51 protein-coding genes (1 of these 51 cut by a window edge) are annotated in these 56,356 nt (G+C 66.5%); 30 read left to right on the top strand and 21 right to left on the bottom strand.

Translation table 11 applies throughout. The features are described 5' to 3' along the window. Positions 1-886, bottom strand: partial view of a MaoC/PaaZ C-terminal domain-containing protein gene (locus ACMUOY_RS13375; RefSeq protein ID WP_413893221.1) — the 5' portion only. Its footprint begins 14 nt before the window's first position; the window shows 886 of its 900 coding nt (coding positions 1-886); the start codon lies at positions 884-886; the stop codon falls past the left edge of the window. A 39-nt stretch (positions 887-925) separates the two neighbouring features. Continuing rightward, complete coding sequence (locus ACMUOY_RS13370) at positions 926-3,349, bottom strand: penicillin acylase family protein (protein ID WP_413893220.1); 2,424 nt, start codon at positions 3,347-3,349, stop codon at positions 926-928. 135 nt (positions 3,350-3,484) lie between these two features. Here ACMUOY_RS13370 and ACMUOY_RS13365 point away from each other — a divergent pair, with 135 nt between their 5' ends. From ACMUOY_RS13365 to ACMUOY_RS13335, 7 genes are all read left to right on the top strand, one after another. Next, complete coding sequence (locus tag ACMUOY_RS13365; RefSeq protein ID WP_413893219.1) at positions 3,485-4,858, top strand: ABC1 kinase family protein; 1,374 nt, start codon at positions 3,485-3,487, stop codon at positions 4,856-4,858. A 149-nt stretch (positions 4,859-5,007) separates the two neighbouring features. Continuing rightward, positions 5,008-6,243: an MFS transporter gene (locus ACMUOY_RS13360; protein ID WP_413893218.1), complete on the top strand. Its 1,236-nt coding sequence runs from the start codon at positions 5,008-5,010 to the stop codon at positions 6,241-6,243. Position 6,244: 1 nt separating this feature from the next. Further along, the gene (locus ACMUOY_RS13355; protein WP_413893217.1) at positions 6,245-6,370 is read left to right on the top strand and encodes a hypothetical protein; all 126 of its coding nucleotides are present in this window, start codon (positions 6,245-6,247) and stop codon (positions 6,368-6,370) included. A gap of 54 nt (positions 6,371-6,424) precedes the next feature. Next, positions 6,425-7,027, top strand: coding sequence for a class I SAM-dependent methyltransferase (locus ACMUOY_RS13350; RefSeq protein ID WP_413893216.1), 603 nt, complete (start codon positions 6,425-6,427; stop codon positions 7,025-7,027). Positions 7,028-7,092: 65 nt separating this feature from the next. Next, complete coding sequence (dapA, locus tag ACMUOY_RS13345; protein WP_413893215.1) at positions 7,093-7,989, top strand: 4-hydroxy-tetrahydrodipicolinate synthase; 897 nt, start codon at positions 7,093-7,095, stop codon at positions 7,987-7,989. Between the two features lie 7 nt (positions 7,990-7,996). After that, on the top strand, positions 7,997-9,118 hold the full coding sequence (gene bamC / locus ACMUOY_RS13340) for an outer membrane protein assembly factor BamC (RefSeq protein WP_413893214.1): 1,122 nt from the start codon (positions 7,997-7,999) through the stop codon (positions 9,116-9,118). Positions 9,119-9,130: 12 nt separating this feature from the next. Further along, positions 9,131-9,907 carry an MBL fold metallo-hydrolase gene (locus ACMUOY_RS13335; protein WP_413893213.1) on the top strand — a complete coding sequence of 259 codons (777 nt, stop codon included), beginning with the start codon at positions 9,131-9,133 and terminating at the stop codon, positions 9,905-9,907. Positions 9,908-10,005: 98 nt separating this feature from the next. On the opposite strand, the gene ACMUOY_RS13330 is transcribed toward ACMUOY_RS13335, so the two are convergent. From ACMUOY_RS13330 to ACMUOY_RS13320, 3 genes are all read right to left on the bottom strand, one after another. Then, the gene (locus tag ACMUOY_RS13330; protein ID WP_413893212.1) at positions 10,006-10,341 is read right to left on the bottom strand and encodes a hypothetical protein; all 336 of its coding nucleotides are present in this window, start codon (positions 10,339-10,341) and stop codon (positions 10,006-10,008) included. Positions 10,342-10,514: 173 nt separating this feature from the next. Continuing rightward, positions 10,515-11,033, bottom strand: coding sequence for a hypothetical protein (locus ACMUOY_RS13325; protein ID WP_413893211.1), 519 nt, complete (start codon positions 11,031-11,033; stop codon positions 10,515-10,517). Next, positions 11,020-12,150 (bottom strand): JmjC domain-containing protein, encoded by a 1,131-nt coding sequence (locus ACMUOY_RS13320; RefSeq protein WP_413893210.1) that lies wholly within the window; start codon positions 12,148-12,150, stop codon positions 11,020-11,022. Before ACMUOY_RS13320 ends, ACMUOY_RS13325 begins: the two co-directional genes overlap by 14 nt. 16 nt (positions 12,151-12,166) lie before the next feature. On the opposite strand from ACMUOY_RS13320, the gene ACMUOY_RS13315 reads away from it, so the two are divergent. Continuing rightward, positions 12,167-12,700 (top strand): FKBP-type peptidyl-prolyl cis-trans isomerase, encoded by a 534-nt coding sequence (locus ACMUOY_RS13315; protein ID WP_413893209.1) that lies wholly within the window; start codon positions 12,167-12,169, stop codon positions 12,698-12,700. Between the two features lie 84 nt (positions 12,701-12,784). On the opposite strand, the gene dut is transcribed toward ACMUOY_RS13315, so the two are convergent. Further along, on the bottom strand, positions 12,785-13,234 hold the full coding sequence (gene dut, locus ACMUOY_RS13310; protein WP_413893208.1) for a dUTP diphosphatase: 450 nt from the start codon (positions 13,232-13,234) through the stop codon (positions 12,785-12,787). Beyond that, complete coding sequence (gene coaBC / locus ACMUOY_RS13305) at positions 13,231-14,478, bottom strand: bifunctional phosphopantothenoylcysteine decarboxylase/phosphopantothenate--cysteine ligase CoaBC (protein ID WP_413893207.1); 1,248 nt, start codon at positions 14,476-14,478, stop codon at positions 13,231-13,233. Before coaBC ends, dut begins: the two co-directional genes overlap by 4 nt. Positions 14,479-14,605: 127 nt before the next feature. On the opposite strand from coaBC, the gene ACMUOY_RS13300 reads away from it, so the two are divergent. The 7 genes from ACMUOY_RS13300 to ACMUOY_RS13270 all read left to right on the top strand — a co-directional run bounded on the left by ACMUOY_RS13300 (position 14,606) and on the right by ACMUOY_RS13270 (position 20,571). Continuing rightward, positions 14,606-16,273, top strand: coding sequence for a CTP synthase (locus ACMUOY_RS13300; protein ID WP_413893206.1), 1,668 nt, complete (start codon positions 14,606-14,608; stop codon positions 16,271-16,273). A 17-nt stretch (positions 16,274-16,290) separates the two neighbouring features. Continuing rightward, a complete protein-coding gene (kdsA, locus tag ACMUOY_RS13295; RefSeq protein WP_413893205.1) occupies positions 16,291-17,145 on the top strand; it encodes a 3-deoxy-8-phosphooctulonate synthase in 855 nt (284 codons plus the stop codon). Between the two features lie 16 nt (positions 17,146-17,161). Beyond that, the gene (locus ACMUOY_RS13290) at positions 17,162-17,470 is read left to right on the top strand and encodes a DUF1330 domain-containing protein (RefSeq protein WP_413893204.1); all 309 of its coding nucleotides are present in this window, start codon (positions 17,162-17,164) and stop codon (positions 17,468-17,470) included. 29 nt (positions 17,471-17,499) lie between these two features. Further along, on the top strand, positions 17,500-18,783 hold the full coding sequence (gene eno / locus ACMUOY_RS13285; RefSeq protein ID WP_413893203.1) for a phosphopyruvate hydratase: 1,284 nt from the start codon (positions 17,500-17,502) through the stop codon (positions 18,781-18,783). Positions 18,784-18,900: 117 nt separating this feature from the next. Next, on the top strand, positions 18,901-19,176 hold the full coding sequence (locus ACMUOY_RS13280) for a septum formation initiator family protein (RefSeq protein ID WP_413893202.1): 276 nt from the start codon (positions 18,901-18,903) through the stop codon (positions 19,174-19,176). Positions 19,177-19,263: 87 nt separating this feature from the next. Beyond that, positions 19,264-19,854: a nicotinamide riboside transporter PnuC gene (pnuC, locus tag ACMUOY_RS13275; RefSeq protein ID WP_413893201.1), complete on the top strand. Its 591-nt coding sequence runs from the start codon at positions 19,264-19,266 to the stop codon at positions 19,852-19,854. A gap of 12 nt (positions 19,855-19,866) precedes the next feature. Further along, entirely contained in the window at positions 19,867-20,571 is a 705-nt protein-coding gene (locus ACMUOY_RS13270) for an AAA family ATPase (protein WP_413893200.1), read from the top strand. Here the strand turns inward: ACMUOY_RS13270 and ACMUOY_RS13265 are convergent. Together ACMUOY_RS13265 and ACMUOY_RS13260 are read right to left on the bottom strand one after the other, a co-directional pair. Then, positions 20,565-21,623: an Hsp33 family molecular chaperone HslO gene (locus ACMUOY_RS13265; RefSeq protein ID WP_413893199.1), complete on the bottom strand. Its 1,059-nt coding sequence runs from the start codon at positions 21,621-21,623 to the stop codon at positions 20,565-20,567. The two genes, ACMUOY_RS13270 and ACMUOY_RS13265, sit on opposite strands and share 7 nt — an antisense overlap. A 65-nt stretch (positions 21,624-21,688) precedes the next feature. Further along, the gene (locus ACMUOY_RS13260; protein WP_413893198.1) at positions 21,689-22,213 is read right to left on the bottom strand and encodes a gamma carbonic anhydrase family protein; all 525 of its coding nucleotides are present in this window, start codon (positions 22,211-22,213) and stop codon (positions 21,689-21,691) included. Between the two features lie 43 nt (positions 22,214-22,256). On the opposite strand from ACMUOY_RS13260, the gene ACMUOY_RS13255 reads away from it, so the two are divergent. Beyond that, positions 22,257-23,051 carry a ferritin-like domain-containing protein gene (locus ACMUOY_RS13255; protein ID WP_413893197.1) on the top strand — a complete coding sequence of 265 codons (795 nt, stop codon included), beginning with the start codon at positions 22,257-22,259 and terminating at the stop codon, positions 23,049-23,051. Positions 23,052-23,165: 114 nt separating this feature from the next. Then, positions 23,166-23,969, top strand: coding sequence for a class I SAM-dependent methyltransferase (locus ACMUOY_RS13250; protein WP_413893196.1), 804 nt, complete (start codon positions 23,166-23,168; stop codon positions 23,967-23,969). A 16-nt stretch (positions 23,970-23,985) separates the two neighbouring features. Here the strand turns inward: ACMUOY_RS13250 and xerD are convergent, their stop codons facing one another. Together xerD and ACMUOY_RS13240 are read right to left on the bottom strand one after the other, a co-directional pair. Beyond that, on the bottom strand, positions 23,986-24,894 hold the full coding sequence (gene xerD / locus ACMUOY_RS13245) for a site-specific tyrosine recombinase XerD (RefSeq protein WP_413893195.1): 909 nt from the start codon (positions 24,892-24,894) through the stop codon (positions 23,986-23,988). 73 nt (positions 24,895-24,967) lie between these two features. Beyond that, positions 24,968-25,933 carry a tripartite tricarboxylate transporter substrate binding protein BugE gene (locus ACMUOY_RS13240; RefSeq protein ID WP_413893194.1) on the bottom strand — a complete coding sequence of 322 codons (966 nt, stop codon included), beginning with the start codon at positions 25,931-25,933 and terminating at the stop codon, positions 24,968-24,970. Positions 25,934-26,055: 122 nt separating this feature from the next. Here ACMUOY_RS13240 and ACMUOY_RS13235 point away from each other — a divergent pair, with 122 nt between their 5' ends. Beyond that, positions 26,056-26,967, top strand: coding sequence for an AEC family transporter (locus ACMUOY_RS13235; protein WP_413893193.1), 912 nt, complete (start codon positions 26,056-26,058; stop codon positions 26,965-26,967). A 10-nt stretch (positions 26,968-26,977) separates the two neighbouring features. Here ACMUOY_RS13235 and ACMUOY_RS13230 read toward each other — a convergent pair whose 3' ends face one another. Genes ACMUOY_RS13230 through queG form a run of 4 tightly spaced genes read right to left on the bottom strand, consistent with a single transcriptional unit; the run spans position 26,978 to position 30,593 of the window. Further along, positions 26,978-27,721 carry a hypothetical protein gene (locus ACMUOY_RS13230; protein WP_413893192.1) on the bottom strand — a complete coding sequence of 248 codons (744 nt, stop codon included), beginning with the start codon at positions 27,719-27,721 and terminating at the stop codon, positions 26,978-26,980. Next, complete coding sequence (locus ACMUOY_RS13225) at positions 27,718-28,668, bottom strand: MlaD family protein (protein WP_413893191.1); 951 nt, start codon at positions 28,666-28,668, stop codon at positions 27,718-27,720. Before ACMUOY_RS13225 ends, ACMUOY_RS13230 begins: the two co-directional genes overlap by 4 nt. Before the next feature lie 19 nt (positions 28,669-28,687). Further along, the gene (locus tag ACMUOY_RS13220) at positions 28,688-29,473 is read right to left on the bottom strand and encodes an MlaE family ABC transporter permease (RefSeq protein WP_413893190.1); all 786 of its coding nucleotides are present in this window, start codon (positions 29,471-29,473) and stop codon (positions 28,688-28,690) included. A 4-nt stretch (positions 29,474-29,477) separates the two neighbouring features. Next, positions 29,478-30,593, bottom strand: a complete 1,116-nt coding sequence (queG, locus tag ACMUOY_RS13215) for a tRNA epoxyqueuosine(34) reductase QueG (protein WP_413893189.1) — start codon at positions 30,591-30,593, stop codon at positions 29,478-29,480. Here queG and tsaE point away from each other — a divergent pair. From tsaE to ACMUOY_RS13175, 8 genes are all read left to right on the top strand, one after another. Continuing rightward, positions 30,573-31,085, top strand: coding sequence for a tRNA (adenosine(37)-N6)-threonylcarbamoyltransferase complex ATPase subunit type 1 TsaE (tsaE, locus tag ACMUOY_RS13210; RefSeq protein WP_413893243.1), 513 nt, complete (start codon positions 30,573-30,575; stop codon positions 31,083-31,085). The two genes, queG and tsaE, sit on opposite strands and share 21 nt — an antisense overlap. Beyond that, positions 31,082-32,611 carry an N-acetylmuramoyl-L-alanine amidase gene (locus ACMUOY_RS13205; protein WP_413893188.1) on the top strand — a complete coding sequence of 510 codons (1,530 nt, stop codon included), beginning with the start codon at positions 31,082-31,084 and terminating at the stop codon, positions 32,609-32,611. The genes tsaE and ACMUOY_RS13205 overlap by 4 nt, the downstream gene beginning before the upstream one ends. A gap of 298 nt (positions 32,612-32,909) precedes the next feature. Continuing rightward, positions 32,910-34,589: an AMP-binding protein gene (locus tag ACMUOY_RS13200; RefSeq protein WP_413893187.1), complete on the top strand. Its 1,680-nt coding sequence runs from the start codon at positions 32,910-32,912 to the stop codon at positions 34,587-34,589. 302 nt (positions 34,590-34,891) lie between these two features. After that, complete coding sequence (locus tag ACMUOY_RS13195; RefSeq protein WP_413893186.1) at positions 34,892-36,154, top strand: efflux RND transporter periplasmic adaptor subunit; 1,263 nt, start codon at positions 34,892-34,894, stop codon at positions 36,152-36,154. 9 nt (positions 36,155-36,163) lie between these two features. Then, positions 36,164-39,340, top strand: coding sequence for an efflux RND transporter permease subunit (locus tag ACMUOY_RS13190; RefSeq protein ID WP_413893185.1), 3,177 nt, complete (start codon positions 36,164-36,166; stop codon positions 39,338-39,340). Between the two features lie 290 nt (positions 39,341-39,630). Next, positions 39,631-40,881, top strand: coding sequence for a multidrug effflux MFS transporter (locus ACMUOY_RS13185; protein ID WP_413893184.1), 1,251 nt, complete (start codon positions 39,631-39,633; stop codon positions 40,879-40,881). 1 nt (position 40,882) lies between these two features. After that, positions 40,883-41,863, top strand: coding sequence for a tRNA (adenosine(37)-N6)-dimethylallyltransferase (miaA, locus tag ACMUOY_RS13180; RefSeq protein WP_413893183.1), 981 nt, complete (start codon positions 40,883-40,885; stop codon positions 41,861-41,863). Beyond that, entirely contained in the window at positions 41,860-42,507 is a 648-nt protein-coding gene (locus ACMUOY_RS13175) for an ABC transporter ATP-binding protein (protein ID WP_413893182.1), read from the top strand. Before miaA ends, ACMUOY_RS13175 begins: the two co-directional genes overlap by 4 nt. A gap of 19 nt (positions 42,508-42,526) precedes the next feature. Here ACMUOY_RS13175 and ACMUOY_RS13170 read toward each other — a convergent pair whose 3' ends face one another. Both ACMUOY_RS13170 and ACMUOY_RS13165 read right to left on the bottom strand, forming a co-directional pair. Next, positions 42,527-44,212: a serine hydrolase gene (locus tag ACMUOY_RS13170; RefSeq protein ID WP_413893181.1), complete on the bottom strand. Its 1,686-nt coding sequence runs from the start codon at positions 44,210-44,212 to the stop codon at positions 42,527-42,529. A 121-nt stretch (positions 44,213-44,333) separates the two neighbouring features. Continuing rightward, complete coding sequence (locus ACMUOY_RS13165) at positions 44,334-44,849, bottom strand: Hsp20/alpha crystallin family protein (RefSeq protein WP_413893180.1); 516 nt, start codon at positions 44,847-44,849, stop codon at positions 44,334-44,336. A gap of 186 nt (positions 44,850-45,035) precedes the next feature. On the opposite strand from ACMUOY_RS13165, the gene ACMUOY_RS13160 reads away from it, so the two are divergent. The 4 genes from ACMUOY_RS13160 (at position 45,036) to ACMUOY_RS13145 (ending at position 52,836) form a co-directional block, all read left to right on the top strand. Then, complete coding sequence (locus tag ACMUOY_RS13160; RefSeq protein WP_413893179.1) at positions 45,036-47,621, top strand: FtsX-like permease family protein; 2,586 nt, start codon at positions 45,036-45,038, stop codon at positions 47,619-47,621. After that, complete coding sequence (locus ACMUOY_RS13155) at positions 47,621-48,709, top strand: lipocalin-like domain-containing protein (protein ID WP_413893178.1); 1,089 nt, start codon at positions 47,621-47,623, stop codon at positions 48,707-48,709. The genes ACMUOY_RS13160 and ACMUOY_RS13155 overlap by 1 nt, the downstream gene beginning before the upstream one ends. Positions 48,710-48,828: 119 nt before the next feature. Next, complete coding sequence (locus tag ACMUOY_RS13150; protein WP_413893177.1) at positions 48,829-50,949, top strand: acetyl-CoA hydrolase/transferase C-terminal domain-containing protein; 2,121 nt, start codon at positions 48,829-48,831, stop codon at positions 50,947-50,949. A gap of 42 nt (positions 50,950-50,991) precedes the next feature. After that, positions 50,992-52,836, top strand: coding sequence for an ABC transporter transmembrane domain-containing protein (locus tag ACMUOY_RS13145; RefSeq protein ID WP_413893176.1), 1,845 nt, complete (start codon positions 50,992-50,994; stop codon positions 52,834-52,836). A 48-nt stretch (positions 52,837-52,884) separates the two neighbouring features. Here the strand turns inward: ACMUOY_RS13145 and ACMUOY_RS13140 are convergent, their stop codons facing one another. The 4 genes from ACMUOY_RS13140 to ACMUOY_RS13125 form a co-directional block, all read right to left on the bottom strand. Continuing rightward, on the bottom strand, positions 52,885-53,340 hold the full coding sequence (locus ACMUOY_RS13140) for a DUF1178 family protein (protein WP_413893175.1): 456 nt from the start codon (positions 53,338-53,340) through the stop codon (positions 52,885-52,887). A gap of 7 nt (positions 53,341-53,347) precedes the next feature. Further along, a complete protein-coding gene (locus ACMUOY_RS13135) occupies positions 53,348-53,923 on the bottom strand; it encodes an NUDIX domain-containing protein (protein ID WP_413893242.1) in 576 nt (191 codons plus the stop codon). 324 nt (positions 53,924-54,247) lie between these two features. Further along, entirely contained in the window at positions 54,248-55,735 is a 1,488-nt protein-coding gene (gene nuoN / locus ACMUOY_RS13130) for an NADH-quinone oxidoreductase subunit NuoN (RefSeq protein ID WP_413893174.1), read from the bottom strand. A gap of 24 nt (positions 55,736-55,759) precedes the next feature. Beyond that, positions 55,760-56,356 (bottom strand): proton-conducting transporter membrane subunit (locus tag ACMUOY_RS13125; RefSeq protein ID WP_413893173.1); only part of this gene is annotated, 597 nt, incomplete at its 5' end.

The following is a 56,356-nucleotide window of genomic DNA, read 5'->3' as shown; positions in this document are numbered from 1 at the left end:
CCAGCAGGATGTCGATGCAGGTCTTGCCGGTGTGCGGCTCTGACACCATCAGCCGGCGCGGCCTGCCTGAAGGGTTCCCCGTTTCTGCGCCGGCCCCACTCCAGGCCCGCACGCGGATGTCCGACGGCAGTTCCACCGGTCGGCGGAAGTGCGCCTCCAGCGTGAACGCAGGGCGACCCGGCAGTTCCGCCAGGGCCAGTGCGCGCGCCAGCGTCCAGGTGCCATGCACGATGGCTCGCCGGAACCCGAACAGGCGCGCCAGCAGCGCATGCTGGTGGATCGGGTTCAGGTCACCGGCAATCGCCGCGTAACGGCGCCCCGTGGCTTCGGGCACGTGAAGGACTTCGTCACACGCCGGTCTTGCTGCGTCCCGATCATCCGTGGCGCCGGCCGCGGGCGCTGGAGCCGGCGCCAGCGACTTGCCGGGCGCCAGCGCCCGCGTCTCGCCGCGCCAGACACATTCACCCTCGCACCACGCCTCGGTCACCAGGCCGAAACTCATGCCGCGCTTTTCCCAGCGCGCATCCGCGCTGCAGGCCCGCAGATCAAAAGGGGCATGCGGCGCCATGGCCCGGGTCTGGATCACGCGCTGCGACAGGTGCACCAGCCCCAGCGCGCGAAACGGGAACTGCGCGTCGCCGAGGATGGCCATGTGCAAGGGCGCCGCCGCCAGTTGCAGCGCCAGCGGCGGCAGACGAGCTCCATCGGACAGCCCGACGCTGCCGCGATAGGCCGCAAGCCAGGCCGGATCCAGCGTGGCACCCGCCAGCGCGCGTTCAATGCGCGGCAGCAGGGCCGGATCACTCAGGCCCCGGCGCGGGTGCCGGAAAAGCCCCAGCGTGGAGGCCAGCAACGGCAGAAAGGCGGGCGTTCGGAGGACCGGCATGACGATGCGAACCGGGCTTGACCGCCTCAGGCAGCCGGGTCAGGGCGACAGCGTGGCGCGCGACTTTGCATGGGCCTCGACCTGCTTCGGATTGAACCACCAAGAACGGCGTTCGCCCGCGACCAGGATGCGCGCCTGATCGTTCTGGTGCGGCTGGAAATGGCGCTCGCTCACGCCGCCGGCCACCACGGCATTGATCTTGTCCGGATCGGCAAAATCGACCACCACCCGCATCGACGGGAAGAAATTGACGGCAAACGGCTTCTGGAAGTCGTACACGCCGCGGTTCAGCGTCTCGCCGCTGCCCGGACGCTGCACGGTGAAACCACCCGCCAGTTCCTGCCCCGCGCCACTGCGCCGCAGGGGGCTGACAAAGCTCAGCGTGTGCGCCTTGCCCCAGGCCCAGGCCGCCGGGTCCTTGCCCTGCAGGGCCTCGATGCTGGCGCGGGCGCGCGGCGCGGCGGCGCGGATCACGTCGGCCAGGGTTTCCCGCTTGTCCTTGGTGCGGGGATCGTCGAACCAAGGTGAATCCGGCGTGCCCACCAGCGCGTCGAAGCGCTGTTGCCAGAAATACCAGGTCGACAGCATGTCCTTGGCCACGCCCTCGCCCAGCTTGTCGGTGAAGGTGCCGAGGGCGATCTCGCGGTACAGCGACTGGTAGACCAGCGGCGCCGCCTGGTCGGCGCGGTCCACGCCGTCCCACTTCTCCAGCAGGGCCGCCAGGTCGCGCTGGGCGGGGTCGTCCTTCAGCGCGGCCACGATGGTGGTGCGCAGGCGGTCGCTCTGCAGGTTGCGGTCGTCCATCATGAGTTTCCACTGGTCGTCCACCGTCATCTGCTTCGCACTGCCCAGCACCTGGCCGATGCGGCGGTAGCGGTAGTCCGGCGCCACATAGTTGGTGTAGTACCAAGGGTAGCCCTCGGGGGTGGTGTCGTTGTTGGCGGTGCCGACCCAGGCGCGCGGCGGATCGATCATGCCGGGCATGCGGTCCTTGGGGATGTAGCCGGTCCAGTCGTCGCTGCCATCGGCCGGTGCCACGCGGGGCAGGCTGCCATCGGCGCCGGCGCGCACCGGCACCGCGCCGCTGGCGCGGTGGCCGATCGAGCCCTTGTCATCGCCGAACACGAAGTTGAACATCATGAGGTCGATCTTCTGCACCTCGCGGTCGAAGGCGGCGGCATCCGGCGCGGTCAGCAGACCCTCGACGCCCAGCACCGGCGCCAGCACCTCGGCGTCGGTGGAGCGCAGGGCCAGAATCTTGTCACCGCCGGTCCCCAGGCCCGGGTGGTCGCTGATCACCGGGCCGTGCACGGTGTAGCGGATGCGCAGCGGCTGCTCGCGCAGGCCGCCGGGCGCGGCCTTGTCCTTGATGCGGATCGTCTCCTCCACCACCGTGAATGCAGTGCTCTTGCCGCCGTGCAGGTAGCGGGACTTGTCATTCGGGTCCAGCGTCTCGATGTAGACGTCCTGCACGTCGCCATAGGCATTGGTCACACCGAAGGCGACGTGTTTGGTGCGACCCACCAGGATGCCGGGCATGCCGGGCAGCGCCGCCCCGATGGCCTGGATCTCGGGCGTGAACAGGCCCACCGGGTACCAGTAGCCCGGCAGGATGCGGCTGTCCAGGTGCGGATCGTTGACGACCATCGCCTTGCCCGACGCCGAGCGGCTCGGTCCGATGGCCCAGTTGTTGGAGCCCAGGCCCTGGTGGTTCAGCGTTTCGGGGGCCACCGACAGGTGCGCCCAGTCCACCCCCAGTCGCAGGCTATCGCCACCCGCCTTGGCCGTGGCGCCCGCCGGCGCCGGCCTGGCGCCCCAATCGGGATTCACGGTCAGCGGCATGATTTCCCTGGCTTGCGCCAGCCCGAGCTTGTCGATCAGCTTCTGCCCCACGATCTCGGCCTTGAAATTGGTTGAATGGGTGTAGTGGATGAAATGCACCAGCGTCACCAGGTCGGCCACGCTCCAGGCACTGGGCTTCAGGCCGGCTGCTTTCAGTTCGATCGGATGGTCACCGGGGTGATCCTGGACATAGGCATTCACCCCATCCGCGTAACTCTGAAGGTAGGCGCGCGAGGCCGCGTCCAGCTTGAGCGCGTGGCGGTCGCCGTTGCGGCGCATGCCCAGCACCCGCATGCGGATGTCGCTGGGCAGCGCGTCGGGGCCGAAGGTGGCGGCCAGCTCGCCACGCCACGTGGCCCGGAACAGTTCCATCTGCAAGAGCCGGTCCTGTGCGGTGACGAAGCCCTGGGCCTTCAGCAGGTCCGGCGTGTTGGCGGCCGTGATGTAGGGCACGCCCAGCTCGTCGCGGACCACTTTGACCGGCGCGGAGAGCCCGGTCAGCTTCAGGTCGCCGTCAATCTTCGGGTGCCCGGCCGATCGCACCATCAGATAGCCGCCCACGGCAGCCATGATGACGAGTGCCAGCAGACCGAGCACCATCCATTTCAGGGTCTTGCGCATAGGGAATCATCTCCTGTTGTAATGAATGGGCCGTTGAAAGGGCCCGCATCTGCCCCCTTATAGAGGCAGAGTCCGCCGCCGTCTGTCCATGCCGTGACAGTCCGGGCCAGGCCGGCACGAACCAAGGACATCCGCTTGCCCGACGATAGCACCCCCGCCCCCCCGAAATCACCCGCATCCACTCTTGCCGTGCCAGGCGGTCGCGGCGCCCGCCTGGCACGTCTCGGCTGGATGGCCACGGGCATTGCCGGCGGCATGGTTGCCGAGGGCGCGCGCCAGCTGGCGCAGGGCAACCGCCCGAAACTGAGCGACCTGCTGCTCACGCCGGGCAATGCGCGCCGCGTGGCCGACCAGCTGGCCAAGCTGCGCGGCGCCGCGATGAAAGTCGGTCAGCTGGTCTCGATGGAATCCGGCGACCTGCTGCCGCCCGCGCTGGCCGAGATCCTGGGGCGGCTGCGCTCGGACGCCCGCGCCATGCCCAAGGCCCAGGTCAAGGGCGTGCTGGACACCCAATGGGGCAAGGGCTGGGAAAAGCGATTCACGCATTTCTCCTACACCCCCATGGCGGCGGCCTCGATCGGGCAGGTGCACCGGGCCCAGACCAAGGACGGGCGCGACCTGGCCATCAAGATCCAGTACCCCGGCGTGGTGGAGAGCATCGACAGCGACGTGGACAACGTTGCCGCGTTGTTCCGCATGTCCGGCCTGATGCCCAAGGAGATGGACATCAAACCCCTGCTGCGCGACGCCAAGCGCCAGCTGCACGACGAGGCCGACTACCTGCGTGAGGCCGGCTACCTGAGCCGCTATGGCGAGCTGCTGGCCGATGCGCCCGACTACGCGCTGCCGCAGCTGCACGCCGACCTGACCACCGCACGCGTGCTGGCGATGTCAGTGGTGGGCGGCGTGCCGATCGAAACCCTGGCGGATGCGCCCCAGGACGAGCGCGACCGAGTGATGACGCTGCTGTTCGCGCTGCTGCTGCGCGAGCTGTTCGAGTTCCGCCTGGTGCAGACCGACCCCAACTTTGCCAACTACCGCTTTGACACCGACACCCGCCAGCTGATCCTGCTCGATTTCGGCGCCACCCGCCCCTACAAGGCGAGCATGGCCAACGAGTTCCGCCGCCTCATGAAGGGCGCCATGGCTGGCGACCGGGCCATGATGGACACGGCGGCCATGGCCATCGGTTATTACGACGCCACCACGCAGGACCATCACCGCCAGACCATCCTGGATATGGGCGAGCTGGCCATCGAGCCTTTCACGCTGGAAGGCCCTTACGACTTCGGCACCAGCGATGTCCTGCCGCGCCTGCGCGCACGCGGCATCGAACTGGGCCTGGACCGCGACTTCTGGCAACTGCCCCCGTCCGACGCCATGCTGCTGCAACGCAAATTCGGCGGCCTGTACCTGCTGGCGATCCGGTTGAAGGCGCGAGTGGATCTGCAAAAGCTTGCTCAAACCAGGCTGCGTGCCCCACATTTGGTCCCCGCTCAACGGCAATAATATACTGAAGAGATAGCTGCGAAAGAGCGCCCTGAGAGGGGATAACTCAAGAGTACTCAATCATTGTTCAGTGTCACATAGTAAGAGGCCTTCACTCAGCCGGTGCCTGTCGCGCGGCGAAGATACTATGGATTGAGTAAAGTCACCGAATGCATTCTGCCGCGAAAACCCTCTCCATCACCCAGGTTCTGGCCTGCGGCGCCGCCATCGTCACCGTGTCCATGGGCATCCGCCACGGTTTCGGGCTCTGGCTGCAACCCATTACGCAGGCCCAGGGATGGACGCGTGAGACCTTTGCCTTTGCCATCGCGATCCAGAACATCGCTTGGGGCACGGCCGGCATCTTCGCGGGCATGGTGGCGGACCGTTTCGGGGCCTTTCGCGTGATCATCGCTGGCGCCCTGTTCTATGCCGCGGGCCTGTTCGGCATGGCCCATGCGGCCACCCCGCTGACGTTTGCGCTGAGTACGGGCGTGCTGATCGGCATCGCCCAGGCCGGCACCACCTATGCGGTCGTCTACGGGGTGATCGGGCGCAATGTGTCGGCCGAGCGGCGTTCCTGGGCCATGGGCATCACCGCAGCGGCCGGTTCGTTCGGGCAGTTCCTGATGGTGCCAACGGAAGGCTTTTTGATCAGCCAGTTCGGCTGGCAACAGGCGCTGGTGCTGCTGGGCGGTGCCGCCTTGCTGATGGTGCCCCTGGCCTGGGGGCTGCGCGAGCCCGCGTTTGCCGATGGCGGCGTGGTGCACCGCGACCAGTCCATCGCCCAAGCGCTGCGCGAGGCCTTCAAGTACCCCAGTTTTCGGCTGCTGATGGCGGGCTACTTCGTCTGCGGCTTTCAGGTGGTGTTCATCGGCGTTCACATGCCCAGTTATCTGAAAGACAAGGGTCTGTCGCCGCAGGTGGCCAGCTACGCGCTGGCGCTGATCGGTCTCTTCAATGTGTTCGGCACCTACGCGGCCGGCGTGCTGGGGCAGAAACTGGCCAAGCGAAAGATCCTGGCGTTCATCTACCTCGCGCGTGCCGTCGCCATCACCGTGTTCCTGCTGGCGCCGCTGACACCGGTGAGCGTGTACATTTTCGCCAGCGTCATGGGGCTGCTGTGGCTGTCCACCGTGCCACCGACGAACGCGATCGTGGCGCAGATCTTCGGCGTGGCGCACCTGTCGATGCTCGGCGGCTTCGTTTTCTTCAGCCACCAGATCGGCAGTTTCATGGGCGTGTGGCTGGGTGGCGTGCTGTACGACCGCACCGGCAGCTACGACATCGTCTGGTACATCGCGATTGCCTTGGGCGTGTTCGCGGCGCTGATCAACCTGCCGGTCAAGGAAACGGCCATCGTGCGCCCGGGGCGCGCCGTCCACGGGGGCGCGCGCGCCGCGTGAGATGGCCCGCCGCAACCGCTTTCTGGTCTATGTGGTGGTGGCGGCCACGCTGGCGGGCGTGTTTGCGCTGTACACCCGGCCGGAGTTCCTGACGAACCTGGCCGACCAGCTGTGGAGCTGCTTTTGACGAAATTTCGAACGAAATTGGCCGAATCCCAGCGTGAAATGGTTATTTCCAGCTATGAATAGCGAAGCAAACGGTTGCATTGGCGGTTTGTCGGCCCGCCATGGCAGCGAGCCGGTCTCGGCCTGGGTGCAACGCTGGTCGTCGCTGGTGCCGGCCGGCGGCACCGTGCTGGATGTGGCCTGTGGGCTGGGGCGGCACACCCGCTGGTTTCTGGCGCGTGGCCACCGGGTCTTCGCCGTGGACCGCTCGGCCGAGGCGATTGACGGCGTCCGGGCCCTGGCGCCTTCGGGCATCGGCGAGCGGCTCGAAACCCGGGTCGCGGACCTGGAAAGCGGCCCCTGGCCGTTTGCGGGGCAGCGCTTTGACGCCGTGGTCGTCACCAATTACCTGTGGCGCCCTTTGCTGCCGGTGATCGTCGACAGCGTGGCGCCCGGCGGCGCGCTGATCTATGAGACCTTTGCCGCCGGCAATGAAGCCTACGGCAAGCCCTCGCGAGCCGACTTTCTGCTGCAGTCGGGCGAGTTGCTCGTTGCCTGCGCCGGCCTGCGGGTGGTGGCCTTCGAGGACGGCTACCTGGACGGGCCGCCGCGCAGGGTGCAGCGCATCGCGGCTGTCCGGGCCGGCGCTGACGGGTCCTGGCCGCCGCTGCCGCTCTGATCGCCGCTCCAGTGCCTGACATGGGCGTTAGTTAGAATGCTCGTTTAGCGTTTACACCTGCGGACATGACATCCACCTATCGCCCCCTCACGGGCAGCATCCCCGCCCTGGTCACGCCGATGCTCGAAGACGGCAGCGTGGACTACGACACGCTGCGCAAGCTGATCGACTGGCACATCGCCGAGGGCACCGACGCCATCGGGGTGGTGGGCACGACGGGCGAGTCGCCCACGGTCAACGTCGAGGAACACTGCGAAATCATCCGCGTTTCCGTGGAGCAGGCCAAAGGGCGCGTGCCGATCATGGCCGGTTGCGGCGCCAACTCGACCTCGGAAGCCATCGAACTCGCGAAATTCGCCAAGAAGGTCGGCGCCGATTGCCAGCTGCAGGTCGTGCCCTACTACAACAAGCCGACGCAGGAAGGCCAGTACCAGCACTTCAAGGCCATCGCCGAGGCCACCGGTGACCTGCCGATCATTCTGTACAACGTACCGGGCCGCACCGTCGCCGATATGCTGCACGACACGGTGCTGCGGCTGGCCCAGGTGGACGGTATCGTCGGCATCAAGGAAGCCACCGGCAACATCGAGCGCGCGCAGTGGCTGATCCGCGAGGTGCCCGAGGGCTTTGCCATCTATTCCGGCGATGACCCGACCGCCGTCGCCCTGATGTTGTGTGGCGGACAGGGCAATATCAGCGTGACGGCCAATGTGGCGCCGCGCCTGATGCACGAGCTGTGCATGGCCGCCATCGCGGGCGACGCACGCCGCGCGATGGAGATCCAGCTGCGGCTGATGCCGGTGCACAAGCACCTGTTCGTCGAGGCCAACCCGATCCCGGTGAAGTGGGCGATGGCGCGCATGGGCCTGTGTGGTGGCACGCTGCGCCTGCCCATGACCCCGATGTCGGCGTCCTTCGAGCCCGTGGTCGAAGGCGCCTTGCGCGCCGCCGGTCTGGTCTGAGCCTGTCATGAGAACCCCGAGGAAACTTTCCGTGAAGCCATTCGCAACGACGGGCCACCGGCTCGCATGGGCCAGCATCCTGATCGCCACGCTGCCGGCCTGCTCCGTGCTGCAAGAGGACAAGGTCGACTACAAGAGCGCCGGCAGCGCCCCCACGCTGGAGGTTCCACCCGACCTGACCAAGCTGAGCACCGAAACCCGCTACACCGTTCCAGGCGGATCTGTGACGGCCAGCGGCATGGCCAGGACAGCCCAGGCAACGCCCAGCGCCAGTGTGGCGCTCGTGACAGTCGGTGACGTTCGGATCGAGAAGCTGGCCAATCAACGCTGGCTGGTGGTCAACCGCACGCCGGAGCAGCTCTGGGGCCCGGTGCGTGATTTCTGGCAGGAAAACGGCTTCCTCCTGACCGTTGACCAGCCTGCCGTCGGCATCATGGAGACCGACTGGGCCGAGAATCGCGCCAAGATTCCACAGGACATCATCCGCGCCTCGATCGGCAAGGTGATCGATGGCGCCTACTCCACCGCGGAGCGCGACAAGTTCCGCACGCGCATGGAGCGCCTGCCCGCAGGCGGGACGGAAATCTTCATCAGCCACCGGGCCATGATCGAGGTTTACAGCAGCAGCAGCAAGGACGCCACGGTCTGGCAGCCGAAGGCCGCCGACCCGGAGCTCGAGGCCGAATTTCTGCGCAAGATGATGATCAAGCTGGGTGTCACCGCAGAGCAGGCGAAGGCGCTGGTGGCCAGCAGCGCCGCGGCCAAACCCGGCGCCACGCTGACCTCCGTCAACAACACGCCGGTGGTGCAGGTATCCGACAGCTTTGACCGTGCCTGGCGCCGGGTCGGCCTGGCGCTCGACCGCACCGGCTTCACGGTCGAAGACCGCGACCGCGCCCAGGGCATCTACTTCGTGCGTTATGTCGAGCCGAACTCGGCCAAGGAGCCCGGTTTCATCGGCAAGCTGTTCGGCGCGACCGCCAAGGAATCGGCACCGATCAAGTACCGCATTGCTGTGCGAAGTGCCGGCGACACGACCTCGGTGTCTGTCCTGAGCGCCACTGGCGTTCCGGAAGCTTCCGACAATGCCAAGCGCATCCTGCAGGTGATCGTCGACGACCTGAAGTGAACACGGCGTCGGATGCTGCGCTTCAGAAACCTGGGCAGCGGCAGTTCGGGTAACGCAACCCTCGTCGAAGCCCGAAGCGGCAGCGCCGTGACGCGGATCCTGGTGGATTGCGGCCTCGGGATCCGGATCCTGGAGCGCCGGCTGGCGATTGCCGGCCTGTGCACCGGCGACATCGACGCCCTCTTCATCACCCACGAGCACAGCGATCATGTCGGCTGTGCGCATACGTTGGCGCTGCGTGAACGCATTCCCGTCTGGATGAGCCACGGCACCTGGTCCGCGCAAGGTGGACGGGACTACGAAGGACTCCTGAACACAGCCGAGCATGGCGCCGCCTTTGAGGTCGGCCCGCTCCAAGTGCATCCTTTTGCCGTCCCGCACGATGCCCGGGAACCCTTGCAACTGTCCTGCACCGACGGTAACCGGCGGCTCGGCGTGCTGACCGACCTCGGCCACGCACCGGCCGAGGTTCTGAAGCACCTCAGCGGCTGTCACGCGTTGCTGCTGGAGTGCAACCATGACCCGGACTTACTGGAAGCCTCGGCCTATCCGTTCTTTCTGAAGAGGCGCGTGGGGGGCGCCCACGGTCACCTGGCGAACGCACAGGCCGCCCAGGTGCTACAGGCCGTGCGACACGACGGTCTGAACCATGTCGTGGCCGCCCATCTGAGTCGCAAGAACAACCGGCCGGATCTGGCGCGCAGTGCGGTGGCCGGTGCACTGAACCGAACAGAAGACGAAGTCCTGGTGGCCGACCCGATTCACGGGACCGACTGGCTAAGTGCCTGAGACCTGGTCTCTGGTCGCGTGGGAGTGCGCCGTGCAATCCAAGCGCCCATGAAAAAAGCCACCTTGCGGTGGCTTTTCAAGCAAATCGCAGAGAGCGATTACTTCTTGGCAGAGGAAGCGGCAGCCTTGGCAGCGTCAGCCGCAGCCTTGGTGGCATCGGCAGCGCCCTTGGCAGCGTCAGCAGCGCCCTTGGCGGCGTCAGCAGCAGCGGCGACGGCAGGAGCAGCGGCGCCGGAAGCAGCAGCGGCAGCACCGGAAGCAGCAGCGGCAGCACCGGAAGCAGCAGCGGCAGCGCCGGAAGCGGCGTCAGCGGCGGCAGGCGCGGGAGCGGCGGCAGGAGCGGGAGCCGGCGCAGGAGCGGGTTCTTCCTTCTTGCCACAAGCGGCGAGGGCAGCAGCAGCAATGACGGTCGCCAGAATGAGGGAGTTTTTCATTTCAATGTTCCTTAGAGGATTAGACAAAACAATTTCCGGAAATTGTCAAGGCGACTTCGGAAACCGCCATGACTGAGAGAAAGCACTCGAGCTCTTTCCGCTCAGCCGTTGATTATAACCCGGAATTTTGCAATCCTTACAAACCCTCAACACCCCGCAATCGGGGGAATTCTCTAAAGTCCCAGCGTCGTCACCGGAAATCCCGGCGAGCTCTGGCCGAGCCACTCTTTCAAGGATTCGCGGGAGGCCACCCGCGGCTCGGGCGCCGAGGTGCAGACACCGGTGCAATGCTCGGGGTCCAGGCGGCGCATGACCCAGGCGCTGGACCACAGCACACTGGGGAAGCCCACCGCGTCACCCCTGGCGTTGCGGCGGCAGTCGATGAGGTGCGCCCAGGTCTTGCGCCAAGCCACGAAACGGGGATGGGTGCGCAGCACATCCTCGTAGCTTCGGGCCAGCATCACCAGGGTGCGGCCGCTGTGGGCCCAGGCATTGAGCGAATCCACCACCGTGCGCTCGCCCAGCGGCCAGTCATGGAAGTCAGCGTCACTCAGGATGAGTTCGCGCCAGCCCTCGCGCGCGGCGCAGGCCAACGCGTCGCGCACGTTCTGGCGGAACGCATCGCGCCCTTCAAAGCGCCCTTGCGGCAACTCCGGCGCCGTTGACGGATCCCCGGACTCATTGTTTGTCATGCAGCCACCCCGCGTCACGCCAGTCGGTCATCAGTTGGCGCGCGCCCTGGCTGGCACGCGCCAACTCACCCGCGGCCAGCCGTCGCTCGTCGGCCAGGCGCCGCATCAGCTGCGCGTCGCGGCCCGATCCGCGGTAACTCTCGCCGTTGATGAAAATGTGCTGCTCGTCGAACATCATGCGTGTGCGCCGGTCCAGGGCCACAGCGCCAGTGACGAGGCGCCCCGTTCCTTTGCTTTCGGCCTCGAACCAGACATTCGCCTTCGGCTCCGAGAGGTACTCACCGAGCAGGCATTGCAGCTCGACCGGGTCATTCAGCACCGCCTGCAAGGCGTCGCGGGCAAAGTCCATCATGCCGGGCGGAATGCCGCCGGGCGACTCGACCGCCGGCTGGCCCGGATCGCGGTACACCGCGGTGCCGGCGGCATCTTCCGCGTCTTCAGCCAGGCGTTGCAGCAGCTCGCGCGCTAGTTCGCCCCGTGCTGGTTGCCGGAAACCGATTGAGTAGGTCATGCACTCGCCCACCGCCACCCCATCGTGCGCCCAGCGCGGCGGCAGGTAGAGCATGTCGCCGGGCTCCAGCACATACTCGTCCTCCGGCTGGAAGTTCGCCAGGATCTTGAGCGGCAGGCCTTCAACCAGGCTCAGGTCCTTCTGCCGGCCGATGCGCCAGCGCCGCTGGCCGTGCGCCTGCAGCAGGAACACGTCGTAGCTGTCGAAATGCGGGCCCACGCCGCCGCCGTCGCTGGCGTAACTGATCATCACATCATCCAGCCGCGCGTCGGGCACGAAGCGGAACTGCTGCATGAGCCGGTGCACGCGCTCGTCGTGCAGGTCCACACCTTGCACCAGCAACGTCCAGTCCGGGGTCTTCAATGCTGGCAGCGCCCGGCGCTCGAACGGCCCGCGCCGGAACTGCCATCCCTTGCTGCCCTGGCTCAGCAGGCGCGACTCGACCTCCTCGCGGGCAGCCAAATCGAACAAGGCCGGCCGTTCCAGCAGGGGCTTGAAGCTAGGGATGGCTTGTCGCACCAGCAGCGGTTTCTTCTGCCAATGGCGCTTCATGAATTGCTGTGGGGTCAGGCCACCGAGCAGTTGCAGGGGTTGTTGGATGTCCATGGGACAATTCTGCACCATGGACATTACTGAACAATGCGTGGTCGCACTGACCTGGACGCTCAAGGACACCCTGGGCGAAGTTCTTGACGTGCTGGACGACCCGGTGGAGTTCCTGGTCGGTGGCGACGACCTGCTACCGCGGATCGAACAGGCCCTGCAGGGCCACGCCCCTGGTGCCAAGCTGGATCTGCACATCGAGCCCGAGGAAGCCTTCTGCGACTTCAATGACCAACTGCTGTTTCTGGAGCCGCGCAATCTGTTTCCCGCGGAGCTCGAAGAAGGCATGACGATTGAGGGCACTGCACTGCCCAAGGGCACGAACCCCGATGCACCGCGCAACGCGCAGTACACCGTCACCGAGATCTATCCCGAGCACGTCGTGCTGGACGGCAATCACCCGCTGGCGGGCATTGCGATCCGCCTGAGCCTGAAGGTCGAGGCGGTGCGTGAAGCCACGGAAGAAGAAATCGGGCGCGGCACCTGTGGCACCGGCTTCTTCAGGATCGATGTCGATCCCGACGGAACGCCCCCAGAGGCCGTCCTGCACTGAATTTCACGAAAAACACCACCATCCCGGCGCCAATTGGTCGCCAGGCGATCCTAAACTGGAAGCGCCCTGCGCGTCCGAAGCGCGTCAGTGTTTGCCGGTGGAACCGTAGCCGCCCTCGCCGCGCGCACTGGGCGCGGCAAATTCGCTCACCACGTTGAAATGCGCCTGCACCACCGGCACGACCACCAGCTGCGCCAGGCGCTCCATGGGTTGCAGGGTGAAGGCCGTGTCGCTGCGGTTCCAGGCGCTGACCATGAGTTGCCCCTGGTAGTCGCTGTCGATCAGACCGACGAGGTTGCCGAGCACGATGCCGTGTTTGTGCCCCAGCCCTGAGCGCGGCAGGATCAGCGCCGCATAGCCCGGATCGGCCAGATGAATCGCCATGCCCGTGGGCACCAGTTGCCAGGCGTTGGGTTCCAGCGTCAGTGGCGCATCCAGGCAGGCGCGCAGATCCAGTCCGGCGCTGCCCGGGGTGGCATAGGCCGGCAGCTGATCCGCCAGGCGTGAATCGATGATCTTGACGTCGATTTTCATTTCTTATGGACCCATCCCAGCGTCCGCCGGTCGATTTCAGCTATCAATTTTCTAGCGAGCACGCGCTTGGAGGCATGCGGCATCTCCGAGGCGCCCTGGGCGTCCACCAGCAGCAGCGCGTTGTCGTCCTTGCCAAACGTGGCCGGGCCGATGTTGCCCACCAGCAGCGGCACCCCCTTGCGCGCGCGCTTGGCACTGGCGTGGGCCAGCAGGTCGTGGCTTTCGGCCGCAAAGCCGACACAGTAAATCCCGCCAGCCTCTCCGCGCAGACCGGCTTGTCCGCGCGGTGATTGCGCCACCGTGGCGAGGATGTCCGGGTTTTCGATGAAGCGCAGCGCCGGCGTTTCACCCGAGCCATCCTTCTTGATCTTCTGGTCGGCCGCGGTCCCGGGCCGCCAGTCGGCAACCGCGGCCGTGGCCACAAACACGTCGGCGCGGTCCACCTGGTTCTGTACCGCGGCCAGCATGTCGCGCGCCGAGCGCACATCCACCCGTGTCACCCCCCGAGGCGTGGGCAGCAACACAGGTCCGGCCACCAGCGTGACCTCGGCGCCCGCTTCGCGCGCGGCACGGGCAATCGCAAAACCCATCTTGCCGCTGGAAAGGTTGGTGATACCGCGCACCGGGTCGATGGCCTCATAGGTCGGGCCGGCTGTCACCAGCACCTGGCGCCCGGCCAGACGCTTGGGTGAGAAGAACGCCACCAGGTCGGCCAGAATTTCGTCGGCCTCCAGCATGCGGCCGTCGCCGGTCTCGCCGCAGGCCTGCTCGCCCTGCCCCACGTCCAGCACCTCGATGCCGTCGGCACGCAGCTGCGCCACGTTTCGTCGAGTGGCCGGGTTGGCCCACATCTCGCGATTCATGGCCGGGGCCACAATGAGCGGCACCGTCGCCGCCGGTCGAGCCAGGCACAACAGGCTGAGCAGTTCGTCTGCGCGGCCATGCAGCAGCTTGGCCATGAAATCGGCACTGGCCGGCGCAATGAGGATCGCGTCGGCCTCCCGGCCCAGGTTGATGTGCGCCATGTTGTTGGGCTCGCGGGCGTCCCACTGCGAGCCATACACCGGTCGGTTGCTCAGCGCCTGCATCGTTACCGGGGTGATGAAGTGTTCGGCCGCCTCGGTCATCACCACCTGCACGCTGGCACCCTCCTTGACCAGGGCCCGGCACAGCTCCGCGGCCTTGTAGCACGCAATGCCGCCGGTGAGCCCCAGGACGATATGTTTGCCGCTCAGTTCGTTCATGGCCGGCAATATACCCTTCCCGCCGCAACCGGTCGGATTACGGGGGTCAAAGGGTGTCCAGAGGCCCGGGGGGGCCCGTATAATTCACGTTTACCACCTCCCTCGGGACCCAGCGCCCGACCCTGACATGACCAAATTTGTCTTCGTCACCGGCGGTGTGGTGTCTTCCCTGGGCAAGGGAATCGCCTCAGCCTCCCTCGCAGCGATCCTGGAATCGCGGGGCCTCAAAGTCACTCTCATCAAGCTCGATCCGTACATCAACGTCGATCCGGGCACCATGTCGCCGTTCCAGCATGGCGAAGTGTTCGTCACCGACGACGGCGCCGAAACCGACCTGGACTTGGGCCACTACGAACGATTCATCACGACGCGCATGCGCCGCGCCAACAACTTCACCACCGGCCAGATCTACAAGAGCGTGCTCGAGAAGGAGCGCCGTGGCGACTACCTCGGCAAGACGGTGCAGGTGATTCCCCACATCACCAACGAGATCCAGGATTTCATCAAGCGCGGCGCCGGCATCGGAACGCCCGACGCAGTAGACGTGGCCATCGTCGAAATCGGCGGCACGGTGGGCGACATCGAATCCTTGCCGTTCCTGGAGGCGGTGCGCCAGCTCAGCCTGAAGATGGGGCCGAACAACGCGGCCTTCGTGCACCTGACCTACGTGCCCTGGATCGCCGCCGCCGGCGAGCTCAAGACCAAGCCCACCCAGCACACGGTGCAGAAGCTGCGCGAGATCGGCATCCAGCCCGACGCCCTGCTGTGCCGCGCCGACCGGCGCATTCCGGACGACGAACGCGACAAGATTTCGCTCTTCACCAACGTGCAGAGCTGGGGCGTGATTTCCATGTGGGACGTGGACACCATCTACAAGGTGCCGCGCATGCTGCACGAACAAGGCCTCGACGGCCTGATCTGCGACAAGCTGCGCCTGAACACCCCGCCCGCCAACCTCAAGCGCTGGGACGAGCTGGTGTTCGAGACCGAACACCCGACGGGCGAAGTCACCATCGCCATGGTCGGCAAGTACGTGGACCTGACCGACAGCTACAAGTCGGTCAATGAAGCGCTTCGCCACGCCGGCATGAAAAACCATGTGCGCGTGAAGATCGAACATGTCGATTCGGAGACCATCACCGACGATGCCGTGGCGCGGCTGGCCAAGTACGACGCCATCCTGGTGCCCGGCGGCTTCGGCAAGCGCGGCATCGAGGGCAAGATCGCCACCGCACGCTTCGCCCGCGAGAACAAGGTGCCCTACCTCGGCATCTGCCTGGGCATGCAGGTGGCAACCATCGAGTTCGCGCGCCACGTGGCCGGCCTGGCCGACGCCAACAGCACCGAGTTTGAGCCCGGCTGCCCGCATCCGGTGATCGCGCTCATCAACGAATGGAAGGACGCGGACGGCAGCATCCAGGTGCGGGACGCCCACTCCGATCTCGGCGGCACCATGCGCCTGGGCGCGCAAAGCTCCGACGTGACCAACGACACGCTGGCGCATTCGATCTACGGGGACGTCGTCACCGAACGGCACCGCCACCGCTACGAAGCCAACGTGAACTACCTGGAGAACTTGCGCAAGGCAGGCCTCGTCATCTCGGCGCTCACCCAGCGCGAACACCTGACCGAGATCGTCGAGCTGCCGCAGAGCGTGCACCCGTGGTTCGTCGGCGTGCAGTTCCACCCCGAGTTCAAGTCCACGCCCTGGGATGGCCACCCGCTGTTTAACGCCTTCATCAAGGCAGCGGTCGATCATCAGGCCGCAGGCAAGAGTCTCAAGGCCGTGGCCTGACGACGGAAAGGCCCCGCATGAAGCTTTGTGGATTCGACGTCGGCCTCCAGCGCCCGTTCTTTCTGATCGCCGGCCCCTGCGTCATCGAGTCCGAGCAGCTCCAGATGGACGTGGCCGGACAGCTCAAGGAAATCACCGGCGCGCTGGGCATCGCCTTCATCTTCAAAAGCAGCTTTGACAAGGCCAACCGCTCGTCGGGCACCAGTTACCGCGGCCCGGGCATGGAACGCGGCCTCGAGATCCTGGCCCGTGTGAAACGGGAGCTGGGCGTGCCGGTGCTGACCGACGTGCACACCGAGGCCGAGATTCCCACCGTCGCCGCCGTGGTCGATGTGCTGCAGACGCCGGCCTTTCTCTGCCGCCAGACCGATTTCATCCGCGCCGTAGCCCAGAGCGGCAAACCGGTGAACATCAAGAAGGGCCAGTTCCTGTCGCCCCACGAAATGAAGAACGTGATGGACAAGGCTCGCGCCGCGGCCCGTGAGGCAGGCTTGTCCGAAGACCGCTTCATGGCCTGCGAACGCGGTGCCAGCTTCGGCTACAACAACCTCGTTTCCGACATGCGCAGCCTCGCCATCATGCGCGAGACGGGCTGCCCCATCGTGTTCGACGCGACCCACTCGGTTCAGCTGCCCGGCGGGCAAGGCACCTCGTCCGGCGGCGCCCGCGAGATGGTGCCAGTGCTGGCGCGCGCCGCGGTAGCGGTGGGAGTGGCCGGGCTGTTCATGGAAACCCATCCCGACCCGGCCCACGCGCTGTCCGATGGGCCGAACGCCGTGCCCTTGAAGCATATGAAAGCGCTTCTGGAAACGCTGGTTGCGCTGGACACAGTGACCAAGACGAACGGCTTCCTCGAAGACCACTTTGACTGACCCCCACGGAGACTCCATGGCCCCTGCCTACATCATTGTCGACATGCTGATCACCGACATGGACCAGTACCGGCAGTACATGGCAGCGGCCCCTGCGGCAGTGGCGGCAGCCGGCGGCGAATACCTGGTGCGCGGCGGCCGGTTCGAGGTGCTCGAAGGTAGCTGGGAACCTGCGCGCATAGCGATGCTTCGCTTTCCGAGCTACGAGAAGGCCAAAGCCTTCTACGACGGCGAGCAGTACCGTCAGGCCCGCGCCAAGCGCGCCGGCGCCACCCAATTCTTCAACCTGATCCTGGTGGAGGGCGTGGACGCCCCCGTCATCTGAATCCAAACCATTGAAAACGAAAGGGAATCATGAGCGCTATTGTTGACATCGTCGGGCGTGAAATCCTCGACAGCCGCGGCAACCCCACCGTCGAGTGCGACGTGCTGCTGGAATCCGGCGTCATGGGCCGTGCCGCCGTGCCCTCGGGCGCCTCCACTGGCTCGCGCGAAGCCATCGAGCTGCGCGACGGTGACAAAGCCCGCTACCTGGGCAAGGGCGTGCTGAAGGCCGTCGAGCACATCAACACCGAAATCTCCGAAGCCGTGCTGGGCCTGGACGCGTCCGAACAGGCCTTTCTGGACAAGACCCTGATCGACCTCGATGGCACTGAAAACAAAAGCCGCCTGGGCGCCAACGCCATGCTGGCGGTCTCGATGGCCGTAGCCCGCGCCGCCGCGGAAGAATCCGGTCTGCCGCTGTACCGTTATTTCGGCGGCATGAACGGCAACCAGCTGCCGGTGCCGATGATGAACGTCATCAACGGCGGTGCGCACGCCAACAACAACCTGGACCTGCAGGAATTCATGATCATCCCTGTGGGCGCCCCGAGCTTCCGCGAGGCGGTGCGCTATGGCGCCGAGGTGTTCCACGCCCTGAAGAAGATCATCCACGACAAGGGCATGAGCACCGCAGTCGGTGACGAGGGTGGCTTCACCCCCAGCGTGGCCAGCCACGAGGCCGCCATCCAGATGATTCTGGAAGCCATCGACAAGGCCGGCTACACCGCCGGCGAGCAGATCGCCATCGGCCTGGACTGCGCCGCCAGCGAGTTCTACAAGGACGGCAAGTACCACCTCGAAGGTGAAGGCCTGACCCTCTCGGCCGAGGAATGGACCAACATCCTGGCCACCTGGGTCGACAAGTACCCCATCATCAGCATCGAGGACGGCATGGCCGAAGGCGACTGGGACGGCTGGAAGATCCTGACCGATCGCCTGGGCAAGTCGGTGCAGATCGTGGGTGACGACCTTTTCGTGACCAATACCAAGATCCTGAAGGAAGGCATCGACAAGGGCATTGCCAACTCGATCCTCATCAAGATCAACCAGATCGGCACGCTGAGCGAGACCATCTCCGCCATCGAGATGGCCAAGCGCGCCGGCTACACCGCCGTGATCAGCCACCGCTCGGGCGAGACCGAAGACTCGACCATCGCCGACATCGCCGTGGGCCTGAACGCGGGCCAGATCAAGACCGGCTCGATGAGCCGCAGCGACCGCATGGCCAAGTACAACCAGCTGCTGCGCATCGAAGAGGACCTGGGCGATGTGGCGGTCTATCCTGGCCGCGCCGCCTTCTACAACCTGCGCTGAAGCCATGCGGCCGGCCCTCGGTCTTGCGCATCGCGGTGACTCCGGAAGGAGGCACCGCGCTATCGCAGGACAACGGACCGGCTTCACCGTTGCGGGTTGATGAACCTCCGTCCGCCCATGGGAAACCGCGTCATCCCGTTGATCCTCATCCTGCTGCTCGCGCTCTTCCACGGGCAGCTTTGGGTGGGCCGTGGCAGTGTGTCCGACGTTTCCCGAATGCAGCAGAAACTGGACGCCCAAAAAGCGGCCAACCTGCAGGCGCGCCAGGCCAACGAACGCCTGGCAGCCGAGGTGCGCGACCTGCAGGAAGGGCTGGAGATGGTCGAGGAAAAAGCGCGACTCGAACTGGGCATGGTCAAGCCCAACGAAGTCTTTGTGCAGATCGGCCGCTAGGCGCGCGCAGCCCTTGGCCGCCGCCGTCGAGCCCCGACATGCCCCTCACTGCCCTGCACCTTCGTCCCCGTACCGACCGCTGAGTCCATGTTTGCCGAAGCGTTCGTTTTGTGGGGTTCTCCCACCACCTGGCTCGAAATCGTCGCCTTCGTGCTGGCGCTTGCCATGGTGGGCTGCAACATCCGCGAGATCCATTGGGGCTGGCCGTTGGCGGCGATCAGCTCGGTCCTGTATGTGGCCCTGTTCTGGCAGAACAAGCTGTATGGCGATGCGGCGCTGCAGGTGTTCTTCGCGCTGGTAGCCCTGTGGGGATGGGGACAGTGGCTGCGCGGGCGGCGCGACGACGGCAGCGCGCTTGCCATCAGTCGCCTGACGCGGTCCGCTCGGCTGTGGACCCTCGCCAGCTGCGCCGTGCTCTGGCCGGCCACAGGGCTGTTCCTGAAGACCTATACCGACAGCGATGTGCCGTGGTGGGATGCTTTCCCCACCGCGGTGAGCATCGTCGGCCAGTTCCTTCTGGGCCGCAAGTACATCGAAAACTGGGCCATTTGGCTGGCGGTCAACGTGGTCAGCGTGGGCCTGTTTGCCTGGAAAGGCCTTTGGCTCACGACACTGCTCTATGCGCTGTTCACGGCGCTGAGCGTGGTCGGCTGGCGCGCGTGGCAGCGCAAGCTCTGACGAAGAGCCGCCATGAACATGTCCCCCATGGCCCGCCCGCGACGCATCGCCCTGCTCGGCGCCGAAAGCACCGGCAAGACACAGCTGGCCCAGGCGCTGGGCCTTCGGCTGCAGCAACACGGGCTGCGCGTGACGGTGGTGCCGGAAGTGCTGCGCGAGTGGTGCGACCGCCAGGGGCGCACGCCTCGGCCCGATGAGCAGGTCGGGATCGCACGGGAACAGGCGCTTCGGGTGCTCCGGCAACTCGATGCAGACGTGGTGATCGCGGACACCACACCGCTGATGACCGCGCTGTACAGCCATCTGCTGTTCGGCGATGAAACTCTCTATGGCTTTGCCCTGGCCCACCAGCGGCACTACGACGCCACGCTGGTCACCGGGCTGGACCTGCCCTGGGTGCCCGATGGCCTGCAGCGCGACGGCCCGCAGGTGTGCGAGCCCGTGGACGCCCTGCTGCGCACCGCGTTGGCCCGAGCCGGCGTGAGCTGGCAGGTCATCTACGGCCGGCACGAGCGCCGACTTGAAAACGCGATAAAAGCTATCACTTCAATAGCAAATACTGACCAGCTGACGCTGGGAAACGGCCAGAAAGATCATGAAACGCCGCTTTGGAGCGGTCTTTGCACCACCTGTGGCGATCCGGCCTGTGAACATCGGCTGTTCACAGCTCTGATGCGCCAGGACGCGGCTCACCCGGCGCTCGATCAGGATCAGTGAACGACCGGCCCAACCGGCGGCTGGGCTCCTGGCGCAGTGAAGATCTGCGCCGCATCGACCGGGTCGAAATGGTACTGCTGGCCGCAGAAATCGCAGCCCACCTCGATGTGCCCGCGCTCGGCCAGGATGCCTTCGGCCTCCTCCACCCCCAGGCTGCGAATCATGCGTCCGACGCGCTCGCGGCTGCAGCTGCAGGCGAAGCGCGGACCGGTCTCGCCGGCCAGCGGCTCGAAGCGCAGCACCGGCTCTTCCCAGAACAGCCGGCGCAGGATGGTGTCCACGTCCAGCGTCAGCAACTCCTCCCTCTTCAGGCTCTTGGCCAGGATCGCGATGCGGTTGTAGTGCTCGTTCAGGCCAATCTCGTCCTCGTTGGCGCGCGTGTCGGCGACAGGGCTCGACGCATCCGACCCCGGACCCTGTGCCGCCTGCGTCGCGTCTGACCCGGCAGCCGTTGCGCGCCCTCCCAGGTTGTTCGCGCCCTGCACCGGCAGGCGCTGGATCAGCAGGCCGGCGGCCACCTGCTCGTCCGCGGCCAACACCAGCGTGGTGTCGAGCTGCTCGGACTGCAGCATGTAGTGCTCCAGCACGTCGCTCAGCTGCTCCAGAGGCTCGCGCCGGTCGCCGAACAGCGGCACCACACCCTGGTAGGCCTGCTGACCCGGCAGGCGGTCTTTCGGATCCAGCGTGATCGCGCAGCGGCCCTGGTTGTTCACGTTCACCATCTGGCTCAATGCAGCGGCGTGCGGCACTTCACCCACCACCGTCGCCGTGGCGCGCAGGCTCAGGTCCGGCTGCACTTCGGCCACGGCCACCTTGATGGGCCCGTCACCGAAGATCTGAAGCACCAGCGCTCCGTTGAACTTGATGTTGCCTTGCATCAGCACGCCGGCGGCCGCCATTTCTCCGAGCAGTTCGCGCACGGGCGGCGGGTATGCGCCAGTGGCTGTGTTGCCCGCGCGCCGGCGCAGGATTTCCTGCCAGGCTTCGGTCAGGCGTACGACCATGCCGCGCACCGGCAGGCCGTCAAAAATGAATTTGTGGAGTTCGGACACGCGTGGGAACCTGGTTGGAAGTCTGAGCGCACACCGCGCGCTGTTCGGCTCGCGAGGCGCCGTGATCAGTCGATCTTGCGCAGACCCGCCTGAAAGCGGCGGGCGTTCGCGACATAGTGGCGCGCGCTCCAGCGCAACCCCTCCATCTGTTCGGGCGTCAACTGGCGCACAGCCTTGGCCGGGCTGCCGATGATCATCGAACCATCCGGGAATTCCTTTCCTTCGGTCACCAGGGCGCCAGCCCCGACCAGGCAATTCCGCCCGATCTTCGCTCCGTTGAGCACAACAGCACCGATGCCGATCAGCGATTCGTCGCCGATCGTGCACCCATGCAGCATCACCTTGTGCCCCACGGTGACATGGTTGCCCACGACGATCGGCTTTCCGACATCGGCGTGCATCACACTGCCGTCCTGGATGTTGGAGCCGCGGCCGATCGTGATCGTCTCCGTGTCGCCCCGAACGACCGTGCCGAACCAGATGCTGGCATCTGCGCCCAGCGTCACGGCGCCCATCACTTGGGCGCTGTCGGCCACCCAGGCGCTGGGATCAACCTGGGGCGCCACCCCGTCCAATGCATAGATCGCCATCAAAATCCTCGTCGCGCGTCGTGCAAAACCTAGAATTGTAGGGATGGAACTCCGCCAACGAGCGCTGCGGGCGCTTCAGACCTCAGACATTCAGGGAAAAGTAGACCAGTCCAGCGCCATCTGGTCACAGTTCGCTTCTTTTTCAATAGCGAACCACGACATCCCGGAGCCGCCTGGCCTGCCGGGTCGACCGGCGCAGCCGAGCCTGGTTGCGCCCACGCTGGTGCCGCAGCGCTCGCCGTTCACCGTGGCGGGCCGCGCCGCGCTGATCCATGCGATCTGCCACATCGAGTTCAACGCCATCAACCTCGCGCTCGATGCCGTCTGGCGCTTTGCCGGGATGCCGGCCGACTTCTACCGCGACTGGATGCGGGTGGCGTTCGAGGAAGCGCAGCACTTCACCCTGTTGCACGATCACCTGCAGAGCCTGGGCCACCACTATGGTGACTTCACCGCGCACGACGGTCTGTGGGAGATGTGCGAGAAGACCCGCACTGACATCGTCGCCCGCATGGCCCTGGTGCCCCGCACGCTGGAGGCACGCGGGCTGGACGCCACCCCGCTGATCCAGGCGCGCCTGCGCAAAGTCGGTACGCCGGATGCGCTGACGGCCTGCGACCTGCTGGACATCATCCTGCACGACGAGATTGGCCACGTCACCATCGGCAACCACTGGTACCACTGGTTGTGCGAGCGCGACGGCTTGGATCCGGTGGCCCACTACAGCGTGCTGGTGCAGCGGCACCGCGCGCCGCGCCTGCGCCCTCCGTTCAACGAGACCGCACGGCGCCAGGCCGGTTTCAGCGCGCAGGAACTGGACTATCTGCTGGGGTCTTGACTCCGCTCAATTTCCTGCCCGGGCGCGGGCAGACAATGGCGCCATCGGACTGCATGAAGGCGCCGGTTCGGTGAGAGCTTGAACGGCGCTGCGTTCGAAATTCAAAGGAATGTGATGCTCCCCACCTGGCTCCTGTACGCAACCGCCGTCTTGTTCATCGTTCTGGCGGGCACCGCCCTGTTCTTCTTCACGCTCACCCGCGGGGCCCTGATCCTGCGCACGGTCGCCGGCCAGGCCGACAGCGCGGCGGCCCATGTCTATCCGATCTACTCGAACATGCGCCTGATCCGGCTGGTCGACTGGCAGCCGATCATCGCCGCGATCCTGCTGTTTCAGTACGACCGCCTGGTGTCGGCCATCACGAGCGGGCTGCGCCAGACCGATCTTCGCGGGAAAAAGGTGCTGATCACATCCTGCGCCTTTGGCAACGTCATCCCAAGGGTGGTCCAGGCCTCGACGGACGCTGGCGCCTCGCGCGTGCTTGTCGCCGACATCATCCTGAACGAACTGCAGCACGCCAGAACCAAGCTGCCCGCCTTTGCAGGGCGCGTCGACTACATCGAAGAGAATGCCACCGCCATGACGCTGGCCGACGGCTCGGTCGACGCCAACGTGATCTTCTTCCTGCTGCACGAATTGCCGCACGAACTCAAGGGCGAAGCGCTGCGCGAGGCCTGCCGGGTGCTGGCTCCGGGCGGCAAGCTCTATCTGGCCGAATTCCACAGGCCGGAGCCCTGGGTGCTGCGCGCGCTGAGCTGGACCTACTTCAAGGTGTTCGAACCGCTCGGCCTGGCCTTGTGGGATACGCACGATCCGGTCAGGCAGCTGCAGGCCATGGAAGGGTTCAGCTGCGAGCGTCGCACCGTTTTCTTCGGCAACTTCCAGGTGATCGTGGCCACCCGGAAAGGACCGCAATAACCGGCCCCGCGCAGACTCACCCGCGCGGATGGTGCTGCGCATGCAGCGACTTCAGCCGCTCACGCGCCACGTGGGTGTAGATCGTGGTCGTGGAGATATCGGCGTGGCCCAGCAACATCTGGACCGCGCGAAGGTCAGCGCCATGGTTGAGCAGGTGGGTGGCGAACGCGTGGCGCAGCGTATGGGGTGACAACGGGGCCGTGATCCCGGCCTGCACCGCATAGCGCCTGACCAGCATCCAGAACATCACGCGCGACATGGCGGTGCCGGGATGGGGCCCGCTGGAGGTGACAAACAGGTCTTCGGTCTGCCGCCCGGCCAGCAGCAACGGACGGGCCTCGGCCAGGTAGCGCTGAAGCCAATCGCGAGCGACCTCACCGAAGGGGACCAGCCGTTCCTTGCGGCCCTTTCCCAGCACCCGCACGATGCCTTCATTGAGGCTAAGGTTCAGGGACGTGAGCGCCACCAGTTCACTCACGCGCAGGCCACTGGCGTACATCAGCTCCAGCATGGTGCGGTCGCGCTGGCCAAGCGCCGTGGCCGTGTCGGGCGCAGCCAGCAAGGCCTCCACCTGGGCCTCGGTCAGGGTCTTGGGCACCCGCAAAGCCTGGCGGGCCGACTGGAGCTTCAGCGTGGGATCCTGGGCGATCAGGTGTTCTCGCAGCGCCCACCGAAAGTAGCGCTTGAACACCGTGAGCCGCCGGTTGGCGGACGTGGCCCGGGTGCTGTCATGGCGCGCCGAAAAGTAACGCTGAAGATGCATTTCGGCACTGGCGTCGAGCGTCAGGCCGGCTTCGTCGCCCAGCCACAGGGCATACAGGGCAAGGTCCCTGCGGTACGCCGCGAGCGTGTTGGGAGACAGGCCGTCCTCCAGCCAGAGGGCGTCGATGAACCGGTCGATGCTTGAAGCGCTGTCAGCCGGCATGGGCGAGGATCCAGGCTCAGCGGGGGCTTGAGCGGGGCTGGCCGTCGCGGCTGCGGTGCGGCCAGTGCGGCCATCAGTCCAGTTTGAGCTTGGACTGGTCCACCACTTTCTTGTAGACGTCGTATTCGGCTTTGATCTGCGCGGCAAACTGATCGGGCGTATTGGCCACAATCAGCGAGCCCGTGTCCTCGATGCGCTTGCGCACCGCCGGGTCTTCCAGAGCCTTCTTCACGCCGCCGTTGATCTTGTCAACCACCTCCTTCGGAAGGCCCTTGGGTCCGTAGATGCCGTAGTAGGCCATGCGGTTCACCGGCTCCAGGCCGACCTCCTTGAAAGTCGGCACGTTCGGCAACTGGGTCAGCCGCTGCGGCGCGGCCACGACGATCGGAATCAGCTTGCCGGTGTTGATGAAGGGCAGCGCCGAGGGCATGTTGTCGAAGATGATCGGCACCTGGCCGGCTACCGTGTCGTTGAGCGCGGGGCCGGCGCCCCGATAGGGGATGTGGGTGATGAACACGCCCGCCAGGCTCTTGAACAGCTCGGTCTGCAGGTGGCCAATGCCGCCGGTCCCCGATGACGAGTACGAGTATTTTCCCGGGTTCTTTTTCAGTTCGGCAATGAAGCCCTGGTAGTCACGGGCGGGAAAGCTCGGATGCACCGCGATCACATTGGGCGTGGCGGCGATATTGATGATGGGGGTGAAGTCGGTCACCGGGTTGTAGGGGATCTTGGGGTTGATCGCCGGGTTGGCCGCCGTGGTCGACACCGTGGCCATGCCCAGTGAATAGCCGTCCGGCGAGGCCTTGGCGGTTTCATTGGCGCCGATCACGCCGCCGCCGCCTGCCTTGTTCTCGACGATCACGCTTTGCCCGATGGCTTTTCCCAGAGGCTCGGAAATCACGCGGGCCACGATGTCGGTCGTGCCACCGGGCGCAAAAGGAACCACCAGTTTGACAACCTTGGTCGGATAGCCCTGTGCGAAGACGGAACCCGCGGCGGCCGCGGCCACCGTGAACGCGATCCATTGACGGCGATGCATAGAAATACTCCTGAATTGCTCGATTGAAGGCCTGATCGTAATCGTATGAATGTCTCTGGTGCAGGCGGATGTCCCCTACGGGCTTACCCGCAGCGCAGCCGGATTGAAGGTATTCTCGACCCGTGAACCACGCGCAACTTCTCTTCCCCGATTTTTCCCTGATTCTGTGCGGGTATCTCCTGTGCCGGCACACGCCGTTGAACCGTTCCGTGTGGGAGCCGGTGGAGAGCCTGGTGTACTTTTTCCTGTTTCCTGTCCTGCTGTTTCACTCCATCGTGAAGAGTCCGCTGGACCTTGGTGCCGCGTCCAGTCTGATCGGAGCGGGCCTGACGATGGGTGTCACCGGCATTGCGCTCGCTTACGCGCTGCCCCACCTGCCCTGGATCGGCACGCACATCGACCGGCGCGACCATGCGGCGAGTGCGCAGGTGGCGTTTCGCTTCAACTCCTTCATCGCGCTGGCGCTGGCCGATCGCCTGGCCGGCGCGCAGGGCCTGCAGATGATTGCGGTCCTGATCGGCGTCTGCGTGCCGCTGTTCAACGTGGCCGCAGTCTGGCCGATGGCGCGCCATGCCCGGCGCGGATTCCTGCGCGAGCTGGTGCGCAACCCGCTGATCCTGGCGACCGCGTCCGGCCTGGCCGTCAACCTGGCGGGGTTCTCATTGCCGCACTGGCTTGAACCCACCGTGACACGCATCGGTGCAGCCTCCCTGGCTCTGGGGCTGATGGCGGCTGGCGCGGGCATGCAGTTCGGATCGCTGGCGAGCGGACGCACGCTGGCCGTGGCTGTGTTGTCGATCCGGCATGTCCTGCTGCCCCTGATCGCGTTCGGGCTGTCGCGGTGGTTCGGCCTGTCGAGCGTTCAGACATCTGTGTTGCTGGCGTTCTCCGCACTGCCGACGGCCTCCAGCGCCTACGTACTGGCCGCGCGCATGGGCTACAACGGCGCCTATGTGGCCGGACTGGTCACGCTGTCGACCCTGCTGGGCATGGCCAGCCTGCCATTCGCGCTGGGTTGGCTGCGAAACCAGTGAATCCCGCGTTTCAGGGCGCGGTGGGCTTCGAAGGCGCAGCGGGCGGCAGCGCGCCGCCGTTCAGCACCAGCTCGATGCGGCGGCGCACGCGCCGGGCTTCGACCGCGTCACCGGCGCTTTCAGCGTGGCGGGCCTGCACCTGCAGCCAGGCCAGGAGCGGGCGGCTCCAGCCTTGGCTCGACGCGGTGTCCACCGCCAGCGTGATCACGGCCGGGTGCCCTTGCCCCGCTTGAAACCACAGCGCGGCGGCCACCAGGCGAGGCAACGGCTGATCCATCACGGGCAGAAGGGCTGCATCGCCCGAACTGATCGCCCCACCCTGCAGCAGGCGCTGGGCAGCGGGTTGCTGGGCGCTCGGCAACAGGGTGAGCTCCTGCGGCTGCAACCGCCCGGCCAGGTAGTTCGCGTAGGCAATCTCGGGAGCCGCTGCATCCGCGCGCAACGCCTCGAACCCGGAGCAGGGCTCGAACACCAGACTGGCAACCTGGGTGGAACAGCGCAGCAACTCGGCCCGCGCCATCAGGCCCGCATCGCCCGTGCGCGCGACTTCCTTGCGCATGCGATCAAATTCCAGGTTCGCGACCCTCGTGTTGCCGGCCAGGTAGGCCGATGTTGCGCGCTCGGACGCCGCCTGCGCATTGACCCTCCAGTCTGGCACCGGGGGCTGGCTGGCGCAGGCACCCAGCAACAAGGCCATGACCGCCCCCAGCATCCAGAGGCGAAGCCGCCGCGCAAACCTGATAGGCGCATTCATGGCAGTTTGATTTCCGGGTCGCGGGCAAAAGGCCATTTGCGGTTGATCTCGTTCACCAGGTGCTCCACCTTGCGCAGGCTGGCATCAACTTCGGCGCGCAAGGCCGCCAGATCCGACGTGCCTTCGCGGGCGTTCGCCGCTACGGCCTGCGCCTCCAGCAACACCGCGTCCACCTTCTTTAGGCTGAGCCGTGCATCGGCCAGCAAACCATTGAGCTGCGCGACGGTGGCCCGGGTTGCCGGCATCACGCCTTGCTCTCCGAAAACCTGGGTATCCGCCTTGGCGGCAAGATCGTCAAACCGCGCCAGCAGGGCGTTGGTGCGGTCCAGCGTGGTGATCAGCTTGCGGGCATCGGCCTCGTTGCCCATGAGCAGCCCCAGCGCCCCGCGCGGGCCGCGCAACTGGGCCGTCACATTGCCCACATTGGCCAGGCTGGCATTGAGCGGCGAGTCGGCCGCGGTCATCACCTGCAGGTTGGCCAGCAGTTCACGCACGGCGTTCATAAGGCGCGGGATCTCGGCCGTGGCGTCACCGCGCAGCAGCACGCGTTCGGCTCCATCGGGCAGTGGCGGATCCGTGAGGATGCCGCTGTAGGCGCGAATGCGGGTGCCGCCAACCATGCCCCGTTCCATCGTGAAGACACTCGACGTCCGCAGCCAATGGGCATCTTTGCGCGGCACCTGCACGACAATGCGGGCGTTGCCATCCGGTGCCAGTGCGATCTGGCTGACCCGCCCGAGCGCAAAGCCCGAGAAGGTCATGTCCATGCCGACCGCCACGCCTTCGGAATCGTCCGCGATCAGCACCAGCGTCTGGGTCCGCTCGAAGACACCCCGTGCATACAGCAGATAGCCCACCGACGCCGCAATCAGCAGCAGCACCGCAACGACCAGCATGGCCGCGCGGAATTCCAGTCGGGGTTGGGATGCGGCAGGGTCAACGGACATGGGCGCTCGGGACTCGCGTTCAGTAGTAATAGTTGCCCACCAGCGAGACCACCTCGATCAGCAGGATGAGCAGGAACATGCGCATCAATCCCTGAACTTCAGGCAGGTCGGACCGCCTGGAAGAAGCCGGCTCCCGGTTCATGCCGGACACGGTGGGGATCAGCGATACGGCCAGGCTGAAAAACAGCGTCTTCAGGACGAAGATCAGCGTGACGGCCGGATTGAAGACCTGGCCGACCTTTCGGGTGTAGGAGTCGAATGCCTGGTGCGTCGGTCCGTGCACCACCAGGTAGGCCAGCACCAATGCAACCACGCAGCTGACGACGGCGAGCGTGAGCACTGCAAACATCCCGGCCAGTGCGCGCGGCATCGCCTCCAGCACCAGCGCACCGGTGCCTGTCTCGGGCTCGCGCCGCGCCACTTGCCTCGACAACACCACCCCACCGGGCAAGGTGACGTTCACCGCCACGAAGAGTGCCGACGTCAGCGGGATCAGTTCCAGAACCAGCACCCGAATCACGGTCTCCAGAGCGTACTGTGAAAGTCCGTAGCTGGCGGCCGTGACCACCACGATGCGGATCAACACCAGACTGGCCATCGCCACAAAAAGGGTGAACCAGGGCAGCATGGGTGCCGTTCCAAGATACAGGTGGCGCGCCACCGCCGCGCGCCCCGCGCCCCGGTAGCTCGACGGCGACAGCATCATGCTCAGAAGGAGCGCGGACGTGTTCAGGTTGCGCACCAGGGCCTGCCACCGGCTGCGAAGTGCCGGCTGCCAGGTCTGCAGGGGACTTACGGCGCTCATGCTCTCATGATAGCGGCGCATCCGCGCCTTGCGACAGCGCCCATGTCACGTGTTCGCGGACCAGTGCATCCGGGTGGTCGAGCCGCCCCGCCAGCGCGGCGCGTGCTGTTTCGGCACAGAAGCCCGGGGCCGCTGCACGCAGGGCGTTGCCCAATGCCACCGCCACATTGCGCAGCCAGCGCGCATGGCCGATGCGCCGGATCGGGCTGCCTTCGGTGATGCGCAGGAACTCTGCCTCGCTCCAGCCCAGCAAGTGCGCCAGCGGCTGCGCGTTCAGGCCGGCACGCTCGTCGAAGTCGGCCAGGGTGCTGCGGCGGGCAAATTTGTTCCAGGGGCAGACCAGCTGGCAATCGTCGCAACCGTAGATGCGGTTGCCGATCAGCGGGCGCAGGTCCACAGGGATCGAGCCGGCATGCTCGATGGTCAGGTAGGAGATGCATCGCCGCGCATCAAGCCGGTGGGGCGCGATGATCGCCTGCGTGGGGCAAAGATCGATGCAGGCCTGGCAGCTCCCGCAGTGTGCGACCGCGGGTGCACTGGCCGGCAGAGCCAGATCGACATAGATCTCGCCGAGAAAAAACAGCGAGCCCGCCTCCCGGCTCAGGATCAAGGTGTGCTTGCCGCGCCAGCCCTGGCCACTGCGCGCGGCCAGTTCCGCTTCCAGCACCGGCGCTGAATCGGCAAAGACCCGGTGCCCGAACGGGCCGACGGACTCGGCCATGCGGTCCTGCAGCTTCTGCAGACGCGCGCGCACCACCTTGTGGTAGTCCCGACCGCGGGCATAGAGCGAGACGGTCCCTTCTCCGGCCCTGCGCAGCCGCGACAGCTCGATCGCCTGCCAGCCTTCGCCGCTCGCGCGCGGGAGGTAATCCATTCGCGCCGTGATCACGCTGACCGTGCCCGGCACCAGTTCGGCAGGGCGCGCCCGCTTCAGCCCGTGCGCCGCCATATAGTCCATGCTGCCGTGGAACCCTGCGGCCAGCCATTGCATCAAACCTGGCTCGGCAGAAGACAAATCCACGCCCGCCACGCCAATTTGGGAAAATCCCAACTCACCGGCCCATTGCCGAACCCGGGCCACCAACTGATGAGGATCGATCTGAGCGCTGTTGAACGTCACCCGCCCATTGTAGGAAGCGTCCCCGCGCCCGGCGTCACCGTGGCCTGGCGGAGCGAGGACGACACAGCGGCCTTTGCGCGCCGCCTCGCGGCAAGTGCGGCCGTGCGCAATGCGTTCATCGAACTGCATGGCGACCTCGGCGCGGGCAAGACCACGCTGGTGCGCCACCTGCTGCGCGCGTTGGGCGTGAGCGGCCGCATCAAGAGCCCGACCTATGCCGTCGTCGAACCGCATGAGGCCGATGGTCTGGCCATCTGGCATTTCGACTTCTACCGCTTCGACGATCCGCGCGAATGGGAGGAAGCGGGCTTTCGCGACCTGTTTGCCAGCGCTGGCCTGAAGCTGGCCGAATGGCCGGAAAGAGCCACCGACGTGCTGCCGGTGGCCGACCTCGAAGTGCACATCCAAACCCAGGCGGACGAGAGCCGCCTTGTGACCTGCAGGCCCCGGACCGCCACCGGCGAGGCCTTGCTGAAGGATGCCATCCCATGAAGCGGCCGCCATCCGGCCTGCTGCAACGCCGCAGCCTGCTGCAGACGGGCGCCCTGGCCTTGCTCCTGGGCGTGCGCCATCGGGCCCATGCAGCGACCATCCTTGCGGTCCGGGTCTGGCCGGCGCCCGACTATTCCCGCGTGACGATCGAATCCGCGGGGCCGCTGAAGACCCGCCACTCTTTCATCACCGCGCCCGCGAGACTGGTGGTGGACATCGAAGACCTCGAACTGAGTCCGGCGCTGCGCGAGCTGGTCGCGAAGGTGCAGGCCGATGACCCCAACATCGCCGGCATCCGGGTGGGCCAGTATGCGCCGGGTGTGGTGCGCCTGGTGGTGGACCTGAAGCGACCCATCCATCCGCAGGTGTTCAACCTGCCTCCGGTAGCAGCCTACCGCGACCGGCTGGTCTTCGACCTCTACCCCGCCCAGGCACCCGATCCGCTGGAGGCGCTGATCGCCGAGCGCCTTCGCGAAAGCCGGCCCACCGAGGCCGCACGTCCGCCGGCCGGCCCTTCCGCCCCAGCCCCCGTGCCAGTCACCTCTGTGGGCGCAACAAACGCGAATGCACCGCAGCCGCCTGTGGTGACCGATCCGCTGGGTGAACTGATCGCTCGACAGTCCGGGCGCATCGGGGCGGCTGCAGCGCCGGCGCCTGGGCCCGCCCCCCCCTCACCGAGCACCCGCCGCTACCCCGAGCTCCTGCCGGCAGAATCGTCAGCTCCCGATTTGATAGCTGGACATGGCCGTCCGACGATGAGAAACGTCGAAAAAAGCTCAAAATCCGTGCTGGACGGGCCCACCGAGCGCCTGATCATCGTCGCGCTCGACCCCGGCCATGGCGGCGAAGACCCCGGCGCCATCGGTCCAGGCGGCACCCGTGAAAAAGACGTGGTGCTGCAGATTGCGCACCGCCTGCGGGAGCGGATCAACGCCACCACACTCAAGGGTAGCCCGATGCGCGCCTATCTCACCCGGGATGCGGACTTCTTCGTCCCGCTGCAGGTTCGCGTGCAAAAGGCCCAGCGGGTGCAGGCCGACCTGTTCGTCAGCATCCACGCCGATGCTTTTTTCACACCGCAGGCCCGTGGTGCCAGCGTGTTTGCCCTCAGTCAGGGCGCGGCCTCGAGCGCCGCCGCGCGCTGGATGGCCAGCCAGGAAAACAAGGCCGACCTGATCGGCGGCGTCAACATTCAGGCCAGCGACCCGCACCTGAAGCGGGCGCTGTTCGACATGAGCACGACCGCCCAGATCAATGACAGCCTGAGGCTGGGTGGCGCGATGCTGCGCGAGATCGGCCAGATCGGGCGTCTGCACAAGCCCGGCGTCGAGCAGGCGGGCTTTGCGGTACTGAAAGCCCCTGACATCCCGAGCGTGCTGGTGGAAACCGCCTTCATCAGCAACCCCGAAGAAGAGGTCAAGCTGCGCAGCGAGGCCTACCAGGAGGCCCTGGCCGACGCGCTGATGAAAGGGATTCAGGCCTATTTCGCGCGCAATCCGCCTCTGGCGCGAAACCGCCCGGTATAGGCCACCAGGTTCTGGCCGGCCGCTGGGATGGCATCGAACGGCTCGGCTCCAGGCCGGATACCCGCCCTGCCAAGGGCAACGCCGGCCACATGTTGACCGCGGAAGTCCTCTTTTCATAGCACACCAAGTCCATCCGGCGAAGGGAAACTCTCAGTTCAGGCAGGATACCCTTGAACCGGCCTTTCCAGGGCACGAAGCCGCCCGCCGTCGTTGGGGAACCCCCCCTAACCCGAAGCCGTCCTTCTGAGGCACAGTGGCCCGCGACGCGCCAGACCGGCGTATTGCTTAAGGACCTTTCATGGCAAAAAACAAACTCATCCTTGACTATGTCTACGACCACGAGGCCTCGCAGCCCGACAAGGTCTATCTGACCCAGCCACTGGGCCAAGGCAAGGTCACCGATTACACCTGGAAGCAGACGCTGGACCAGTCCCGGCGCATGGCGGCCTACCTCAAGAGCCGCAATTTCGAACCCGGCGCGCGCATCGCCATCCTGTCCAAGAACTGCGCGCATTTCTTCATGGCCGAATTGGCCATCTGGATGGCCGGCTACACCACCGTCGCCATTTTCCCGACCGAAACCGCCGAAACCGTGAACTACGTGCTGGAGCACAGCGAAGCCAGTCTGCTGTTCGTCGGCAAGCTGGACACCTGGAACCAGCAGGAGCCAGGCGTACCCGCCGGCCTGCCGCGCATCGCTTTCCCGCTGGCCCCGCGCACCGACTACGACACCTGGGATTCGATCGCCTCACGGACCGAACCCATGGGCGGACGCCCCGCGCGCGCCCCGGACGACACCGCGATGATCATCTACACCTCGGGCTCCACCGGCCAGCCCAAGGGCGTGATGCACTGCTTCGAGAACATCACCCGGGCCAGTGAAGGCATCACGGCCGACATCAAGTCCCGCGTCGGCAACCTGCCCGAGAACCGCATCATGTCCTACCTGCCCCTGGCGCACGTCTTTGAGCGCGCCTGGGTGGAAAGCGCGTCGCTGGTTGATGGAAACACCCACGTGTACTTCGCGGAGACGCTGGACACCTTCCTGGCCGACCTGAATCGGGCGCGCCCCACCACCTTCATCTCGGTGCCTCGTCTGTGGCTGAAGTTCCAGCAGGGCGTGTTCACCAAGATGCCGCCCAAGAAGCTGGACCGCCTGCTCAGCATCCCCATCCTGGGCCGCATCGTCGGCCGCAAGGTGCTCAAGGGCCTGGGTCTGGATCAGGCGCTGCTGGCCGGCAGCGGCTCGGCACCGATCCCGGCCGACCTGATCGCCTGGTACCGTCGCCTGGGCCTGAACCTGATCGAAGGCTATGCGATGACCGAGGACTTCGCCTATTCGCACAACTCCACCGAGGCCATCAACGAGCCCGGTTGCGTGGGCGTGCCGCTGGCCGGCGTCAAGGTGCGCATAAGTGACGAAGGCGAAATCCTGATCAAGTCGCCCGGGGCCATGACCGGCTACTTCAAGCGCCCGGACCTCACGGCCGAAGCCTTCACCGACGACGGCTACTTCCGCACGGGCGACCGTGGCGAGCGGCGCAAGGACGGCCTGCTCAAGATCACCGGCCGTGTCAAGGAGCTGTTCAAGACCGCCAAAGGCAAGTACGTGGCGCCCGCCCCGATCGAGAACATGATCAATGCGCACCCGATGGTGGAGCTGACGCTGGTCTCCGGTGTCGGCCAGGTCGCCGCCTATGCCATGGTGGTGCTGGCCGAGGATCTGCGGCCCAAGGTCAAGGATCCCGCCGTCAAGGCCAAAGTGGATGCGGAGCTCTCGCAGTTGCTCAAGGAGGTCAACAAGCAGCTGGCCGACTACGAAAAACTGCAGATGATCGTGGTCGCGCCGGAACCGTGGACCGTCGAGAACGGCTACCTGACCCCCACCATGAAGATCCGTCGCGCCCGCATCGAGTCGGCTGTGGAGCCCCAGCTCGACGCCTGGTACGGCAAGAAGGGCGCTGTCCACTGGGTTTGATTGCCGGCGCGGGCCCCGGCAGATCGCCGATGGCCCGCTTCTGAAGCCAAAGCATGAACGGCCTGGACCCAACGATGGGTCCAGGTTTTTTTTCGCCTCATTGCGGCGCGTTTACCATCAGGGCCCCGGCATGCAGCTGTTTTGCGAACATGCCATGATTCAGCGCTTGCGCTTGCGCCTGCGCCGGCCAGGACCCCAGGGACCATGAATCACCCCGCCTCAGGACGGGGCGGTGTCACGGTGACCTGCGGTCCGGGCGGTCGGGTCCAGGCCCTTGACACCCGAACACCCAGTCGCCCGCCATGAACGCCTCCCGATTGAAATCTGTTGCCATCGCTCTCGCCGTGGTGGCGGTCGTCGCCACTGTGCTTGGCGTGTACATCCATCGCACCAGCGCACCGGACAAGGCGGGCGATACGCCCACGAAGGGAACGAACGCTGCGGCGCGAGCCGCATTGACGGTGACCACCACCCAGCCCGTCGCAACCCAGTTGCCGATCAAGCTTAGCGCCAATGGCAACATCGCTGCCTGGCAGGAAGCCAGTGTCGGCACCGAAAGCAATGGTCTGCGCCTGGCCGAGGTGCTGGTGAACGTGGGCGACGTGGTCCAGCGCGGTCAGGCACTGGCGCGCTTTGCCGACGACAGCGTGCAGGCCGATGTGGCCCAGGCCCGTGCCGGCGTCGCCGAAACCGGCGCCCAGGCGACCGAGGCCACCGCCAACGCCAACCGCGTCCGCACCCTGCTGAACACAGGCACCTTCAGCGGACAGCAGATCAGCCAGTACCTGGCCGCCGAGCAGACCGCCCTGGCGCGCGTGGAGTCGGCCAAGGCGGTGCTGGCGGCCCAGCTGCTGCGCCTGAAGAACACGCAGGTGCTGGCGCCTGACGCGGGCATCATCTCCGCGCGCAGCGCGACGGTCGGTGCGGTCGTTCCCAGCGGGACGGAGCTGTTTCGCCTGATCCGCCTGGGACGCCTCGAATGGCGCGCCGAGATGACCTCTACGGAACTGGCCCGCATCGCGGCAGGCACGCCGGTCGCTGTCGTCGCGGCCAACGGTGCGCGGCTCGACGGCCGGGTGCGCATGGTGGCACCCACCGTGGATCCCCAGACCCGCGCCGGCCTGGTGTATGTGGACCTGCCGCCGATGCCCATGCAGTCCGTCCGGCCAGCGCCTGCTCGCGCGGCAGCCTCCAGCGCCGTCGCCGATGCACCTCAGGGCGCACTGCCCGGCATGTTCGCCCGCGGCGAGTTCGAACTGGGCCGCTCCAGCGCCTTGACCGTGCCTCAGCAGGCCGTGGTGGTGCGCGACGGCTTCAGCTACGTGTTCCGCCTGAACGCCGACCAGCGGGTGAGCCAGATCAAGGTGGAACTGGGGCGCAGGGTGGGTGATCGGGTCGAACTGCTGGATGGCATCGGGGCGGACGCCGTGGTGATTGCCACGGGGGCCGGCTTCCTGAACGAAGGCGACCTGGTCAAGGTGGCACCAGCGCCCGCACCCGCCGCTACCGCCGCTACCGCCGCTCCGCCGGCCTTGGCACCCGCAGCTCCTGCAGCCAAGCCCTGAGGATCCGGTGTGAACTTCTCCGCCCTCTCCATCAAGCACCCGATTCCGGCCATCATGCTGTTTGTGCTGCTGACGCTGGCAGGCATTCTGTCGTATCGCGCCAGCGTGGTGCAGGACTTCCCTGACATCGAACTGCCCATCGTCACCGTCAGCGCCACGCTTTCGGGCGCCGCACCAGCGCAGCTGGAGACGGAAGTCGCCCGCAAGATCGAGGATTCGGTGGCCACGTTGCAGGGCGTCAAGAACATCTATACCAAGGTGCTGGACGGCGACGTGACGGTTACCGTGGAGTTCATCCTCGAAAAGCCCATCGCGGAGGCGGTCAACGACGTGCGCGACGCCGTGGCCCGCGTGCGGGCCGACCTGCCTGCGGATGTGCGCGACCCCTCGGTGACGAAGGCATCGACCGCAGGACGGGTGGTGATGACCTTCACCGCCGCCGCTGCCCCGGTGTCCAGCGGCCGCGCAACACGCCTGGATGACCAGGCCCTGAGCTGGTTCGTCGACAACACGGTCGCCAAGCGACTTCTGAGCGTGCCGGGCGTGGGTGCAGTGAAGCGCATGGGGGGCGTGAGCCGCGAAGTCCGGATCGAACTCGATGCCGACAAGATGGCGGCCCTGCGGGTGGCCGCGATCGATGTGTCGCGCCGGCTCAGGCTGGTTCAACAGGAAGCGCCGGGCGGCCGCGGGGATGTCAGCGGCGCCGAGCAGTCGGTGCGCACCATCGCCACGGTGAAGACCGCCGCCGAACTGGCGCGCCTGGACATCCCGCTGGCCGACGGCCGCCACATCCGGCTGGGCCAGGTCGCCACCGTGCTCGACACCGTGGCCGAGCCGCGCTCCGTTGCCACCCAGGACGGTCGACCGGTGGTTGGATTCGAGATCTTCCGCACCAAGGGCGCCGGCGAAGTGGACGTGGCCCGCGGCGTGCGCGCCGCCGTGGGCCAGCTGCAGGCGGCCCATCCCGAGGTGGTGCTCACGCCGGTGATCGATAACGCGCAACCCGTGGCGGAGAATTTCCAGGGCTCGATGGAATTGCTGTACGAAGGCGCGCTGCTGGCGATCCTCGTGGTGTGGTGGTTCCTGCGCGACTGGCGCGCCACGCTGGTGGCCGCCGCCGCCTTGCCGCTGTCGGCCATTCCCACCTTCCTGGGGCTGCACTATTTTGGCTACACGCTCAACACCGTCACCCTGCTGTCGCTGGCCCTGGTGGTCGGCGTGCTGGTGGACGATGCCATTGTCGAGATCGAGAACATCGAGCGCCATCTGCGCATGGGCAAGTCGCCCTATCAGGCGGCGATGGACGCGGCCGACGAAATCGGCATGGCGGTGATCGCCACCACCTTCGCGCTGGTCGCAGTGTTTCTGCCCACTGCCTTCATGGGTGGTATCCCCGGCCTGTTCTTCAAGCAGTTCGGCTGGACCGCCGTGCTGGCCATCCTGGCCTCGCTGGTGGTGGCGCGCCTGCTGACACCCATGATGGCGGCCTACATCCTGAAGCCGCACAAGAACGCCGCGCACGCCGACCCCAAGGCGGCGTATCACGAGGCACCCGACGGCTGGCTCATGGCGCGCTACATGGCGACCATGCGCTGGTGCCTGCGGCACCGCGCCATCACCATGTCGGGTGCTGCGGTGTTCTTCCTGGGCTCGATCTCGCTGGTGCCGCTGCTGCCGACCGGCTTCGTACCGGCGGCGGACCGCGGTCAGACCCAGATCACCATCGAACTGCCCCCCGGCAGTACTCTGGCCGAGACCCGCGCCGTGGCCGAACAGGCGCGCGTCGCGGCCATGACCATCTCGGAGATCAAGGGCGTGTTCAGCTCGATCGGCGGCGGCTCCAGCGGGGATGCCTTCGCGCCCGGCGCAGCCGCCGAGGCACGCCGAGCCGTGCTCACACTCACGACCAGCCACCGCAACGACCGCAGCGCCTCCATGGCCGATATCGAGACCCAGCTGCGCAACAAGATGCTGGACATCCCCGGCGCACGCTTCACGGTCGGCCCGCCGGACTCGGGCGTGAAGATGCAGCTCGTGCTCAAGAGCGACGACCCGGTCGCGCTGCTGGCCAGCGCTCAGAAGGTCGAACGCGAACTGCGCACCTTGCAGGGCGTGGGCAACATCAGCTCCAGCGCCTCCCTGGTGCGCCCGGAGATCATCGTGCGCCCCGACAGCGCGCGCGCCGCCGACCTCGGCGTGACGGCGGCCGCCATCGGCGAAACCGTGCGCGTAGCCACCGCAGGCGACTACGACACCAGCCTGCCCAAGCTGAACCTGAGCGAACGCCAGGTACCGATCCGCGTCAAGCTGCCGGACGCCGTTCGCGCCGATCTGGCCACACTCGAGCGCCTGACGGTGCCCGGCAAGAACGGGCCGGTGATGCTGGGCACCGTGGCCACGCTGAGCATGGAGAGCGGCCCGGCCCAGATTGACCGGCTCAACCGCAGCCGCAACGTGACGCTGGACGTGGAGCTCGGCCGCCGCCAGCTCGGCGACCTGAACGAGGAAGCCCGCGCCCTCCCCAGCCTGAGGAATCTGCCGCCCGGCGTCAGCATTGCCGAACTGGGCGATGCCCAGGAAATGCAAGCCTTGTTTGCCAGTTTCGGCATTGCCATGCTGATTGGCGTGCTGTGCATCTACGGTGTGCTGGTGCTGCTGTTCCACGACTTCATGCAGCCGGTCACGATCCTCGCTGCGCTCCCCTTGAGCGCGGGAGGAGCGTTCGTGGCCCTGCTGCTCACTGGGCGCGCGTTGTCGATGCCTTCGATGATCGGTTTGATCATGCTCATGGGCATCGTCACCAAGAACTCGATCTTGCTGGTGGACTACGCTATCCTGGCGCGAGAAGGCCACCTGGGCCCCGACGGGCAGCCCACCGTGGCACCCTTGGGGCGCTTCGATGCGCTGGTGGACGCCTGTCACAAACGCAGCCGCCCGATCGTGATGACCTCCATCGCCATGGGCGCCGGCATGCTGCCATTGGCCCTGGGCTGGGGCGCCGACCCGAGCTTTCGTTCGCCCATGGCCATCGCCGTGATCGGCGGCCTGATCACCTCGACGCTGCTGAGCCTGCTGGTGGTGCCGGCGGTGTTCACATACATCGATGATTTCAAGAACCTGTTCAAGCGCCGTGTGGCGGGCATTCGGCAAGCGCCAACCGCCTCATCCGCGCGCAGCGCGACTTGAGGAAGGGATGGATGTTCCTTTCTTAAATGTGTTGTAAGACAGTTTGGCCATGCATATCCACAAGGAAGATTCAAACCACTCTTTTCCCGTATAAGTTTCCTTTTCGAAGATCCTTCCCGCCTCCGACTTCGAAGGACAGATGACACCGCAGGCGGTCGGCACTTTGACCGGCCATTCAAAACGCTTCTGGTTAGGAACCCCGACGCCAGGACCACGGTTCAAAATGTAATGAGGATGCCATCCGTCGGCGGCGATCCGACCCATCCTGCCCATCTGATACGCTCTGCTGGATGCCTCCCACCTCCCGCGCCCCGGCAAAGACGGCCGCCGCATCGGCCATGTCGCCGGGCCTGATCGTGCTGCTGCTGTCCCTGCTGCTGGGGTTGCAGCCGGTCACCACCGATCTGTACCTGCCGGCGCTGCCCGCGCTGACCGAGGGATTCGGCGCCTCGATGGCACAGGCCCAGCTCACCCTGACCGCCCTGCTGCTTTCGTTCGGCCTGTCCCAGCTGGTCTGGGGGCCGCTGTCCGACCGTTTCGGCCGCCGCCCGGTGCTGCTGTGGGGCATGGTGGCCTACGTGGCCGCCTCGGTGGGCAGCGCGCTGGCCGCGTCGATGGACCTGCTGATCGTCTGGCGCACCGTGCAGGGCGCGGCGATGGGCGCGGGCGTGATGGGTGCGCGCGCGGTGGTGCGTGACCTGTATCAGCCGGTGGATGCGGCACGGGCCATGTCCAAGGGCCTGAGCGGCCTGGGCGTGATCGCCTGCGCCAGCGCGCCGCTGGGTGGCCTGCTGTCCGACCTGTTCGGCTGGCGCGCCACGCTGCTGGGCGTGGCCGTGTTTGGCGCCGCCACGCTGGCGCTGATCGCGTTGCGCTTCGAAGAGACCGTGCCCCCCGCCAACCGGCGCGCGCTCCACCCGGCCTCTCTCGCGAAGACCTGGGGGCTCATCCTGCGCCATCCGACCTTTCTGGCCTTCTCCGCGCTGTCGGCCGCATCGTATGGCGGGCTGTTCACCTTTCTGGCGACCTCGTCTTTCGTCTTCATCAAGGTGCTGGGCCTGAGCAAGACGCGCTACGGGCTGTTGATGTTCTCCATGTCGCTGTCCTACATCGTTGGCACCTTCATCTGCCGGCGGCTGCTGCTGAGCCTGGGCGTGCGACGCACCGTGGCGCTGGCGGGGGTGCTGACGATCACCGGCGGCACGCTGATGGCGGTGCTGGCGATGGTCGGCTCGACCAGCGCCTGGTACGGCCCCTGGGCCATCGTGGGGCCGTTCTACCTGTTCATGCTGGGCCACGGGGCGCACCAGCCCTGCGGGCAAAGTGGCGCCATCGGGCCGTTTCCGCAGGCGGCGGGCACCGCGTCCGCGCTCAACGGCTTCCTGATGATGGTGGCGGCGTTCGCCATGGGCGGCTGGCTCGGTGCGCACATGGACGGCACGGTGTTTCCCATGGTCTATGGGATCTGGTTCTGGAGTGTGCTGATCACGCTGTCCGCCTGGACGCTGGTGCAGCGGCACGGGCACACCCCCCGGCACTGACATGCAGGACCTGGCTGCAAGTGGCGCCATCGGCCTGGCCGGCCCCACGGCCAGCGGCAAGACGGCGGCCGCGCTGGCGATCGCGCAACGCCACGACGTGGAGATCATCAGCGTCGATTCGGCGCTGGTGTACCGCGGCATGGACATCGGCACCGCCAAGCCCTCGACAGCCGAACTCGCCGCCGTCCCGCACCACCTGATCGACATCCGCGACCCCCGGCAGGCCTACAGCGCTGCCGAATTCGTGCTGGATGCGCGCCGCCTGATCGGCGAAATCCGCGCGCGCGGGCGGCTGCCGCTGCTGGTGGGCGGCACCATGCTGTATTTCAAGGCGCTGACCCAGGGCCTGGACGACATGCCCCCGGCCGACCCCGCCGTACGGGCAGAGCTGGACGCCGAGGCGCGGGAGAAAGGCTGGCCCGCGATGCACGCCGAGCTGGCGCGCGTGGACCCGGCCACGGCCGCGCGCCTGGCGCCTAACGACTCGCAGCGCATCCAGCGGGCGCTGGAGGTGCACCGAATCAGCGGGCGACCGCTGTCGTCGTTTCACAGCCCAAAATCCATAGCAGCTGATGACCATTCCACGCCGGGAATGCCGCTGATTTCCCTGGAACCTGCCGATCGGGCCTGGCTGCACGCGCGCATCGCCCAGCGTTTCGACGCCATGCTGCAGGCGGGCCTGCTGGACGAGGTCCGGCGGCTGCGCGCGCGCGGCGACCTGCACGCCGATCTGCCGTCCATGCGCTGCGTGGGCTACCGCCAGGCCTGGGAGCTGCTCGATGCACAGACCGGCGACGCGCCCTTTCCGGTGGAACGGCTGCGCGAACTGGGCATCAACGCCACGCGGCAGCTCGCCAAGCGGCAGATCACCTGGTTGCGTTCCATGCCGGCGCGGCGGATCGTGCCCTGCGACCACCCCGATGCGCTGGCGCAGGTGCTGGACCAGGTCGATCAACTCGTCGCGCAAGGCGCCCACCCATGAGCCTCGTCGTCACCCACCTCACCAAGCGCTACGGCGACACCGCGGTGTTTGCCAACGTCTCGCTCAGCGTGGCGCCCGGTGAGTTCGTCGCCATCGTGGGCGAATCCGGTGTCGGCAAGTCGACGCTGCTGAACTGCATGGCCGCGCTGGACGACTGGAACGAGGGCACGGTCACGCTGGATGGGGTGGACATCGGCGCCCTCGGCGACGACGCCCGCGCACTCTGGCGGCGCCAGCACGTCGGCTTCGTGTTCCAGGCCTTTCACGTGCTGCCGCACCTGGACGTGGCCCAGAACGTGGCGCTGCCGCTCATGCTGCTGAACGTGCACGACGACGCGCGCGTGGCACAGATGCTGGACGCCGTGGGCCTGGGCGGCCTCGGCGCGCGGCTGCCGCAACAGCTCAGCGGCGGCCAGCTGCAGCGCGTGGCCATCGCGCGCGCGCTGATCCACCGCCCCACCTTGCTGCTGGCCGACGAGCCCACGGGCAACCTCGACCCGACCACGGCGCTGAAGGTCATGGACGTGCTGGTCGATCAGGTGCGCCGCCACGGTACCTCGGTGGTGCTGGTCACCCATTCGGAGGCCGCCGCCGCGCGCGCCGACCGGGTGCTGCACCTGACGGCAGACGGCATCCGCGCTTGAGCGGGCCGATCGGCACCGATCAGTCGGTGGCGCGCACGGCCCGGTGCTCGCCGTTCTGGTGCAGCACCAGCGCCACCACCCGGCCGCCGGCGTCGCGCTCGAACTGCAACTCGGCCTTGACCACCTCGTAGGCAAACCGGTCCGGCCGCCCCGGCACGGGGAACACCGGCACGCGAGGGAAATTGCCGGACTGCACCGCCAGCTGGCCGTCGGCCGCGCGCACGTCCAACACCAGGTCGGCGCCGAAAACGCGTTGGGCGACGAAGCGCCCGGCATAGCCGGCCGCCACGGCATCCGGCAGCACGGCCAGCGCCGGCGCGCGGACCTCGATGCGTGTCAGCGTCTGCTCGCCACCGCCCTGGGTGACCGTGGCCGCAGCCGGCTGGCCGTTTTGGCGCGTGAACTGGTAGCTCAGGCCCTGCTCCTGATCCACGAAGCGATCCGGGCCGGCCGGCGTCAGGGCGCGAAAGGCCACGTTGACGGGCCGTCGGTACAGCACGCCGTCCTGTGCCACCACGGTGAGGGTGCCGCCCACGCTGGAGCGGTAGAGGCCCGCGTAGGGCGTCAGCTGATCCGCCGGGAGCGTGAAGGGTGACGCCACCACCGGGTAATAGCTGCCCGCAATGGCATTGCGCACCCGCCAGGGCTGGGCCTGGCCATTGCTGGTGAGCAGCACAAATGCCTCCTGCGTCTCGGGCAGGACCATCCAGACCGAGCGGTAGCCGCTGGTCCAGCCTTCATGGAAATAGCTGCGCCGCTCCTTCGGCCCCCGAATCCAGACGCCGTAGCCGATCTCGCCCGTGTCGATGCGCCCCAGCGGCGTCAGCATGCGTTCGGCCGCCGGGCCCAGCGGCCCGTTTCGGCCGGCCAGCACGGCCCGGCTGAAACGCAGCAGGTCGGGCACGGTGGAGCGCAAGGCGCCCGCCCCGGCGAAGGCCTGCATGTCCCAGGGCGTGGTGGGCTGGCGGCCGTCAAACCCCGGGGCCAGGCGCGGCGCCTGCTCGCCCAGATGCTGCAGGGTGTCGGTCATGCCCAGCGGTGCCGTGATGCGCTCGCGCACCAGTTCGCTCCAGGGCTTGCCATAACGCTCCGACAGGATTTCGCCCAGCAGGCCGAAGCCCAGGTTGCTGTAGCTGGCCTCGCACGGGGGTGCCTGCGTCAGTTGCAGGGATGCCAGCGCGGCCCACATCCGGGGCCGGTCGTAGCGGCGGTACGGGCTCTCGGGTGGGCCGGCCTCGCGGAAATCCGGCGGCAGGCGCGGCAGGCAGGAGCTGTGGGTGACCAGCTGGCGCAGCGTGATCGACGCGACAGCAGGCGAGCTGAAAGCCACTTTGCCAGCGAGCACGTCGCCCAGCCGGTCGTCAAGGCCCAGATCGCCGCGCTCCACCGCCTGCGCCAGCAGCAGCCCGGTGAACACCTTGCTGATGGAGCCGATCTCGAACAGCGGCGGCGCGCCGGATCCAGGCGCCGCCGCTGGGGTCGCGTCGCCCGACTGCACCCGCGCTTCGTGGGCCTTTCCGTCACGCCAGACACCCACCGCCGCCTGGCCGTGCTTCAGCTCGCCCAGCGCCACGCGCGCCATCACGGCCGGGTCGCTGGCCAGGCTCAAGGGCTGCGCCCACGCGACCGGCCCCAGGCCGGTCAGGCCCAGCGCCAGCACCGACACGCACAAGAAGAACCCGCGAATCCGGCTTTGAACAGGCATCACGCACCCTGGCGACATGGAAGCCGGAATGATGCCAGAGCGCCCCGGCGCAAGACCTGAGCCCAAAGAAAAAGGCGGCCAGCCTTGCAGCCAGCCGCCTCACCCCTGGCGGGGACCCGGTTTATTCGATCGTCAGCCGTTGCGAGCCGTTGGTCAGCTTCTTCGGCAGGGTCAGGGTCAGCACGCCGTTGTCGTACTTCGCCTTGGCCTGCGCCTGGTCGATGTCCATCGGCAGCNNNNGGTCCTTCTTCGGCAGGGTCAGGGTCAGCACGCCGTTGTCGTACTTCGCCTTGGCCTGCGCCTGGTCGATGTCCATCGGCAGCTGGAAACTGCGCGACACAGCACCGTAATAGCGCTCGCTGCGCAGCACCTTCTCGTCCGAACCCTGGCGGTCCTCCTGCTTGACCTCGGCGCGCAGGGTCACCACGTTGCCGTCGAGCGACACGTGGATCTCGTCCTTGCTCACACCCGGCACTTCGGCCTGTACGGTGTAAGCCTTGTCGTTTTCCTTCACGTCGACCTTGATCTGGGCCGGCGACGGCAGCGGGTCGCCGTGCAGAGGCCGAACATAAAAGCCAGGCGCAATGTCCTTGAAGAAGTCATCAAACAATCCGCCGCGTGTCATCAGTGAACTCATGGTGTGCTCCTTTGCAAGAGTTGAAAACCGGGCATCGCTTCCGGACTGAAACGGCCCTTGCAACAGGATATGGGCACTGGCGAACCGATCTCAAGAGCCCGCCCGGGTGCAATGGGCCTTCTTTGCGGCACATCAAATCAACCGGCGGCTGCACGCCATCCCGAGCGCACCGGCACAATCGACCGCATGCTCGCTCTCTTGCGCACCTTCTCCTGGCAGGAATTGCGCCACCACCCCTGGCGCAATGCGGCGGCGGTCGTGGCGGTGATGCTGGGGGTAGCGCTGGCGTTCTCGGTGCACCTGATCAATGCCTCGGCGCTGGGCGAGTTCGCCAGCGCGGTGCGCGCGGTCAATGGCCAGCCCGACCTGGAACTGCGCAGCGTGCAGGGAAACCTGGACGAGTCGCTGTTCGCCCGAGCGGCCACGCATCCGCAGGTGGTGCTGGCCAGCCCGGTGCTGGAGTTGTCCACCTACGCCATCGCCCCTGGGCAGGACCGCCGGCGCGTGCCGGTGCGCGTGGTGGGAATCGATGCGCTCACGGTTGGGGCCATGGCGCCGGCCCTGATGCCCCAACCCGCCGCCGGGGCCGACCGGCTCGCGGTGCTGGCCCCAGCCACCGTGTTCCTGAACCCGGCCGCGATGGCGGCGCTGGCGCCCGGCGGATTGCCGGGCGACGGCGCCCCTTCGCTGCAGCTGCAAAGCGCGCTGGCGCTGCGCGCGGTGAGCGTGGGCGGCAGCGTGAACGCGGGCGGCGCGCCGCTGGCCGTGATGGACATCGGCGCCGCGCAGGACTTGTTCGGCGCGGCAGGCCGCCTCAGCCGCATCGACCTGCGCCTGCAGCCCGGCACCGACCGCTCGGCCTTCATCGCATCGCTGCGGCTGCCGGCGGGGGTCACGGCCGGCGAGCCCGGCGACGCGGCCGAGCGGGTGAGCAACCTGTCGCGCGCCTACCGCGTGAATCTCACGGTGCTGGCACTGGTGGCCCTGTTCACCGGGGCTTTCCTGGTGTTTTCCGTGCTCTCGCTGAGTGTGGCGCGGCGCGCACAGCAGTTCGCGCTGCTGGGCGTGCTCGGCCTGACCCCGCGCCAGCGCCTGCGGGTGGTGCTGGTGGAGTCGCTGCTGCTGGGTGCCGCCGGCAGCGCTGGCGGCATCGCGCTGGGCACGGCGCTGGCGGCGCTGGCGCTGCGACTGCTCGGCGGCGACCTGGGCGGCGGCTTCTTTGCCGGCGTGGCACCGGCCCTGCAATGGGAGGGCGGGGCCGCGCTGCTCTACGGGCTGCTGGGCGTGGCGGCTGCAGGGGTGGGCGGCTGGTGGCCGGCGCGCGCGGCGCAACGACTGCCCCCCGCGCAGACGCTCAAGGGCCTGGGTGCTTCGCTACAGACCGGACAGCACCGCGCCGTGCCCCTGCTGCTGATTGCTGCCGGCGTGCTGCTGGCACAGACCCCGCCGGTGGCGGGCATCCCGCTGGCGGCCTATGTGTCGGTCGGGCTGCTGCTGGTGGGCGGCATCACGGCCCTGCCCTGGCTGATCGGCCTGACTTATAACCGGCTGGCCCCGCGCGTGGCGCGCCGCCTGCTGCCGCTGCTCGCGGTGGAGCGCGCACGGCGCGTGCGCGAAAGTGCCGCGGTGGCCGTCAGCGGGGTCGTCGCCTCGCTGAGCCTGGCGGTGGCCCTCACCGTGATGGTGGCGAGCTTTCGCGAATCGGTGACGCACTGGCTGGATGTGGTGCTGCCGGCGGATCTGTACGTGCGCGCGGCCATGGGCACCGGCGCGGCCGACACGGTCTACTTCCCGCCCGAGCTGGTGCGCGAGGTGGCGAAACTGCCGGGCGTGAAGCGGCTGGCCACGCAGCGCTTCGTGCCGCTGCAGCTGGACCCCGCCCGCCCTGCGGTGGCCCTGATCAGCCGCGACGGCGATGGCATGGGCCGCGGCACCGCGCTGGTGGGCGAGGCGCTGCACGTGCCCGAGGGGCAGATCGGCATCTGGGTCAGCGAAGCCATGGTGGACCTCTATGGCGCGCGCCCGGGACAGGTGTTCGCGCCACTTTCAGCCTTTTTTCGACCCGGTCCCAGCGCAGAACAGTCATTTTCAGCTACTTTTTTTGTAGCAGGCGTGTGGCGCGACTATGCCCGGCAGTCCGGTGCCATCGTGATCGACCGCCATGACTATGAGCGCCTGACCGGCGACCGGCGCGTGAACGACCTCGCGTTGTGGCTGGCCGACGGCGCTGACGCCAGCCAGGTGCAGGCGGCCGTGCGCCGCGCCGCGGGATCCGGTGCCCCGGGTACCGACGGGCTGGACACCGGACTGGAGTTCGCCTCGGCCGCGCAGATCCGCGCCACCTCGCTGCGCATCTTCGACCGAAGCTTCGCCGTCACCTACTGGCTGCAGGCGGTGGCGATTGCGATCGGCCTGTTCGGCGTGGCGGCGAGCTTCAGCGCGCAGGTGCTGGCGCGGCGCAAGGAGTTCGGCCTGCTGGCGCACCTGGGCCTGACGCGCCGGCAGATCCTGGCCGTGGTGGCCGGCGAAGGCGCGGCATGGACGGCCATCGGCGCGCTGGCCGGGCTGCTGCTGGGGCTGGCGGTCTCGGTCGTGCTGGTGAAAGTGGTGAACCCGCAGAGCTTTCACTGGACCATGGACCTGGCCGCACCCTGGGGGCGCCTGCTGGCGCTGTGCGCGGCCGTGGTGGCTGCGGGCACCGTGACGGCGTGGCTGTCCGGACGCGCCGCAGCCGGGCGCGATGCGGTGCTGGCGGTGAAGGAGGACTGGTGATGCGCCGACGTTCCTTGTTGCTCGCCGGCGTTCTCGGCGGGCCTCTGGCCCGGCCCGGCCTGGCCGCCACGCCCGTCGCCTCCGCCCTGCCCCGGCGCGCGCTTGTGTTTCCGCGCGACCACGGCGCGCACCCGGATCTGCGCACCGAATGGTGGTATGTCACCGGTCGGGCCCGCACACCGGGGGCCGGGGGACGCGAATTCGGCTTTCAGGTGACCTTTTTCCGAACCCGGGTGGACGCCACCCAGGCGATGGGCTCGGCCTTTGCCGCCAGGCAGCTGATCTTTGCCCATGCCGCGCTCACCGACGTGCAGGGCCGCAAGTTGTGGCATGACCAGCGCATCGCCCGCGAAGGCTTTGGCGCCGCGGGCGCCGATGTGATGGATGGCGCCATCACGCTGCGTGACTGGTCGCTGACGCGCCGGCCCGCGGACGGTGCCTGGCTGGCCCGGCTGCCGGGCGGTGATTTCTCGCTGGACCTGGTGTGCGAGCCGACGCAGCCACCGCTGCTGCAAGGCGATCAGGGCCTCTCGCGAAAGGGCCCCGAGCCGCAGCAGGCCAGCTACTACTACAGCCTGCCCCAGCTGGCCACACGGGGCCGCATCTCCCTGAAGGGGCAGACCCTGGAGGTCACCGGCCAGGCCTGGCTGGACCATGAGTGGAGCGAGGCCCTGCTGCACCCGGACGCCGTCGGCTGGGACTGGATCGGCATGAACCTGCTGGACGGCAGCGCGCTCACCGCGTTTCGCCTGCGCAGCAAAACCGGGCGGACACTCTGGGACGGCGGCTCATTCCGCCCGCGCGCCGGTGGCGTCTATGTCTTCAGTCCGGGCGAGGTGATGTTCAGCCCGCAGCGTTTCTGGAAAAGCCCGATGAGCCTGGCCAGCTACCCGGTGGAGTGGATCGTTCGCACGCCGGCGGACTTCTACACGGTCAGGGCTGTCATCGACAACCAGGAGCTCGACAGCCGGGCCTCCACCGGCGCCATCTACTGGGAAGGCCTGAGCGAGCTGCGGGACTCCAACGGACGACTGGCCGGCCACGGCTATCTGGAGATGACCGGCTACGCGCAGCCGCTTCGCCTGTAGTCGGCGGCTGCCGCCGAAGGCCCGTCATTCGCTGCCAAATTGCTCTGGATCAAGACCCGCCCCCGGGCTGCGTCCTACAGTGAGACAGTCGTTTGAGACTGTTCTATCTGGAGACAATCATGACCCAGCCCCTCTTCATCGATTCGCTCGAAGCGGCCGTTGACCACGTGCTCGACACCATTCCTGGCGACATCGTGCTCGGCATTCCGCTGGCCGTTGGCAAGCCCAATCCCTTCGTGAACGCGCTGTATCGCCGCATCAAGGCGAATCCGGCGCGCAAGCTGCGCATCATCACCGCCCTCTCGCTGATCAAACCCGTGGGCAAGAGCGATCTGGAGCAGCACTTCCTGGAACCCCTGGTCGAACGCGTGTTTGCCGACTATCCCGATCTGGAATACGCCGTGGACCTCCGCGCCCACGCGCTGCCGCCCAACATTGAAGTGCGCGAGTTCTTCATGAAGACCGGCGACTACATCGGCAACGAAGCGGCTCAGCTCAACTACATCTCCACCAACTACACCTTCGTGGCCCGCGACATGGCGGTTCAGGGCATGAATGTGATCGCCCAGGCGGTGGGCGTGCAGGGCGAAGGCGAGGCGATGCGCCTGAGCCTGTCCAGCAATCCTGACGTGGCCTTCGAGGTGATCGAAAAAATGCGCGCGGCAGGGCAGCCGCTGATGACGATCGGCGTCATCAACAAGAAGATGCCCTTCATGCCCAATGGCGCGGAGGTCGGGCCCGACTTCTATGATGTGGTGGTGACCGACCCGGCCGGCACCCACACGGTCTTCGGGGCACCCAACAACAAGGTCAGCGCGGCGGACTATGCGATCGGCCTGCACGCCTCCAGCCTCGTGGCCGACGGTGGCACGCTCCAGATTGGCATCGGCTCGCTCGGGGACGCGATCGCGCAGGCCCTGATCGTGCGCGACCGCCACGGAGAAGACTACCGCAGCATCCTTGAAACGCTCGCCCCGGACGGCCTGGAAGGCCGCGAACTGGGCCGGTTCGACCAGGGGCTGTATGGCTGCTCGGAGATGTTCGTCAATGGCTTCCTGAAGCTGATCGAGGCCGGCATCATTCGCCGCGAAGTCTACGGTGACACCGTTCTGCAGCAGATGCTCAATGACGGCCGGCTCGCCAGCGAGGTCGTCACGCCCGAGACGGTGCGCGCCTTGCTGGCCGCAGGACGGATCGGCACACCACTGTCCGAGGCGGACGTCGCCTTCCTGAAAAAGTTCGGCGTCCTGCGCACCGGCGTGACATTGGAAGGGCGCGACCTGGTGCTCGACGGTGAACGTTGCTCGTGTGATCTGTCCGACAAGGAGGCGTTCGACAAACTCTGCGCCACGATGCTTGGGGCTCGCCTGATCGGCGGCATCTACATGACGGGTGGCTTCTTCCTCGGACCGAACGACTTCTACGAGCGTCTGCGCAGCATGCCGCCGCAGGAGTTGGCGAAGATCGACATGACGCGGATCGATTTCATCAACCAGCTCTACGGCCAGGGTGACCTCAAGCGAGCACAGCGGCGCAAGGCCCGTTTCATGAACACCACGATGATCGCCACGCTGCTGGGGGCCGTCGCCAGCGACGCGCTGGAGTCCGGCCAGGTGGTCAGCGGGGTTGGCGGCCAGTACAACTTCGTCGCCATGGCGCATGCCCTTCCGGATGCGCGCCTGCTGATGATGCTGCGCGCCACGCACGACAACAAGGACGGCCTCAGGAGCAGCATCGTCTGGAACTATGGCCACGTGACGATTCCGCGCCACCTGCGTGACATCATCATCACCGAATACGGCATTGCCGACGTGCGCGGCCAGCCCGACAGCGAAGTGGTGAAACGGCTGATCGCCGTGGCAGACTCTCGCTTCCAGGAGGAACTGGTCAAGCAGGCCAAGGCCCACGGCAAGCTTGAGCGCGACTACGAGGTGCCCGAGCGCTACCGCAACAACCTGCCGGAAGCACTCGAAGAGAAACTGCACCCCTGGGCTGATGCCGGCCTGTTGCCGCCCTTCCCGTTCGGCACCGACCTCACGGCCGACGAGCTGAAGATCGTCGGCGCGCTGAAGAAGCTCAAGCACGCCACGCAACACCCCAGTGAGTTGCTCTCCGTGGCGTTCAAGAGCTTCTGGGAAGGCAAACAGGCGCCGCAGGCCTATCTGGAACGACTGGGCCTGGCTGACGCGCACAGCTTCAAGGACGCCGTGATCCGCAGGCTGTTCGCGGGCAATCTCTAGTCCACCGGCAAGACAGGGCCGCCAGCTTCTACACTGGCGGTCATGTCTGCATCTCGTTCCAGCGCCTCGGCGCCATCGCTTGCCTCTGAAAAAAGCAGCGTCCCGGTGAAGTCCCTTTCGGGGCTACTTCCGTTTCTGCGGCCCTATCGGGGCCGCATCGTCCTGGCCGGTCTGTTCCTGCTGCTCGCGGCGCTGGCGACGCTGGCCTTCCCGCTGGCCCTGCGCAGCCTGATTGACGGCGGGGCGCTGGCGGCCACGGCCCCAGGCGAGGCCGCGCCCGAGCGCGGAGCGCAGATCATGGCCCTGCGTGGGCATTTTCTGGCACTGTTTTCGGTGGCCGTCGCCCTGGGTATCTTTTCCGCCTGCCGCTTCTACATGGTCAGCTGGCTGGGCGAACGGGTGACTGCGGATCTGCGCAACGCCGTCTATGCCCATGTGCTGCAGCAAAGCCCCGAGTTCTTCGAGACCACACAGACCGGCGAGGTGCTGTCGCGCCTGACCACAGACACGACGCTGGTGCAAACCGTGGTGGGCTCCTCGCTCAGCATGGGGCTGCGCAACGCCGTCATGGGCATCGGCGCGCTCGCCATGCTGGTCTGGACCAACCCGTGGGTGATGCTGCAGGTCGCCGTGGTGCTGGTGTGCGTGGTGTTGCCCGCCCTGTGGTTCGGGCGGCGGGTTCGCAAGCTCTCGCGCGCCAGCCAGGACCGTGTGGCCGACTCCAGCGCCATCGCGGCCGAGGTGCTCAACGCCATTCCCGTGGTGCAGAGCTACACCGCCGAAGGTCGCGAGGCCGCGCGCTTTGACCATGCGACCGCACAGGCTTTCATGACGGCGGTGCGCCGCACCCGTGCCCGCGCGGTGTTGGTGGCCTTCATCATCATCGCAACGTCCGCCGCGCTGCTCTGGGGCCTCTACCAGGGCACGCAGGCGGTCATGGAGGGCCGGATGTCGGCCGGACACCTGGGACAGACCGTGGTGTACGTAATCATCCTGGCGGGCGCGTTTGCGGTGCTGGGCGAGGTCTATGGCGACCTGCTGCGCGCCGCCGGTGCCACCGAGCGTCTGATGGAGTTGCTGCACAGCCCCTCGACCATCGTTTCACCCAAAAATCCGGCCAGACCCATGGTCAATCGGTCAGGTTCAGCTATTGAATTTGAAGCAATCACGTTTCACTACCCGTCGCGCCCGGCAACCCCGGCACTTGCCGATTTTTCGCTCGCCATCTCGCCGGGCGAAACGGTGGCGCTGGTCGGCTCCAGCGGCGCCGGCAAAAGCACCGTCTTCCAGTTGCTGCTGCGTTACTACGACCCTGGCACGGGCGCGGTGCGCATTGATGGCACTGCGGTTCAGTCGCTGGCGCTGGACGATCTGCGCCGGCGCATTGCAATCGTGCCCCAGGATGCGGTCATCTTCTCGGCTTCCGCGCTGGAGAATATTCGCTACGGTCGGCCTGAAGCGACCGAGGCGGACGTCCACGCGGCGGCATCCGCGGCCTTTGCCGACGATTTCATCCGAGCCCTGCCCGAGGGCTATGACACGTTTCTGGGCGAACGCGGTGTGCGGCTGTCCGGCGGGCAGCGCCAGCGCATCGCCATCGCACGTGCCATGCTGAAGGACGCCCCCCTGCTCCTGCTGGACGAGGCCACGAGCGCGCTGGACGCGGAAAGCGAGCGCGTGGTGCAGGCGGCACTGGACTCGGCCATGCGCCAACACAGCGGAGCGCGCACGACGCTGGTCATCGCCCATCGTCTGGCGACGGTGCAGAAGGCGGACCGAATCGTGGTACTGGAGCACGGTCGTATCGTCGAACAGGGCACTCACGACGCGCTGGTAACGGCCGACGGTGTCTACGCCCGACTTGCAGCGCTGCAATTCACGGCCTGAGCCCTTGCATGGGGCCCATGGGGGCCCATGGGTGCCCATGGGTGCCCGTTACTGAAGCGGCTCCTTGAGCGCTTCAGGAATCAGAAGGGGCAGCACCGCAATGCCCTCGTCCAGCAGCGCCTCGGTTTCCTCGGCGGACGCCTTGCCGCGAATGTTGCGTTCCTGCGCTTCGCCATAGTGCATCTGACGCGCCACCTCGGCAAAACGCTCGCCCACGTCTTCGGTGTTGGCCATGACACGACGCATCATCTGCATCCAGGTTGCATGTGCTGTTTGCATCACCTCACCGGGGCGCGCTGTCGCAACCGCCGAGGCCGGCAGCGACGGTGCATCCGTCCCACCCAAATTCAGCCTGGGCGCGCTGAGCAGCTTGACAACGGCTGTGTCGTTGCACACCGGGCAGGACACCAGCCCGCGCACGAGCTGGTCCTGGAAATCATCCTCGGAGGCAAACCAGCCCTCGAAGGTATGAAGGTGCGCGCACTGAAGGTCCAGGACTTTCATGGCCTTATTATGGCGTTGCCGCAGCATCCGGCGCATGCCAGTCGAGCGTCCATGCCCCGGAAAGCACCTGCTGGACCCAGAGCAGGCCTGCGACGGTTTTCGCGTCCGTCACGACCCCCTCACGACACCAGATGGCGAGTTGCTGCGGCGTCGCCGTGAAGACATCGAGAAACTCGCCGGCATCGAGCCGGCGCTCGCCCAGTGTCAGCCCGCGTGCAAACCAGATTTCGATGAACTCCGTCGAATAGGAGATCACCGGATGTATCACACCAGCTCGCGCCCATTCCAGCGCCACGAAGCCGGTCTCCTCCTGCAGTTCCCTGCGCGCGCAGGCCAGACGATCCTCGCCAGGATCAAGTTTGCCGGCCGGGAACTCGACCATGACCTCGCCGATGGGATAACGATATTGGCGCTCCAGCACCAAACGGACAGCGCCGTCCTCACCGGGCAGGAACGGAATCACCATCACCGCGCCGGGATGAACGAGGTACTCCCGGTCACTCGCACTCCCGTCAGGCAGACGCACGGCGTCGCGGAATGCATGCAGGAAGCGACCGCGGAACAACTCCTCGCGCCGGGTCATCACCTCGATCAAGTGGCTGTCGTTGGAACTCAAGGTCTGGTCCTTCCTGGGTTCAAAGGCAAAAGGGCACTGCTCGGCCGCCGGAAACCGGTGGGACGGCCCGTCACGACCCAGGCGCATCCGGTTGAAAGCGGCAGGACCTGGCAGGGCAGAAACATCGTCCAGTTCGCGCACGATCCACGGAATTTCAGTGTCGCGACGGAAACACGGGGGCTCGTCGTTAGATTCACTGAGCGCGCCCTGCCAAAAGGCGTCGGCAAACCACCAGGGTCAGGGCCCCGATTCGGCGCCTGCAAGCGCCTTGCGCCGTCTTGCCGAACCCGCTCAGGTCTTGAGCATCTGCACGATGGAATTCGCGCAAAGTGACATCAGACCGCCAGGGACAATCCCCAGAATCAGCACCAGCGCTCCGTTGATCGACAGCACCGCCCGCACATCGAGGGGAGCCGACACGGTGGTCGCGGTGATCGGGTTGTCGAAGTACATGACCTTCACCACGCGCAGGTAGTAGAAAGCGCCAATCAGCGACATCATCACGGCAAACACGGCGAGCGCAAGGTAGGAGGTCTGCCCAGAAGATACGAGCGCCTGCAAGACGGCAAGCTTGGCATAGAAGCCGACCAGCGGCGGAATACCGGCGAGAGAGAACATGCAGACGGCCATCACACCGGCATAGAGCGGGCTGCGCTGGTTCAGACCGGCGAAATCGGAGATTTCCTCGCTCTCGAAACCTTCGCGCGCGAGCAGCATGATGACGCCGAAAGTGGCCAGCGTCGTCAGCACATAGGTCACGATGTAGAACATCGATGAGCTGTAGGCATTGGCTGCCGACAACACATTGCCATTCACGACGCCCGCCATGAGACCCAGCAGCACAAAACCCATCTGGGAAATCGTCGAGAACGCGAGCATCCGCTTCAGGTTGGTCTGTGCGATGGCGGCCAGATTCCCCAGGAACAGCGAGGCCACCGCCAGCACGCCCAGCATCTGCTGCCAGTCAAAGGCCAGCGGCAGGAAGCCCTCTACCAGCAAACGGATGACGATGGCAAACGCCGCCAATTTGGGCGCACCGGCCACCAACAGCGTGATCGCTGTCGGAGCGCCTTGATAGACGTCGGGAATCCACATGTGGAACGGCACCACACCCAGCTTGAACGCCAGTCCCGCGACCACAAAAACAAGGCCAAAGACAAGCACCTGATGCTTGACCTGACCCGAGGCCACCGCCTTGAATACAGCATTCACGTCCAGCGTGCCGGTGGCGCCATACATCATGGACAGGCCATAGAGCAGGAACCCAGAGGCCATTGCACCCAGAACAAAATACTTCATGGCCGCCTCGGTGGCCGTGGCGTTGTCACGGCGCAATGCCACCAGGGCATAGCTGGACAGGGTCAGCAATTCGAGACCGAGATAGATTACCAGGAAGTTGTTCCCGGAAATCATGACCGACATGCCCAGCAGGGAGAACATGCCCAGCGTGAACAGCTCGCCGCCCCGAAGCATGTCGCGCACCTGTGCATAGGGGCGTGCATAGACCAGTGTGACCATCACGGCAATGGTGGTAAAGCACTTGAGCCAGTTCCCCATGGCATCGCTGACGACCATGTTGCCAAACGCGTAAATCGTCTGACCACCGAGGGCGTAAAGGCCATGGAGCAGCGCGACCAGCGCCAGCGTCGCCATCGTCAGTGCGTAGGTTGCCGTGCGCCGCGGATTGGTCACGAACAGGTCCGCCATGGCGATCAAACATGCCATGCCCAACAGCACAATTTCCGGATAAACCGCGATCCAACTGAGTTTGTCAATCATCTTCTGTTTCTCGATTCAGTCTGATCAGTTGAGCTTGGAGAGCGCCACGTGCCTGAGCAACTCGGTCACTGAAACATCCATCACGTCGGTGAAAGGCTTGGGATAGATGCCCATGTACAGCACCGCCACCGCGAGCATGGCCAGCATCAAGAATTCACGCGCGTTGATGTCGGTGAGATCGCGGACATGATCATTGGCCACCGGGCCCAGATAGACCCGTTTGAACATCCACAGCGTATAGGCAGCGCCGAAGATCAGGGCCGTGGCGGAGGCAAAGCCGATCCAGAAATTGAACCTCACAGCACCGAGAATCACCATCCATTCGCCGACAAAGCCGGCGGTTCCGGGCAGGCCGCAATTTGCCATGGCAAACAGCAAGGCAAAGGCGGTGAACTTCGGCATGGTGTTGACCACGCCGCCGTAGCTGGCGATTTCACGCGAATGCACCCGGTCATAAAGCACACCGATGCTCAAGAACATGGCGGCCGAAACAAAGCCGTGCGCGATCATCTGCACCAGCCCGCCGGACACGCCGATGGTGTTGAAGATGAAGAAACCCAGGGTCACGAATCCCATGTGCGCGACGGACGAATAGGCCACCAGCTTTTTCATGTCCTTCTG

Origin of the sequence: Candidatus Skiveiella danica (genome assembly GCF_022705245.1) — a bacterium.
Lineage (GTDB): Bacteria > Pseudomonadota > Gammaproteobacteria > Burkholderiales > Burkholderiaceae_C > Skiveiella > Skiveiella danica.
This window is presented reverse-complemented; position numbering and strand designations above follow the sequence as displayed.

Bases quoted from the DNA above. Each gene is read 5' to 3' on its own strand.
- ACMUOY_RS13200 (WP_413893187.1), top strand. From the start codon at position 32,910: ATGGCAAAAAACAAACTCATCCTTGACTATGTCTACGACCACGAGGCC.
- ACMUOY_RS13350 (WP_413893216.1), top strand. From the start codon at position 6,425: ATGAATAGCGAAGCAAACGGTTGCATTGGCGGTTTGTCGGCCCGCCAT.
- miaA (WP_413893183.1), top strand. From the start codon at position 40,883: ATGCAGGACCTGGCTGCAAGTGGCGCCATCGGCCTGGCCGGCCCCACG.
- ACMUOY_RS13225 (WP_413893191.1), bottom strand. From the start codon at position 28,668: ATGTCCGTTGACCCTGCCGCATCCCAACCCCGACTGGAATTCCGCGCG.
- ACMUOY_RS13360 (WP_413893218.1), top strand. From the start codon at position 5,008: ATGCATTCTGCCGCGAAAACCCTCTCCATCACCCAGGTTCTGGCCTGC.
- xerD (WP_413893195.1), bottom strand. From the start codon at position 24,894: ATGCCGGCTGACAGCGCTTCAAGCATCGACCGGTTCATCGACGCCCTC.
- nuoN (WP_413893174.1), bottom strand. From the start codon at position 55,735: ATGATTGACAAACTCAGTTGGATCGCGGTTTATCCGGAAATTGTGCTG.
- ACMUOY_RS13205 (WP_413893188.1), top strand. From the start codon at position 31,082: ATGAAGCGGCCGCCATCCGGCCTGCTGCAACGCCGCAGCCTGCTGCAG.
- ACMUOY_RS13135 (WP_413893242.1), bottom strand. From the start codon at position 53,923: ATGACCCGGCGCGAGGAGTTGTTCCGCGGTCGCTTCCTGCATGCATTC.
- ACMUOY_RS13290 (WP_413893204.1), top strand. From the start codon at position 17,162: ATGGCCCCTGCCTACATCATTGTCGACATGCTGATCACCGACATGGAC.
- ACMUOY_RS13320 (WP_413893210.1), bottom strand. From the start codon at position 12,150: ATGGACATCCAACAACCCCTGCAACTGCTCGGTGGCCTGACCCCACAG.
- ACMUOY_RS13155 (WP_413893178.1), top strand. From the start codon at position 47,621: ATGCGCCGACGTTCCTTGTTGCTCGCCGGCGTTCTCGGCGGGCCTCTG.
- bamC (WP_413893214.1), top strand. From the start codon at position 7,997: ATGAGAACCCCGAGGAAACTTTCCGTGAAGCCATTCGCAACGACGGGC.
- ACMUOY_RS13160 (WP_413893179.1), top strand. From the start codon at position 45,036: ATGCTCGCTCTCTTGCGCACCTTCTCCTGGCAGGAATTGCGCCACCAC.
- eno (WP_413893203.1), top strand. From the start codon at position 17,500: ATGAGCGCTATTGTTGACATCGTCGGGCGTGAAATCCTCGACAGCCGC.
- ACMUOY_RS13230 (WP_413893192.1), bottom strand. From the start codon at position 27,721: ATGAATGCGCCTATCAGGTTTGCGCGGCGGCTTCGCCTCTGGATGCTG.
- ACMUOY_RS13250 (WP_413893196.1), top strand. From the start codon at position 23,166: ATGCTCCCCACCTGGCTCCTGTACGCAACCGCCGTCTTGTTCATCGTT.
- kdsA (WP_413893205.1), top strand. From the start codon at position 16,291: ATGAAGCTTTGTGGATTCGACGTCGGCCTCCAGCGCCCGTTCTTTCTG.
- dut (WP_413893208.1), bottom strand. From the start codon at position 13,234: ATGAAAATCGACGTCAAGATCATCGATTCACGCCTGGCGGATCAGCTG.
- ACMUOY_RS13325 (WP_413893211.1), bottom strand. From the start codon at position 11,033: ATGACAAACAATGAGTCCGGGGATCCGTCAACGGCGCCGGAGTTGCCG.
- ACMUOY_RS13170 (WP_413893181.1), bottom strand. From the start codon at position 44,212: ATGCCTGTTCAAAGCCGGATTCGCGGGTTCTTCTTGTGCGTGTCGGTG.
- ACMUOY_RS13255 (WP_413893197.1), top strand. From the start codon at position 22,257: ATGGAACTCCGCCAACGAGCGCTGCGGGCGCTTCAGACCTCAGACATT.
- ACMUOY_RS13220 (WP_413893190.1), bottom strand. From the start codon at position 29,473: ATGAGCGCCGTAAGTCCCCTGCAGACCTGGCAGCCGGCACTTCGCAGC.
- pnuC (WP_413893201.1), top strand. From the start codon at position 19,264: ATGTTTGCCGAAGCGTTCGTTTTGTGGGGTTCTCCCACCACCTGGCTC.
- ACMUOY_RS13175 (WP_413893182.1), top strand. From the start codon at position 41,860: ATGAGCCTCGTCGTCACCCACCTCACCAAGCGCTACGGCGACACCGCG.
- ACMUOY_RS13270 (WP_413893200.1), top strand. From the start codon at position 19,867: ATGAACATGTCCCCCATGGCCCGCCCGCGACGCATCGCCCTGCTCGGC.
- ACMUOY_RS13145 (WP_413893176.1), top strand. From the start codon at position 50,992: ATGTCTGCATCTCGTTCCAGCGCCTCGGCGCCATCGCTTGCCTCTGAA.
- ACMUOY_RS13335 (WP_413893213.1), top strand. From the start codon at position 9,131: ATGCTGCGCTTCAGAAACCTGGGCAGCGGCAGTTCGGGTAACGCAACC.
- ACMUOY_RS13315 (WP_413893209.1), top strand. From the start codon at position 12,167: ATGGACATTACTGAACAATGCGTGGTCGCACTGACCTGGACGCTCAAG.
- ACMUOY_RS13195 (WP_413893186.1), top strand. From the start codon at position 34,892: ATGAACGCCTCCCGATTGAAATCTGTTGCCATCGCTCTCGCCGTGGTG.
- ACMUOY_RS13300 (WP_413893206.1), top strand. From the start codon at position 14,606: ATGACCAAATTTGTCTTCGTCACCGGCGGTGTGGTGTCTTCCCTGGGC.
- dapA (WP_413893215.1), top strand. From the start codon at position 7,093: ATGACATCCACCTATCGCCCCCTCACGGGCAGCATCCCCGCCCTGGTC.
- ACMUOY_RS13240 (WP_413893194.1), bottom strand. From the start codon at position 25,933: ATGCATCGCCGTCAATGGATCGCGTTCACGGTGGCCGCGGCCGCCGCG.
- ACMUOY_RS13260 (WP_413893198.1), bottom strand. From the start codon at position 22,213: ATGGCGATCTATGCATTGGACGGGGTGGCGCCCCAGGTTGATCCCAGC.
- ACMUOY_RS13355 (WP_413893217.1), top strand. From the start codon at position 6,245: ATGGCCCGCCGCAACCGCTTTCTGGTCTATGTGGTGGTGGCGGCCACG.
- ACMUOY_RS13185 (WP_413893184.1), top strand. From the start codon at position 39,631: ATGCCTCCCACCTCCCGCGCCCCGGCAAAGACGGCCGCCGCATCGGCC.
- ACMUOY_RS13370 (WP_413893220.1), bottom strand. From the start codon at position 3,349: ATGCGCAAGACCCTGAAATGGATGGTGCTCGGTCTGCTGGCACTCGTC.
- ACMUOY_RS13150 (WP_413893177.1), top strand. From the start codon at position 48,829: ATGACCCAGCCCCTCTTCATCGATTCGCTCGAAGCGGCCGTTGACCAC.
- coaBC (WP_413893207.1), bottom strand. From the start codon at position 14,478: ATGAACGAACTGAGCGGCAAACATATCGTCCTGGGGCTCACCGGCGGC.
- ACMUOY_RS13330 (WP_413893212.1), bottom strand. From the start codon at position 10,341: ATGAAAAACTCCCTCATTCTGGCGACCGTCATTGCTGCTGCTGCCCTC.
- ACMUOY_RS13280 (WP_413893202.1), top strand. From the start codon at position 18,901: ATGGGAAACCGCGTCATCCCGTTGATCCTCATCCTGCTGCTCGCGCTC.
- ACMUOY_RS13140 (WP_413893175.1), bottom strand. From the start codon at position 53,340: ATGAAAGTCCTGGACCTTCAGTGCGCGCACCTTCATACCTTCGAGGGC.